This is a genomic window from Ruegeria sp. N8 (assembly GCF_056531325.1).
In genome coordinates this window covers 228016-282174 of sequence record NZ_JBQFLQ010000002.1, presented here as the reverse complement: position 1 = coordinate 282174, position 54159 = coordinate 228016, and the positions used below count along the sequence as shown (strand labels likewise).

Genomic DNA, 54159 nt, shown 5'->3' with positions numbered 1-54159 from the left:
GAGGGGCTGCCCGCGATTGGGGCGCTGGGACTTGAAACGCTGGAGGCCGCGCCCCGGTTTTCTTTGATGGAAACCCGTGCCATCGGGCCGGATATCCTGCACCGCTGGGAAAGATCCCTGCGCTAGCGCCGCCAGAGATGCGCGTAGGTCGCAAAGAGCCCTTGTAGTTTCGACAGTGCCCGTAATCCAGGCCGGTCGTTTTGATATCCCTCGGACAGACGTTGAACCGCAACTTCGACGGGGCAGGGTAGGCCGGTCACAGGATCAAGATAGCGCGGGTAGTCTATCAATGCGGCATGGACCAGCCCCAGCATTGACGGGCGCGCGCCGCGCCGCGCGGGAACTGAACCCAGGTCGGTCGTTAATCCCCAACCTGCATAGAATGGCGCGCCCAGAGTGGTCACGGGTATCCCACGCATCAGCGCTTCGAACCCAAGCAACGAGGTCATGGTCCAGACCTCGTGCACCTGCGCCAACAATGAGGCCGGATCGGTATCCGAGACGACGACGTCCGCCAGATCGCGGGCGTCGATATTGCCACTGCGCAGGCCAGCCTCGACATCAGGATGGGGTTTGTAGATCAGCACTGCGTCCGGGTTGGCGGCGCGCACAGCGCGTAGCAAATCTGCATTGGTGCGGACATCGCTTGCCCCCAGCTGGATCGATGCGTCATCCTCGACCTGACCTGGAATCAAAATGCGGTGCCCATCGGGCAGGGCGGGGGCGGTGTCGCCTGTGTTGTATTTGCTGATCTGGCCCGAGATGATCTGCGCCACCAGCCCCTCGGCGCGCAGCTCCTGATCCGGGCGCAGGGTTTCGCGCCGGGCGATCAGGTTTTCCAATTGGCTGGGACGGGTTGGATCATAGTAGATTCCCAGATCATCCGTCGCCAGCGACAGAGGGGGCACCAGCCGGGCCCCCAGCCCCCGAGACCGCAGAAATCCGTCCTCGACACGCACAACGTGATCCGTCGCCTCGGCTTGATTGGCCCAGACCATATGTGGTTGTTCGCCCGCCGTCGGAATATCCGGGGTGAACCTGACTTTTTTCTCGCGCCCGAACATCTGTTGGATGTGTTTACGTTTCCACAAACGCATCCCCGAGGCGGTCCACCCTCTGTGATCCTGCCGCCATGCGCGGGTCTGCGCTTCGAGCGTGTCCAGAACGGTTTCCAACTGACAGAGCTGATCTCGGAATGGGTCGTACCATGTCGGGTACAAGATCATCGCCGCCGCGAATAGCTGCGGTCGTGTCAAGTTGCGCTGGCGACGGGGCAGGTAGGGCTCGTCCTGCGTCAATCCCCAACCGGCATAGAATGGCAGGCCAAAGACACGCGGTTTGTGCCCGGCCAAAATGGCCTCGAACCCGAATTGCGACGACAGCGTGTAAACGCCAACGGCGCCTTCTAGCAGGGTCCAGGGACTGATCGGATCGCTGAACAGTGTGACCCGGTCTGTCTCATCATGGTCCGAGTAATAGCCGGGGCGGTGGCCTTGGATGGTTTCGGGATGCGTTTTGATCAGGACGCGGGCGCCGGGGTTCTCCTCTTGCGCCATCACCAGCATTTCGCGAAAGCGCGCCAGATCCCCGCCACTGGCCTTGACCGAGGCGTCATCGCGTGCCTGATCAACGACCAAAACATATCCGGGTTCAGGTGGTTTGATGTCCGGGTGATAGGCCGAGTATTTGCCAAGATGTCCGTCACGCAAACGCTCGATCCCGCTACGGGCGCGGTTCAGAAGGGCGGTGTCGTCCAGCGGGTGTGTGGCCAGAAGTGTCTCAAGCTCAGAGAGTAGCGACGGGTCGAAATGCAGGCCCGACCGGTCCAGCAACAGACCCATAGGGACTTCTCCGCTTCGACCGGGATGAAGAGAGCGCAGAAAGGCATCTTCGACATGCAGGATGGGTGCGTCATACCTTTCTGCCACCAATCGGCCACGATGCGCGGTGGGGCTGTCGCCCCAGACACCCACCAAGTCGCCGTCTTTCGGCAGGCCGAGGCGGATGTCGTAACCTGCAAGCGTCAGGATTCGGCGGATGCGGCGTTGGGTCAGAAACCCGCCGTTGTAGACAAGCAGTCGGGTCCGACTGTCCCCGGCTGTTGTGCCGGAATACATCAGCCGCCTGTCAGCGTTGTGACATTTGCCAGCGGTGTCAGGCCGCCCGCGATCAGCGAGATGGACTTGCTCCACTGTGAGTATGGGGCTTCGGTGACATAGATCGTGTCATCATCGCGGATGACGAAATCGCGCGCGATGAACAGCCCGTTGGGTGCGGTGAGGTTCAATAGGTAGATCATGCGCTGATCCCCTTGCAGATCAGGCTGCCCAATGACCGCACGTGCGATTTCTTCGCGTTCCTTGCGCAGCACGAAAATACCGGTTGGGTCTGAGGACAGAGATTGTAAGCCGCCAACCTGGGCCAAAGCCTCTAGGGCGGAAAGGTCCTGACTGTCAAAGGCTACCCGCGATTGCCCGCCGGTGGCGCCAAGCGCCACGTAAGAGCGGGTGTCCGCCTCGATCAAGATGCGATCTCCGGCGCGTAGCGCGACGTCCAGTTTGGGATCGCTGAACAAGTCGTTGTACCAGACCGTCCCCCGCTGATCGCCGCGTATCAGTGTGACCAGAGCGATATCGGAACCGACCGAAACACCACCAGCCCGCGACAGCATCCCACTGAGCGTTCGGGTCGGGCGTTCGATCGGGTAAATGCCCGGAGACGCCACACCGCCAACCAAAGATACGGTTGACCCATCCCCCGCAGCACGGCGTACTTCGACTTGCGGATCAGGGGTTTGCTCGCGCAGCTTGTCGGTGATGACGATGCGCAATTGTTCCGGAGTATTGCCCGCTGCGCGGACCCGCCCGGCATATGGGACAAAGATGAAGCCCTCGCTATCGACCTGCACTTCGTTCAGGGATGTGGCCGCGCCCGCCTGAACCGACAAAAGGCCGTTGTCGACGTTTTCCCAAATCGACAGACCGAGAACATCGCCGGGGCGCACCGTGTCTGCCGTCAGATTTGGCGCGCTGCGAAAGGCTGCTGAGAACCCGAATTGTGGGATGGCCGATGTTTCCTTGGTGACGCGGTCATCCACCTCGACGACAAAAGCGTTGCCTCCATTCGCGGTGGAGCCCGCTAGTATTTCGGATTTATTAGGACCAGATTTGGGAAGCTGGCACGCCGCCAGCAGACCGAAAGCGGCCACAAGGGAGACCCCCCGTACCCAGCGGATGGGAAAGCACTGCACTGCCGAATATCCTCAGTCTTTTTTGTTTGTGTCAGGCTAACCGGTTCGCCGCACGACTTCCAGTCTCAACCCGTTCGAGTCCTTGCACGATTTTCAACTGTGGCCTCTTGGTCTCGTTCAGCAGGGTTTGGTAGGGATCATATTGGTTCAGCATCAAATCAGCCGCACGGCGTAGCAGCTGCCGACGCCCTCGCACCGAGTAGAAACCACCCGGAATTTGGCTGGTCTTCAGCAAAAACCGGCGATAGCTCCGGTAGGCGTCCAGATCGGGCCGGGTGGGATTGGCAAAAAACGCCTCAAGCGGTTGTTGCGAGACGAATTCCGCCTTGTCATAGACCGACCGTCCAAAAATGCGCAGCGGTATGCCGCGCCAAAGCACCTGCTGTCCTGCTGTCGAGTTGATCGTCACGGCCGAGCTGGCCTCATCCAACAGACGGGCCAATTTGCCGCCGGGGACATAGTGCACCCTGTCGGCAACCCCAAAAGAGCGGGCCAGATCGCGTGTGCGTTGTCGCAAAGGCTCCCGATGATTTTCCAGAGGATGTTCCTTTACCACCAGTTGGTGATGCCGGGGTGCACCTCCGGCAAAACCGCGAATGACATGTTCCAGAAACTCGCTCATTCCGTTGAAATCCGAATGCGCCTGTACTGAGCTGTCATGCCCAAGTTGCAGCAACGCCAGATGGTAGGGCTGCCCTGTCCGGCGCACGCGCTGGGTGGCCCAAAAGCGTTGTAGCCTGTGGAAGGGCATCAGCATGAAGCGTTTAAAATAAAGCAGAAACTCCCGTGAGACGGGTAATTCCCGGTGACGGCGGAAATTACGGTAGCGTTGGTTCAGAAACAGGACGAACCAATGATAGAGCGCACCATAGAAAATATGCTCACGCATGTCGCCCCAATGGGCAGGCGGAGGCGATGTCTGAGTGTCAGTCTGTTCCAACGCATCCTGCATCTGCGTGATATCCATGGACATAAGCCGCGAGTTCCCGTTCGAGCCCGCCCTTTCGTACGTCACCCACCAAGGGCGAAGATACCCTTCTTCGAACACATGCACTGTCAGCCCGTTTTCTTGCGCGATTTCGGCAGCCTGCGCGTGGATCGGTCGCGTGTCGCCATAAAGCACCAGATCTGTGACGCCGAGATCCGTTATCAGTCGGGTGAATGTGTCCGGCCAATCTTCAGGCCTGCCGCGAAATGGGATATAGCTGGCCCGGTCGAACCAAAAGGCTCGGTCGCCAGCGTTGAACCCCACGCGCCACACCGTCGCCCCTGTTTTGCGCAAAATCCGCCCCAGCGCGTTGAAGAACGGGCCGTGCGGTCCTTGCAGGAACAGAAAGACGCGTTGATCCGCGTCTGTGGTGATTGGTGGCATGAGGACTGCTCGTGTGGTGTTATGGCTAAATTTATGCCCGTTTCCATCATTCCCGGCAAGGCAGGGCTTGCCCGCCATGGCGGTTACGCTTACCTCGACTGGGACTACGGGTCATAGGTTAGCAAACCAAGGGTAAAGAAAATGTTCACTGGGATCGTCACAGATATAGGAACCATTACCGAGTTAGATCAGCAGGGCGATTTGCGGGCGCGCATTCAGACGGGCTATGACACCGCTGGGATTGATATCGGCGCATCCATTGCCAGTGACGGCGTGTGCCTGACTGTGATCGCGCTGGGCGATGACTGGTACGATGTCCAGATCAGCGCCGAGACCGTGTCGAAGACCAATCTGGATGGCTGGAAACTCGGGAAACGCGTCAACCTTGAACGCGCCTTGAAAGTTGGCGATGAACTCGGCGGGCATATCGTATCGGGCCATGTGGATGGCGTGGCCGAAATTGTGGCCATGCAGGACGAAGGCGACAGCACCCGCGTCACCCTGCGCGCTCCCAAGGACTTGGCGCGGTTCATCGCGCCGAAAGGATCTGTTGCGCTGAACGGGACGTCTTTGACCGTCAATGACGTGGACGGATGTGACTTTGGCATTAACTTCATCCCTCATACCAAAGAGGTGACAACCTGGGGCGATGTTGCGGTCGGAGACAAGGTGAACCTTGAGATCGACACGCTGGCTCGTTACGTCGCGCGTCTGGCCGAAATGTCCTGAGTTAAACGCCGCGTTCTGACCGGTTCGGGACGTTTGCAGACTGGTCTTTGCGCGCGGGGTGGTCTATCCACCCGTGCAAACATGCTCTGCGAAAGGCTGCCCAATGAGCTTTGAAACCCCCGGACCCGTCGAGGCGCAACTGCGCGACGTGATCAGCCCGATTGAAGAGATCATCGAAGAGGCGCGCAAAGGCCGGATGTATATTCTGGTCGACCATGAAGACCGTGAGAATGAAGGCGATCTGGTTATCGCCGCCGAGTTTGCGGATGCCGAGGCGATCAACTTCATGGCCACCCATGGGCGCGGCCTGATCTGCCTGCCGATGACCGCGGAACGGGTGGATGCGCTGGGCCTGCCGATGATGGCGGTGAACAATTCCTCGCGTCATGAAACCGCGTTCACCGTGTCGATCGAGGCACGCGAAGGTGTGTCGACCGGGATTTCCGCCGCTGACCGCGCCTTGACTGTTGCGACGGCCATCAATGAACAAAACACGATGGCGGCCATTGCCACCCCGGGCCATGTCTTCCCCTTACGCGCCAAGCGGGGCGGGGTGCTGGTGCGTGCGGGCCATACCGAGGCTGCGGTTGATATCTCGCGCTTGGCCGGGCTGAACCCTTCGGGCGTGATCTGCGAGATCATGAAGCCCGACGGCACAATGGCGCGTCTGCCCGATCTGGTGAAATTCGCACAAACCCATGACATGAAAATCGGTACGATCAGCGACCTGATCACCTACCGATCCCGCAATGACAATCTGGTGGTCGAGACGTCGCGTGAAACCGTCAATTCGGAATATGGTGGCGAATGGGAGATGCGGCTGTTCACTGACCAGCTTCATGGCATCGAACATGTGGTTATGATCAAAGGCGACATCACCACGCCCGAGCCCGTTCTGACCCGCACCCATGCTTTGCACGAAGCGCCGGATATCTTGGGCCTCGGGCCTAAATCTTCGCGCGAACTGCCGCGTGCGATGGAGAAGATCGCCGAAGAGGGGCGCGGCGTCGTCTGTCTGTTCCGCCAACCGCGCAACTCGCTTTACGCGGTCGAGGATGAAGGCCCTCGGACCATCAAACAAACAGGACTGGGGTCTCAGATCCTGTCCAAATTGGGCATTCACGAGCTGGTGCTGCTGACCGACTCGCCCGAAACCGTATATCTGGGGCTCGACGCGTTTGGCCTGTCCATCGTCGGCACCCGTTCCATCCTCAAGGAAGACTGATCGTGGCTGAACAAGACAAACACGGCGTCCTGCCGACTCCGACATTCGACAAGCCGGTGAAACTGCTGCTGGTGGTGGCTCCGTTCTATCGCGCTATCGCGGACAATATGGTCGCCGGTGCGAAAGCAGAGATCGAGGCCGCAGGCGGCACCTGTGAAGTGGTCGAAGTTCCCGGCGCGCTGGAGATTCCCACCGCCATCGCAATGGCCGACCGTCAGTGCGATTTCGACGGCTATGTTGCGCTGGGCTGCGTTATTCGCGGCGAGACCACGCATTATGAAACTGTCTGTAACGACTCCAGTCGGGCCATCCAACTGATGGGTCTTCAGGGTCTACTGATCGGCAACGGTATCCTGACCGTCGAGAATGACGAACAGGCCGAGGTCCGCGCCAATCCCAAAAAGATGAATAAAGGGGGCGGGGCAGCCGCTGCGGCCTTGCATCTGATCGCGCTCAGCCGTAAGTGGGGCTCTTCCAAAAAGGGCGTGGGCTTCAAGCCGCCGTCCGAGTCCATCCTTGTGGCGGGCGACAGCAACGGATCCACGACAGCATGACCCAGACAGACGCGCCGAAACCGGCCAACCAGAAACGCCTGATGAAATCCGCCGCCCGGTTTTACGCCGTGCAGGCGCTGTTCCAGATGGAGCAGTCAGGCCAGACGACCGAAGCAGTCGTGACCGAGTTTCTGGATCACCGGTTTGGTGCCGTTTATGAGGGGGAAGAGATGCTGGACGGCGATATCCGCCTGTTCCGCAAACTGGTCGAGGACGCCGTGAACTATCAGGCCCCCATCGACCAGATGACCGACCGCGCGCTGGTGGCCAAATGGCCCATCGCACGTATCGACCCGACCTTGCGCGCCGCTTTCCGCGCCGCCGGGGCCGAACTGACCCAGAGTGACACGCCGCCCAAAGTGGTCATCACCGAATTCGTCGACGTGGCCCGCGCCTTTTTCCCGGAAGGCAAAGAGCCGAAATTCGTGAACGCTGTACTGGACCACATGGCGCGCGAGGCTCAGCCCGAGGCGTTCTGACGCCTTTACTCAGAGCATCCGAAGGCTACGCTTGTGACCAAACAGGGAGTGCCGCTATGCCCAAGCTCATCCGTCTTTATATCACTCAGGTTATCTGGGGATTTGTGATCTCGGCCGTATTTGTCGGCGTGCTGTTGGCTGTGAACGTGGCCAATCTGCGCGGGTTGATTTGGGGTTCGGATGTTGGGTTGGTGGCACTCGTCATGATCTGGTTCATGAACGGCATCGTTTTTGCAGGTGTCCAGTTCGCCTACAAGATCATGAGCATGGCGGAAAGGCCGGGTGGTCCGCGCCGTGGATCACCCGTCGTTAATGTGTTCAAACCTGTGCTGGCCAAGCAAGGCTCACGCGCAGAGCGCTGATAATTCTAGGAAAATGTGGCGGGACCACCAGTCAACCGTGCGGTGTGATTCCCGAGGACCTGTATGTACAGGTGGGCGCCAGGTAATCAGGCCAGGACCTGAACAGAGCCAGCCCCCTCGGAATTGCTTAAGGCCACCAGAATGCTACCAGTCACAAGAAGGGCAGAACCCGCCAAGCGCTTAGTTAGGGCGTCTTACGGGCTGGCACAAGGGGTTAAGCGTCAACAGTCTCGTGTAGGGCTTTGCGCATCTTGCCGAAATGCTCGTCCCACCCGTTATCCAGCGCCAGAATCAGGCCGAAAGCCTGGGCGCCCTGCGGCAGGCCTTCGTGCTTCAAGGACAATCGCGTGCCGCCGTCTACGGGCTCCAACGTCCATTTGACCACGCTGACAGCGTCTCCCATCGGTTTTACCGTGAAGGTATATTCAAGATACTGCGGCTTGCGCGCCTCGCGCACCTCTCCCCAGATCAACAGATCGCCGCTTGTGGTTCCGAACATCTCAAGCTTTTGTCCTGCTGCCAGTGGGCGTTCGGGCTTGTGAAACCATTCGGCAAGGCGTTCCGGTTCGGTCAGATAGGCCCAGACAGTGTCCGGCTCAGCGCGCAGGAAGATGGTCTTTTGCAAAACTGCCTTGGTCATGTCTCTTTCCTCTCAATGGCTTCTTTCAAGTTACGCAGGCGCTCGTCCCAGAACTGATCAAAGAAGCTCAACCAATCCAGAACAGGGGCCATTCCCTGGGGTTCAAGACGGTTGATGCGTTCTCGCCCCCGAGCTTCGACCTGGATGAGGCCTCCGTCCGACAACACGGTCAGGTGTTTTTTGACGGCCGCTCGGGTCATGTCGAAGCAATCTGTCAGTTGCGCGATTGTCATATCCTGCGATGCAAGCATCTGAACGATGTCCCGGCGCGTGGGGTCCGCAAGCGCGCGAAACGCGTTTTGGATTTGGTCAGGCATCCGTTTCCTCATATCCGATACCATTAGGTTTCATATTTATTTGATACCATATGGTATCATGTCAACAGCAATCTCACCCTTGCAATTTGTTCACGAATTGTTCACATTTTCCCAATGACATTGGATCTACAACCCGGCCAGAAGCTAGCACGCGGCGTGGCGCGCCATCTCAGCGCGCATGGTTTTGTTTCTGTTGAGGAATTCGTGCCGGCGCGCGGGCTTCGGGTGGACGTTATGGGGCTGGGCCCGAAGGGCGAGCTGTGGGTGGTAGAATGCAAATCCAGCCGGGCGGATTACCAATCGGATTCCAAGTGGCAGGGCTATTTGGAGTGGTGTGACCGATTCTTCTGGGCCGTGGATACCGAGTTCCCGACCGAGCTGTTGCCTGCCGAGACTGGTCTGATCATCGCCGACGCCTATGACGCCGAGATCGTGCGCATGGCCCCAGAGGATAAGCTGGCTCCGGCGCGCCGGAAGAAGATGATCCAGAAATTTGCAACCGATGCCGCCCGAAGGCTGCACGCATTGCGAGACCCAAGGCTTTAGCGCGTTAGCCTTTCACCGCCAGCGCGGCTTGCGCGGCAGCGCGGATCTCTTCGGCGATTTCTTCAGCCTCGTCGGGTTCGAAATCCATCGGAATCTCGACGCCATCAGCCTCGATGAACAGGCGCACCATGCCTTGGTCGGTCGGGCCGATTTGCAGGTTGGCCTGAATGTCACGTTCGGTGTTGATACCCATTTGCGCCTCCGGGGATGAGCGTTTGTGCTAGCGCGCAAAGACTTGAGAATCAAGCCGCTGATCGGGTCAGATGAGGAATGAACGACACGGTGATCAGACTTTTTCACCCATCAGACGTTCCGTGGCTGGTCGCGCAGCACGGCCTTCTTTACGAGCGCGATGAAGGGTTCGACAAAAGCTTTGCGCGCCTTGTGCAGCATATACTGGAAGAGTTTGTGGCAACCCATGACCCGTCCTGTGATCGCGGTTGGATCGCGGAGCGGGCAGGCGTTCCTCTGGGGAGTATCTTCTGCGTGCGACTGGATGAGATCACTGCAAAACTGCGCCTGTTCTTTCTAGTGCCCGAGGCGCGCGGAAAAGGTTTGGGTAAGCGCTTGCTGCATACCTGTATGGACCACGCCCGCGACACTGGGTTTGAGAAAATGTCGCTATGGACCCACGAAAGTCACCGTGCCGCTTGCGCGCTGTATCAGGCGACGGGATGGCAATTGACGGGTAGCAAACCGGTGCATTCTTTCGGGGTCGATCTTGTCGAACAAAGCTGGGAAATTCGGCTTTAATCCTCTTGCATTCCCTCGGCGCGTTCGGTACATCGCCCCTCACGAGTGCCGCCTTAGCTCAGTTGGTTAGAGCGCTGGATTGTGGATCCAGAGGTCCCCTGTTCAAGCCAGGGAGGCGGTACCATCTCCCTCATCATCGGTTGAATAATTACAAGGCTGCTTGTCCGGCTGAATGCATGTGCATTGCTGTTCGCGGCGGCGATTTTTCCTTAGACCGAGATCTTACCAGACAGAATTCCTGCAAAGAAGGTGATCAGCCAAAGCGCAACCCAGATCCACAGGAGGGGCTGTTTCTTGATCCGGCCGTGTCGGATCAAAGGAAAGGACAGGGCCGCGCCCGCCAGAGGGAACAGAGCCGTGAATGGCACCAGTGAGAATATCAGCGGCAACATGAAAGGCAGGGTAAAAGCTGCCATTAGAAACGACAGCCCGACATAGGCTAGTGTGACAACCGGGCCGGCCTGAGACTCGCCGACGAGGAACGGAATGGACGATACCAGCATCAGCGCCGCTGTTAACGGAGCCGAGATGAAAAGCGCCAGGGCAGCACAGGTGCAAAGGCTGCGGAAGGGCTTGGTGGTATCAAAATTCCAAGTTCTGAGCTTCACGAAGAAACGCCTTGGGGTGTTGGCCGGCGAAGCTGCGGGGCCGCTCTGCGGTGGCGTGCTTTCGGGACCACTGCCAGAACCGCATCAAAGCCTGCGACAGGAATGCTGTGTCTCAGCGGGCCAGATTTAGTCTCAACTTCATCTTGCTGCGTTTGGCCACGGGCAGGTGCCGGTTTAGGTGTTTGTTCACCAGCCCAAAGCCCCAGATCACCACTAGAGTCAGCAGAATGAAATAGAAGGCCAGAATAGGGTAGGGGATGAACGGATTGAACGTCTTGTCCGCGAAATAGCCCGCGTAATAAAGCGCATCGCCCCGTTGTTGCCAGACTGGGAAGGCCGAGAAGAAGACCAGCGTGGTGGCGTGGAACAAAAAGATTGCCTCATTTGTGTAGGCAGGCCAGGCAAGCCGCAGCATGGTCGGCCAAATGATACGGCGAAACCGCGACCAGCCGGTCATTCCATAGGCGTCTGCAGCCTCAATATCGCCCTTGGGGATCGAGCGTAGGGCACCATAGAAGATCTCGCCTGAATATGCGGCGGTGTTGCAGAACAACACGATCAACGCTCCCAGCCAGGCAGAGGTCAGTGCGTCGAAGAAGGGAAAACTCTGCTTGAGGGACAGGAAGAAGAAGTAGGCAAAGAAAAACTGGATGAACAGAGGAGATCCCCGGAACAGGAAAATGAACCACTCGGACGGTTTGCGCAGCCATTTCTTGCTTGACGCTTTGCCAACGGCCAGCGCTGTAGCCAGAAAGAACCCGGTCGCCAGCGCCATGATCCCGAAATAAATATTCCAGATCATGCCCGAACCGATCAGGGTGAATTGCTCGCATAGTGTAAAATCATTGCGCGGCAGAAGGCGTTCACCGATGCCGACCGAGCGAAGCGCATAGTCCTGGATGGTCTGGATGCAGCTCATGCGGTGGTCTCCTTGCGCAGAAGCTCTCCGCCTGCGGTGGCTTGTCCGTGCGACAGGCGACGCATCAACCGTTCAAGGCCGATTTCCGAGACGCGGGTCATGCCCAGGTAAAACACGAGCAGAGCAAGGAAGTACCACATACGCCAGTCGCCGTGCGGGTATTGGGTGAATTTCGGGTTTTTGAACGACCCCAGTTCGCGGGCCCAATAGACGATGTCTTCGATGCCCAGCAGGAACAGCAACGGTGTGGCCTTGATCAGCACCATCCAAAGGTTAGACAGGCCGGGCAGGGCGTAGACCCACATCTGTGGTACCAGAATGCGCCAGAATGTCTGGCGGCGGGTCATACCGTAAGCTTCGGCGGTTTCCAGTTGCGCATGCGGGACGGCGCGCATGCCGCCAAACAGAACATTGGCGGCAAATGCGCCAAACACGATTGAAAAAGTAATAACGGCCAGGAAAAAGCCATAGGTCTCGTGAACCCATTCGGGTGCAGTTCCAAGCGGCAGTTTGGCGGCCTGACAAACGATGAAATCATTGCCCTGTCGAACGGGGTCAGTCCATTCGGGGCAAAGAATCTTGTGGCGCGTCCATTCGAATGCCTGATCCAGCGCTATCACGAAGAACATGAAGAACGCGATATCCGGCACACCGCGAACGATGGCGATATAGCCTTTGCCCAACATGGCAAGCGGTGGAAAATGTGACCGCGCGGCCATGGCCCCCAGAAAGCCGAACCCCAATGCAACCGGGGCGGTGATCGCCAGCAGCAGCAGGACCTTGAAGAAGGATAGATAAAACAGCCAATGCACACCGTTGGTCAGGTAACAGGCAAACCAACGGAACGTGCCGAGTGTTTCGGGATCGGTGCAGAACGAGAAAATGGCGGGCCTCTTTGACTTGCAAGGGCTCTGAGGCGGCGCGCCCTAAGTAAGGCGCGCCGCAGAGTTTATCAGAAGGTCGAGGACACTTCCCACTTAGTGATCAGCGCGTTCAGGCTGCCATCGTCCTTCATGGACTGGATGGCCGCGTTGAACTTCTCTTTCAGCTCACCATCGGATTCGCGGATACCCATTCCGACACCGCCGCCCAGCGGAACGTCGTCACCCACAAAAAGCAGGCCCGAGCCATCTTCGGTAAAGGGTGCCAGGAACGACCGGTCAGCAAGGACTGCATCCGCTTCGCCGTTGCGCACAGCAGCAATGGTTTCCTCGGGGCTGGCGAACTCAACCAGAGTTGCACCGGAATCGGCCACATAACCCGCCTGAATCGTGCCGGTCTGGGCGGCGATCACACCACCAGCCAGGTCCACGCCATCAGACATGGCGATATAGGCCGACGGATCCGGCGGCGTGTAGTTCTGGGTAAAGTCGATGACTTCGTCACGCTCATCGGTGATCGACATGCCGGCGATGATTGCGTCGTAGTTGCCCGAGACGAGGTTCGGAATGATCGAATCCCAGTCATTCTTGACCCACTCGCATTCCAGACCTGCGCGTTTGCACAGCTCATCGCCCAGTTCACGCTCGAACCCGTCGATTTCGCCAGCGTCGTTGACGAAGTTCCACGGCGCATAGGCGCCTTCGGTGCCCAGACGAACGGTGTCCGCCATGGCCATGCCGGCGCTCAGCGCCAAGGCCGCAGTGGTCAGAATCAGTTTTTTCATTGGTTACTCCCCAGTTTAGTTCTGTCCTGAATTTATGCCGCCATAGTGGCGGATAGAAAGCCCTGAAGCCGTTCGGATTCAGGGGTGGTGAAGATATCTTCCGGCAGGCCTTCTTCTTCGATGAGGCCCTGATGCAGAAAGACGACATGGCTTGAGATATCAGCAGCCATCTTCATGTCGTGGGTCACGATGATCATTGTGCGGCCTTCGGCTGCCAGATCCTTGATCACCTTAATCACTTCCTGTTCCAGTTCGGGGTCCAGCGCCGAGGTGGGCTCGTCAAACAGCAGGGCCTCGGGCTCCATGCACAGCCCGCGTGCAATGGCGGCGCGTTGCTGCTGCCCGCCCGAAAGCTGCGCCGGGTAGACATCACATTTGTCGCCAATGCCCACTTTTTCCAGGTATTTTCGGGCGCTGTCCTCAACTTCGGCCTTGTCGCGGCCCAAAACGGTGACGGGGGCCTCCATCACGTTTTGCAAGATGGTCATATGGGACCACAAGTTGAATTGCTGAAACACCATCGACAGATTGGTGCGGATGCGCAGGACCTGTTTGGGGTCGGCGGGGCGGCGGTTGTGGCCCGAACCGCTCCACTGAACCGGTTCTCCCTTGAACAGGATTTCGCCCTGTTGGCTGTCTTCCAACAGGTTGCAGCAGCGCAGTAGTGTAGATTTTCCGGACCCGGATGAGCCGATCAGCGATACGACATCGCCGCGTCTGGCCGTAATATCCACCCCTTTCAGCACCTCAAGATTGCCGAAGCTTTTGTGTAGGTTCTTGATCTCGATGACCGGAGTGGAATCTGTCACGGGCGACCTGAGTGTTATTGGTGTTGGTGCGGTACTAGGGCTTAAAAATCAGCCTAATGCAATGCGCAAATGACATATATGAGGTCCGAAACCGTCAAATTGACCAGACGTTCTGGTCGAATCGATCAGGGATTGAGCAGCTTGGCAGCATCCTGCGAAGGGTTGGGGATGGCTAGATAGTCGCGGGCCGGTATCTCTATCAGATCCAAAAGGTGCAATGCATTGCGGTCGCGCGGGGATAAGGCGTTGATCGCACGCCGAACAGCTTGAGTTATGGCGGCCGCATCTTGAGTGCCCGATGTGATATAAGGCAGCGCCGGAGTGGGAGCTGTTGCCTCGACATCCCGCAATGCGGTTCCCAGCTTGGTGTGTTCCTTCAGCATCAACCAGGTTAGCGCATCCAGCGCTGCGAAATCGGCCAGACCGTCGGCAACAGCGCGCGCTGAGTTGGCATGTGCGCCTGTTTCCAAAGCAGACATCGGGCGTAGGCCCAAAGCCTCCAGGTGTACCAAAGGTCCGGTCCATCCAGACTGAGAAAGCGGCTCATTATAGGCAAAAACACCACGTGATAGCTCGGTCAAGTCGCGCGGGTCCTGAGTTCGCGCCACAAAAACCGAACGATAGTGGCCCGGTGGGCATCCCGAAAGCCCATGATCCGGTGTTCCTACCAGTTGCACCTGATCTTGCAAATGGGTGCGATAGGGCATTCCGCAGGTCTGCGCGAACAACAGGTCAGGGCTTTGCCAAACCTCCCATGCGTCGACATCGCGGGTCAGTTCGACAGGTCCATAGCCCAGATTGTCTCGGATCAAGGTCCAAAAGCGGTCGTGGGCAGGCCGCAGGCCGGGCATGTCGTACATGCCCAGCATCGCAATCACGACTTGGCGGCCTTTTGTCTGGCCAGCGCAGAATCCACATCGCTGACGCCAAGCAAGCTAACCACAAGTCGTAGCAGCGAGTCCTCCTCGCCGGTGCGGTGCCCATCAGCCAGCGCTACAGACCAGAGCGCCTGTACGACGGCCAGACGATCGTCATAGGCCACGGCTTCTTTGATGGCGCGGGTAAAGCGCACGGTATCGGGGGCCTCGGACTCAAGATCTTCGGCGCGGGCGCGCAGACCGGCCGCCTCGAACGGGGACAGGCCATAGCGTTCGGCGGAAATTCGGTCGATTCGCGCCATTTCGCTGTCGGCATAGTCATTGTCAGACCGCGCGATGCGCACCAGCAGCGCCGTTAGGGCAAGGCGGGCATCATCATCGACAAGTGGGTCGGGCTGGGGCTGCGTGAGCCGGGACAAGAAATCACTGAACATGGGTCAGATATAGATTGGGCCTAAGCCTCTTCCAAGCGCCTTTGCACCCGTTCGCGGGCTGTCTGGCTGTCATTATAGCTGAGCCCCATCGAAATACGGGCCTCTTCCACGATTTTCATCTCTCCCTCATCTGACTTTCCGTCGGCCAACACGACTTCCCACAAGGCGTCAAGCGCGGCGAGGCGTTCGTGCAGATCTGTGGTTTCGCGGATCAGCTTGCCGAACGTGTCGGTTTCTGGCGCAGCAGCGTGTAGCTTTTCGCAGGTGGCGCGAACCTTGGCGGCCTCGATCGCGTTATGCTGATAGAGCCGCGCAAGAATGCGGTCGATCAGGCTGATCTCTTCCAGTTTATAGTCCCGGTCCGCTTGCGCGACCCGCACCATCAGAGCCCCAAGGGCCAATTCGGCATCGGGGTCGGGCAGGGCATCGTGTTGGGGCGGGCGAAAGGCCTGAAAGAACTTTTTCAACATAGCGTGAGGATATTCCATATTTTGTAGTCCGCCAAGCACGGACTACAGGCCATAGCCTCAAATTGACATTTCTTTGCCGGGCGTCGCCCTGCGTGGCGGGGCGTCAGCCCAAGGCTGCTGCGGCCTGTTCCTGTAGCCACGCCACCATTTTGCGATAGGGCACAGGGCCATAGCTGATCCGCGCAACCCCCAGCTTGGCCAAAGTTGCGGTGTCGGGAGTGCCGGGCAGGGCGATGATGTTCACCGGCAGATCCGTGGCCTCACACAGGCGACCGATCATTGCTTCATCCTTTAAACCGGGGGCAAAGAACCCGCTGGCACCTGCATCAGCATAGGCTTTGGCGCGGGCGATGGCATCATCCAGCTTGGCGTCGTCGTGGGTGTCCGGCTGCGCCTTAAGGAAGATATCGGTCCGCGCGTTGACAAAGGCTGGGATACTGGCGGCATCACAACCCGCGCGCATCGCGGCCACGCGGGTCGCCTGCGTTTCGATGTCAAACAGGTCCTTGGTCCCGACGATCTGATCCTCGAAATTGAACCCGATGACCCCGGTTTCCAGCGCGCGCTGCACGTTGTCCGAAATGCCCTGCGCATCCGTGGCATAAGCCCCTTCGAAATCCAGCGTCACCGGAAGGTCCACCGCACCGATGATGCGCCGAGCGTTGTCCAACACATAATCCATGGGAATGTTCTGACCGTCCCCGAAACCCTGCGCCATCGCAACTGGTGCGCTGCCCGTGGCCAAGGCTTTGGCCCCGGCGTCCTGCACGGCCTTGGCGCTGCCCGCGTCCCAGATATTGTAGAGGATCACCGGATTGCCCTTTTGATGCAGGGCGGCAAAGGTCTTGGCGCGGGTGGTTTGATCGGTCATGGCAGGGCTCCTGTCTTGAAATTTGAAGACAGTTAACCCTGCAATAAGGCGTTTCGAACAGAAAAATCGAAAGCGCCCCTCACTTTGAGGTGACTTAGACCAGACGCGACGTCTCTTTCGCAGCGCGTACGAAGTCGCGGAACAGAGGGTGGGGCTCAAACGGTTTGGATTTGAGCTCGGGGTGGTATTGAACCCCGATGAACCATGGATGATCGGACCATTCGACAATCTCGGGCAGACGGCCATCGGGTGACATGCCCGAGAATTTCAGGCCCGCTTTTTCTAGCTTATCCCGATATTTGATGTCGACTTCATAGCGGTGACGGTGACGTTCTTCGATATTTGAGCCGCCATAAACCTCGGCCACCTTGGACCCATCCGCCAGAACCGCATCATAAGCGCCCAGACGCATGGTGCCGCCCTTGTCGTCGCCAACTTTGCGTTCGACCTTGTGGTTGCCCTGCACCCATTCTTTCAGGTGGTACACCACGGGTTCAAAACGCTTTTTCCCGGCCTCGTGGTCGAATTCTTCGGACCCGGCCTCGGTGATGCCTGCTGCGTTGCGGGCGGCCTCGATCACAGCCATCTGCATGCCCAGACAAATGCCCAGGTAAGGCACCTTATGTTCGCGGGCATATTGGGCCGCCTTGATCTTGCCCTCGGTGCCGCGCTCACCAAAGCCGCCTGGGACGAGGATTGCGTGGAAGCCCTCTAGATGCGGGGCGGCGTCTTCGGTGTCGAAGACCTCGGCATCGACCCACTCGACCTTTACGCGGACACGGTTCGCCATGCCGCCATGGGTCAGCGCCTCGGCGATTGATTTATAGGCGTCTTCCAACTGGGTGTATTTGCCGACGATGGCGACTTTGACCTCGCCTTCGGCGTTGTGGATGCGGTCGCTGACATCTTCCCATTTGGCCAGATCGGGTTTGGGGGCCGGGCTGATCTGGAACGCGTCCAGAACAGCCTGATCCAGACCTTCGCGGTGATAGGCCAGCGGAGCGTCATAGATGGTGCTGAGGTCCTGCGCCGCGATCACGCTGTCCGGGCGGACGTTGCAGAACAGGGCCAGCTTTTCACGTTCTTTCTTCGGAATCGGGCCCTCAGAACGGCAGACCAGAATATCCGGCGCCAGACCGATGGAGCGCAGTTCCTTGACCGAGTGTTGGGTCGGCTTGGTTTTCAACTCGCCCGACGCTTTGATGTAGGGCAGCAGTGTCAGGTGCATAAACATGCACTGACCGCGCGGCTTGTCCTGACTGAACTGACGAATGGCCTCAAAGAAGGGCAGGCCCTCGATATCGCCCACGGTGCCGCCGATTTCGCACAGCATGAAATCGACCTCATCCTCTCCAATGGCGATGAAATCCTTGATCTCATTGGTGACGTGCGGGATCACCTGAATGGTCTTGCCAAGGTAATCGCCGCGGCGCTCTTTCTCCAACACGTTGGAGTAAATCCGCCCGGAACTGACCGAGTCGGTCTTACGGGCAGCTACACCGGTGAACCGTTCATAGTGGCCAAGGTCCAGATCGGTTTCGGCCCCGTCATCGGTGACGAACACTTCGCCATGTTCAAATGGCGACATCGTGCCGGGGTCAACGTTCAGATAGGGATCCAGCTTGCGCAGGCGAACCGAGTAGCCCCGCGCCTGCAACAAAGCGCCCAAAGCTGCCGAAGCCAGCCCTTTGCCCAAGGACGAAACCACACCACCGGTGATGAAAATAAAACGCGCCATGTTTTTCGGCTAGCTCCCGTGAGACGTCAAAATCAGCTGCCCGACGGTTTACGAAAAACCGCTGCATCACGGGACTTCACATATAAAGGATTCGCGCCCATAGCGCAAGAGAACCGCAAGATGCTGTTGCAGTTCTCTGTCAGATTTCTAGGTTTTGTGGCTTAATCCGCTTGCGGGATCAGCGGCGCATTGTCGCCCTGCGCCGGAGGCAGCAGATCATCCGCCGACGGAACCGCCGGTGCGCTTTCTTCGGTTGCGGCCGGGGCAGGGACGCCCAAACGGTCAATGACTGAGCTGCCCGAGGATTTCTGCGCCGCAATGATCGTCAGCGTGATCGAGGTGACGATAAAGCACGCCGCCAGAATCCATGTGACCTTGCTCAGCGCAGTTGCGGCAGCGCGTCCGGTCATGGCGCCACCGCCACCGCCACCCATGCCAAGGCCACCGCCTTCAGACCGCTGCATCAGGACGACGGCTATCAGGCCCAAAGCCAGAAGAAGATGGATGATGAGAACGACGTTTTCCATGGTGGTCCTGTACAGCGTGGCGTGTATCGCGTGGTACTTATGCAAGTTTGGGTCCGGGGGCAAGACACGAGTTTCCATCACCTCTGGTGATGTGTGATATCACGTCAAAGGGACTGGACAGACTGGCGGATCGTGACGCAACCTGCGGCCATGCCACATGACGATCACGACCACCCGCACGCGCTGTTGCCGCCGGAACCTGCGCTTCGAGTCAAGGCGCTGGAGACGATTCTGACCCGTAAGGGTCTGATCGACCCGGCGGCTTTGGATGAAATCATCGACACCTATCAGAACAAGATCGGCCCTCAGAACGGCGCGCGCGTTGTCGCCAAGGCTTGGGCGGACCCCGAGTTCAAGCGCGCCTTGCTGGAGGATGCAACGCCCGTCGTCGCCGATCTGGGGTTTTACGGGCGGCAGGGCGAACACATCGTGGTCTTGGAAAACACGCCCGAGCTGCACAATATGGTCGTATGTACCCTGTGCAGTTGCTATCCGTGGCCGCTGCTGGGTATTCCGCCGGGCTGGTACAAATCCGATGCTTACCGCGCCCGCGCCGTGCGTGAACCGCGCAAGGTTCTGGCTGATTTCGGCGTGTCTCTGCCCAAAGACACCGCCATTCGCGTCTGGGACTCAACGGCTGAGATTCGGTATCTGGTTCTGCCGATGCGTCCCGAAGGCACAGAAAGTCTGTCCGAGGACGAACTGACCGCCCTTGTTACCCGCGACAGCATGATCGGCACCGGTCTTCCCAAGGTGCCCTCATGACCCGCGTTCACGATATGGGCGGGCGGTTCGGGGATGGCTCAGTTATCCCCGAGGCGGAAGATGCTCCAGTTTTCCCGCAGGAATGGCATGGGCGTGCTCTGGCCGTAACTTTGGCCGCTGGCTTCCTGGGGCAATGGAATATCGACATCTCGCGCCATGCGCGCGAACGTCTGTCACCAAAGGACTACACACGGTTTTCCTACTACGAGAAATGGATTTCGGGCTTGGCCGACCTCTTGATTGAACGGGGTGTCCTGACGTTGGAGGACCTAAAAGGCGGGAACGGTGACACCCCCCATCCGTTGGCGTCGCGAGCCCTGAAAGCAGAGAACGTCAGCGCTGCGCTGGCCAAGGGCGGCCCTGCGGACCGCCCGTCCAAGGTTGCTATGCGTTTCCAGCCGGGACAGGCCGTTCGCACGGCGCACCCATCCGCCAACCGCCTGATCGACGGTGGGCATACTCGGCTGCCAATTTACGCGGCCGGTGCGCAAGGGTGGATATTGCGCCTCCATGGGACACATGTTCTACCTGATTCCAACGCGCATGGATTAGGGGAAGCGCCCGAACCCCTCTACGCGGTGGCCTTCACGGCATCAGAACTTTGGGCAAACCCGGAAAACCCAAAGGACGAGGTCGTACTGGATCTCTGGCAAAGCTATCTGGAGCCCGCATGACCGACTGCGTCGCACACACAGCGCCCGAACCCGTTTTCGCCGAGCCCTGGCACGCACAGGTCTTCGCGGTGACTGTCGCATTGAATGAAGCAGGCCGATTCGAATGGCCAGATTGGGCCACCCGATTTTCCGCGACACTTAAGCGGCGGGGGCTTTCGAAAGAGTTGGATGGCGGAGACGACTATTTTCGAGCGTGGCTGGACGCGCTTGAAACCCTGTTGGAAGACGCCGGAGAGGCCGATGCGCAAGATATCGGCGAAATGTCGGCAGCTTGGGAAAATGCTTTTCTGACCACGCCGCACGGACAGCCAGTCAAATTGGCAACCGGGTAGGGGGCTCTGCCCCCGCCGCCCGTTCCGGGCGACTCCCCCGGGATATTTCTGGCCAGATGAAGCAGGGGATCCGCTCTTCATCTGGCTATAAATATCCCCGCCGGAGGCACCGCGCGCAGCGCGGTTTAAAGCTGCGGCGAATTATCGGTTTCCCTGTCGCTGTCACATCGCTATACGAGCCGAGTTTGATTACTCAGCGCAAAAGGACCTGTTATGGCCAATGTGGTTGTTGTCGGCGCCCAGTGGGGTGACGAAGGAAAAGGCAAGATCGTCGATTGGCTCAGTGAGCGGGCGGATGTGATTGCGCGTTTTCAGGGTGGGCATAATGCCGGTCATACGCTGGTTATCGATGGCGAGGTCTACAAGCTGCACGCGTTGCCTTCGGGTGTCGTGCGCGGGGGCAAGCTGAGTGTGATCGGCAATGGTGTTGTGCTGGACCCTTGGCATCTGCTCAAGGAGATTGGGACTATTCGCGCGCAGGGTGTTGAGATCTCGCCCGAGACACTGATGATCGCCGAGAACACGCCTTTGATCCTGCCAATTCATGGTGAACTTGACCGGGCACGTGAGGAAGCCGCAAGCAAGGGCACTAAGATTGGGACCACTGGTCGTGGGATCGGTCCTGCTTACGAGGACAAGGTGGGGCGCCGATCCGTTCGTGTTGCTGACTTGGCCGATGAGGCAACGCTCGAGGCGCGCGTCGACCGGGCGTTGCAGCATCATGATCCGCTGCGTAAGGGCTTGGGGATCGAGCCGGTTGACCGCGACGCGCTGATTGCGCAGTTGAAAAACGTCGCGGCGGAGATCCTGCCCTTCGCCGCACCGGTCTGGAAAGTGCTGAACGATAAGCGCAAGGCCGGTAAGCGCATTTTGTTCGAAGGGGCACAGGGGGCTTTGCTGGATATCGATTTCGGCACCTATCCGTTTGTGACCTCGTCCAACGTGATTGCCGGTCAGGCGGCAACGGGTGTGGGCATCGGGCCGGGCTCGATCGATTTTGTGCTGGGCATTGTCAAAGCATACACGACCCGTGTAGGCGAAGGTCCGTTCCCGACCGAACTGGATGATGCCGACGGACAGCGCTTGGGCGAGCGGGGCCATGAATTCGGCACCACCACGGGGCGCAAGCGCCGCTGTGGCTGGTTTGATGCCTGTCTAGTGCGTCAGACCTGTGCAACCAGTGGTGTGAACGGCATCTCGCTAACTAAACTGGACGTTCTGGACGGGTTCGAGACCTTGAAAATCTGTGTGGGGTACGAACTGGACGGCCAACGTCTGGACTACTTGCCCACCGCTGCGGATCAGCAGGCGCGTTGCAAGCCCATTTACGAAGACATGCCGGGTTGGAGCGAATCCACTGAAGGCGCGCGGAGCTGGGCGGACTTGCCTGCCAATGCGATCAAGTATGTGCGCCGGGTCGAGGAACTGATCGAATGCCCTGTGGCCCTTTTGTCCACCAGCCCGGAGCGGGACGACACCATTCTGGTGACCGACCCGTTTGCTGACTGATGAGCAGCGAGGAAAAGCCGGGCCTTAGCTATAAGGCGCGGCGTAGATGGTCTCTGGTTCTGCTGCTGGTGGGACTGCCAGCCTATATCGTGGCGGTTGTGACGGTCGTGAACTGGCTTGATCGACCGCCGATTTGGTTAGAACTTCTGGTCTATGTGGTTCTGGGCGTGCTCTGGGCTTTGCCGTTCAAATTTGTGTTTAAGGGTGTTGGCAAGGACGACCCGGATAACCCACAGGATTGACCGCCAATACCGACCTCACCTTCGAGGCCAACTGAGAATTGCACGGGCGAATGCATGGTATTCTCCGGAGATTTCTTCAGCCAGGCTAAAGGGTGAAGGCCATGGCGTCGCCAGTGTTGCTTCGATCTGGCCTGTGATTAGTTTCAATTCTGCTTTGTGCTTGGCTGCCAGACGACGCATCTTTTGGTTGGTGGCAAGGCACAGCATGTGGACTTCGTTGATCCCGCGATTGCGTGCAGCGGTAAGGAGGCGGGAGAGCAACCCGTCTCCAATGCCCCTGTCTTGCCAGCCAGTTTCAACAGTTAGCGCGACCTCTGCTACGTAGTTCAGGCTGTCCGGAACAGCCCGAAGTTCCCCTACGCCGCGCAGTCGTGAATCCGGGAAAGCCCCAAAAATCAACGCCGCATCATCAAAGATACCGGAAAGATAAGCTTCAACGAATTCTGTGCTGACGGGCGCGCCGAAACGCGATGTCAGTGCGTCACTATCCAATGATTTGAAGTGGCTTTCGATTTTGGGCCTGTCATAGGGCCTCAGACGGCGAATCGGAAGTTCATACATGGCGCGACCTCTGTTTGAACCGAGGGAAAAGTGCCTGGCGTAGTGGTTCAAACCTAGCATAATTCTGCGGTGCAGCATAGCAGGACGCTAGGTACTTTCAGTTTAGTGCTCAAAAAAAAGGGCCAGAGGAATTTCTCTGGCCCTTCTGGTTTTAGTTTTTTTGGCGGTCAGCCCGCGGCGCGTTCGTCGTCGTCGGGGCGGAAGCCGATATCCGTTGAGGCTGCAAACCGGCCACCACCGGCTTTTTCGATTTTGCCGTCGCGCAGCAACTGACCGAATGAGCGCAGGCTTTCCTCGCGGTTGAAATCCGCCTGTTGGAGCGACCGGATTTTGTTCATCAATTGCGGACGCGAGAACTGCTCCTGACCTTCGATAAATGACAGATAGGATGCGGCGGCTTCCAGAAGGTCGGGCAAGGACTGGGCGCCCTGTTCTTGTGCGAAAAGGGCAAAGCCGCCTTCTTCGCCCGCCTGAGCATCCTCAGATGAAGACACGCGGCGCGGCGTGACGGGGGCTGCCTCAGGGGCATCCGCGTCGATACGCTGCTCGGCGACCAGTTTCAGCGGGGCCATCTTATCTGATTGCGGGCGCGTGCCGGTGACCTGAATGTCCGGCCGGCGTGGGCTGACCGATGCGGTCAGATCACGATAGACGCTGTGATCAGATGTTTCTTCGGCTTTTGGCTTGTCCTTGCGCTCGGCTTTGGTCGCGGCCACTGCAGCGCGCAGGTGCGAGTATGTCTCGCGCTGATCTGTGGTTGCCGGGTCCTCCATCTGGACATCGGCTTTGTCCATAAGACGCGAAACGTCCTGGTCCAGGCTTCCGGTATCCGAGGCAGAGTCCGCCGCGCGTCGGGCAAGAAAAGCCTCGACATTCGAAATCTCGCTCAGCAGGTCTTCTTCATCGTCGGCAGTCAACACCCCTTCCTCTTGGGTGGTGTCGTCCTCCGGCATATCCATGGCTTCCTCGTCCTCCTGCAGCAGGTTGACGGGATCGTTTTCTTCCATGGCATCGGCTTCGGGTGTCAGGTCTTCTTGCGCTGCTTCCTCGGCCTCTTCAACCATCGCGGCAGGCTGAATTTCTTCTTCCGGCTCACCATCAGAGACTTCGGTTGGGGCTGCTTGGACTTCTTCTGCAGGTTCACCGAATTCGGTGCTCAGGGTATCGTCGAAGACCTGCTCAGTTTCTTCAGGCGCATCTTCGACAATCTCATCTTCGGCCAAGGCTTCTTCGATCGCGGCCACGGCCTCTTCCGGGGATTCCTGCGGTTCGGTATCGGACGCTTCGCCGAAATCCTCGGCGCTTAGCGAACCAGCTTCGAATGCCGCGGCCACAGCGTCCGACGGTCCGGCCGCCGCCTTCATCAAGGTCGTTTCTTCATCCTCGGAATAGATGACGGTGTTTTCTTCCGAATGGGAAACGACCGCGCGGATGCGTTGCAGTTTGGCGGCGATGCTGTCGGCGGCGGGGGTGGGCGCGTCTTCGACCTCGTCCGCTTCGGTAGCCACCGGATCGGGTTGAGACGGTACAGGCTCAGGGTCGGCGGTGGGCGTGGGTGCGGTGGCAATCGGGGCGGGTGCGGGTTGTTCGGTGGCACGCAGCAGCAGGCCCGAGTCATTCTGGCTGGCTTCCACCCGGCGCGCGACATCGCGCTGAGCGATGCGCGCCAGCATCTCGGCATCCGGTTGCGGGGGTTCTGACCCGAAGTAACGATCCTCGGCGGCAAGGTCGCGGAAATATTCTGCGATTGCCTTCATTGTCTCGAAGGAATCGTCAAAGCCTTCCAAAGTGCATGAGAAGGTTCCGTATGAAACGGTCAAAACCTTGTTATTCTGTACCATCAGACGCACGTCCTTTACAAACTACGAGAGCCAACCCGCCCGGCGATGGGCATACCCATTGGCCCTGAACTATGCCAATCAGCCTATCATTTTGTGGTTTCAATGTGTCCAAATCCGGGAAAAATGATCAATCTTAGAAAAAATACGGGAATTGTACGCTGTGATGGGCCAATAACGCTAGTCGGCGGCGGAGAAATCAACCCAAAGGACATCGAACTGGCGCTGATTCGCGCCGAAACCTGCGTTGCAGCTGATGGAGGGGCTGCGCCATTGCTGGATGCGGGGGTCATTCCTGACGCGGTGATTGGCGATTTTGATTCGCTTTCAACAGATCACAAGGCCCAGATTCCTACGGATCGGTTGTTTCCTATTCGTGAACAGGACAGCACGGATTTCGACAAGGTTCTGCGCAATGTGGCGACGCCGCTGGCGCTGGGTATTGGGTTTCTAGGCGCGCGTTTGGATCATCAGCTTGCGGTGCTTAACGCTCTGGTTCGGCATCAGGATCGCCCCTGTATCCTGTTGGGCGCGCAGGAAGTGGTGTTTCACGCGCCACCCCGGATCACATTGCCTTTGGCGGTGGGGCAGACTGTGTCATTGTTTCCATTGCGGCGCATAACCGGGCGCAGTCAGGGGCTGGAATGGCCGATTGACGGGTTGGAACTGGCCCCGGATGGGCAGGTCGGGACCTCGAACCGCGCCGTATCCGAGGTGACGCTGGAGATGGAGGGGCCGGGGCTGCTTGTGATGGTGCCTCGGGATGCGTTGGATCAGGTCATGCAGGCGTTTCTGTCGGGGCAGACCGGGCGCTGGCCCGCTCTCGCAGAATGACGAACAATCCGGCTGCGATGGTGATGGTGATCCCGATGGCTGCGATTCTGTCGGGCAGGTCATGGAAGATCAACCAGCCGATCAGGGTGGCGACAGGGATTTCCAGATATTGCATCGGCGCCAGTGTGGCCGAGGGCGCATAGCGCAGGGACCACGTCATGAACAAATGCGCCACGGTGCCCAATAGGCCGATGGCCCAGAGAAGCGCATAGGTGCCGTCGGTGGGTGCGATCAGTGACAGCTCCCACACGCCTGCGGCGGTTCCGATCAGCAGAAACGGCAGCATCAAGACCGTGGCCATAGTGCCGGAAACGGCTTGCAGAGCGATCGGGTCGGTCTCTTTCGCAATGTGCCGTGTGACCAGCATGAACAGCGAAAAGACCACGGCGACCACCAGCGGCAACAAAGCTGCGGCGCCGACTTGTACAAAGCTGGGCTGAATCACCAATAGCGTACCGATAAACCCGACGATACAGGCGATTAGGCGGCGCAGGCCAACCTCTTCCCCTAGAACGTATTTGCCGAGTAGCAGCATGATGAAGGGCATCACAAACGCGATGGCCACCGCGTCTGCCAGTGGCAGATGTTGCAGCGAGGTGAACATCGCGCTGATCCCGATGATGTGCAGAACGGTACGCAGCAAGGTCAGCCGCACCACGCGCCCGGTCATCCTCCAAACCCGCCCAGTCAGGGCAACCAGCGGCACAAGCACCAGCGCCTGCACAGCGAAGCGCACAAAGACCAGCATGGCCACCGGGGTCGTCTCGCCCAACAGCTTGGCCATCGCATCGCCCGCCGGGGCGAGGACGCAAAAGCCAAGCATCAACATGATGCCAAGAACGGGACGATCCTGAGTCATAGGCGGCACGCTACGGGGTTTGCGCCGCCGATGAAAGCGCCTGTCTCAGCAGTTCGGGACGTTCACAGCCAAACCGCCCAGCGAGGTTTCCTTGTATTTCTCGTGCATATCGTGCCCGGTCTGGCGCATGGTCTCGATCACCGCGTCCAGCGGGACAAAGTGATGCCCATCCCCACGCAGCGCCAGAGACGCGGCCGAAACCGCCTTGATCGCCCCCAGCCCGTTTCGCTCGATGCAGGGGACCTGAACCAGCCCGGCGACCGGGTCGCAGGTCATGCCAAGGTGATGCTCCAACGCGATTTCAGCGGCGTTTTCTACCTGTTCCGGCGTACCGCCCATCACCGCGCACAAACCTGCGGCGGCCATGGCTGAAGCGCTGCCGACCTCGGCCTGACATCCGGCCTCGGCCCCCGAGATCGAGGCGTTGAACTTGACCAGACCGCCAATAGCGGCGGCAGTCAGAAGAAAATCCTCAATGCGGCTTTCAGAGGCACCTGGCACGTGATCCAGGTAATAACGCAGCACCGCTGGCAGCACGCCCGCCGCGCCATTGGTTGGGGCGGTGACGACCTGACCCCCAGCGGCGTTTTCCTCGTTCACGGCCATGGCGTAGACGCTCATCCAGTCGTTGATCGTATGCGGGGCGTTCAGGTTCATGCCCCGCTCGGCTTGCAGCGCGTCATGGATGCCCTTGGCGCGGCGGCGCACATGCAGGCCACCAGGCAGGATGCCATCGGTGTTCAGACCACGCTCGATACAGTCGTTCATCACTTGCCACAGGCGCGCGGTGCCCTTGGCGAAACTGTCCGCGCACCCGCGCGCGATCTCGTTGGCGCGCTTCATTTCGGCGATGCTTTTGCCACTGGCTTTGGCCATGTCAAGCATCTCGACTGCGGATTTGAAGGGGAAGGGCACCGGGTCGCCTTCGTCGGTCGCCTTGCCCTCGGCCAGTTCCTCTTCGGTCAAAACAAAGCCGCCGCCGATCGAGTAATAGACTTGTCGCAGGATCACATCGCCCTGTGCATCTGTGGCCATCAGGATCATGCCGTTGGCGTGGCCGGGAAGGTTGTGTTCATAGTCAAAGACCAGATCAGTCTTCGGATTGAACTCCAGCGTCGGCAGCCCCTCGGGCGTGACGCTATGCGTTTCGTTGATCGCGGCCAGCGCGGCCTCGGCCTTTTCATTGTCATAGGTGTCGGGCACGAAACCGGCGAGGCCCAAAATGGTGGCGCGGTCGGTGGCATGGCCGACTCCGGTGAACGCCAGCGATCCGTGCAAAGACCCGCGCAGCCCCGAAAATTCGAACGGAGAGGCGCGCATCTGGTCCAAAAACCGCGCGGCGGCCACCATCGGCCCCATAGTGTGCGACGAGGACGGGCCGATGCCCACTTTGAACATATCGAAGACAGACAGGAACATATCAGGTAGCAGAGCCTTCTGGAGGGTTAGCATAAGTCGGGGCGGTGAAGGGCGTGGCGCCCAACCCCTCGGCCGCGATGGCGGCGCGGGTTGCGGGACGGGCTTCCAACTGCATCACGATGCGTTGCAAATGGGGTGAATCAGCCAGTTGATACCAACTGCGATCCGCCTTGGCAGGATAGAGCGCCATCCAGCGCATCTGGCAGGCCAAATAATAGGTCAAAACCGACGGGCTGTCAGGATGCAGCCAGTTCGGAGTGCTTTGGGCCAGCGCATCCAGCAATTTCAGGTGATGCCGCAGGCGCGGGCGGATACCTGCGCGCAGGGCGTCGGCCTGTGCCGCGTCGATATATTTCTCGGCATAGAATAAAATGCGCAGATCTGCGTGCAGCGTGTTCGAAGCAAAGAACATCCATTTCAGAAACGCGGCCCGCTCGGGATCGGTGGCAGCGGGGGCCAGCTGCCCATGGGTGTCCGACAGCCACAGCAGAATGGCGGCTGTTTCGAAAATCGGGCCCTGCGGCGTTTCCAGCACCGGGATCAGCCCGTGCGGGTTCAACGCGCGATAACCCGCGCTGTCCTGCGCGTTGCGGGCGCGATCCACCAGCACGGTCTCGAACGGCAGGCCCATCTCGGACAGTGCCAGCCGGATCACCAGCGAGGCGTTGTCGGGGGCATAGTGCAGGCGATAGGGCGCGGTCATGAAATCTATCTATACCTTACATCATTTTCCTAAAGCCCCGATTGCGACGTTTCCAATCGGAAACGCGTAGTTTCGCGACGTGTTGGCCTGCGCGGTTCTGCAATTCGCCCTCGCAGTTGGCGCGGGCATTCCGTATACGTTGCCTCAGTAAGACAGGGGGATACCGCCATGACCGCAGAAATGTCACCGATCGACCGGGCAAAATACGTGGCCGCGCGTCGGGCCGCCGATCTGGTGCAGGACGGTATGCGCGTGGGGCTGGGGACCGGGTCCACCGCCGCCTGGATGGTGCGCCGTTTGGGCGAACGGGTGCAGGAGGAAGGCCTGAAGATCAAGGGCGTTCCCACCTCGACCCGGACTGCGCAGCTTGCGCGTGAGGTCGGGATCGAGGTCGTGTCTTTGGATCAGGCGGGGTGGTTGGACATGACCATCGACGGCGCGGATGAGTTCGATCAGGAGATGAACCTGATCAAGGGCGGCGGCGGCGCGCATTTGCAGGAAAAGATCGTCGCGACGGCCAGCGATCAGATGGTGGTCATCGCCGATGCCGGGAAAGAGGTTGAGACCCTTGGCGCTTTCCCCCTGCCGCTCGAGGTCATTCCTTTTGGCTGGCAGACCACGCGCACTCTGGTCGAAGAGGTTCTGGATACGATGGACGTTCTGGGGACTTCGACTGCTTTGCGGATGGATGGGGACGTGCCCTTCGTCACGGATGAAGGCAACCATGTGCTTGACCTGCATCTGCACCGTATCGGAAATGCCCGGCAGCTGGCTTTGGTGCTGAATCAGGTGCCCGGCGTGGTCGAAAACGGGTTGTTCATCGACATCTGCGACAAGGTGGTGATTGGCCATGGCGATGGCAGGGTCGAGATCAGGGATATCAATGAGGGCACGACCGAAACAGAGCAACCTGCCGACAGCGATGAGAACCTGTTTTTGGACATTGCGGACTGATCCGAATGATTTCTTCGCAAAATTCGGCCCATCAAGGGTTGGCAGTTTAGCAATCGACCCCAGATAAGCAACGAAATTTGGCCTGACAAAAAGGAACTCGGGATGAGCTTTGACTATGATCTTTTCGTCATCGGCGGAGGCTCTGGTGGAGTCCGCGCCGCGCGTGTCGCGGCGGGTGAAAACGGGGCCAAGGTGGCGCTGGCCGAGGAAGATCGCTATGGCGGAACCTGCGTTATCCGGGGCTGTGTGCCCAAAAAGCTGATGGTTTTCGCCAGTGAGTTCTCGGGCATGGTGGGTGACGCGCAGGCTTACGGTTGGGATATCCAGCCCGGCGCGTTCGACTGGAATACGTTCCACGGCAAGCTGGTAACAGAACTGGATCGGCTGGAAGGCATCTATCGCAACATCCTGAAGAACAACGGCGTGGAAAGCTTTGACCAGCGGGCCACCGTGGTGGATGCGCATACGGTTGAACTGGCCGATGGCACCCGCAAGACCGCCAAGCATATCCTGATCGCCACCGGCGGTCGCCCGGTTGTGCCCGATTTTCCGGGATCAGACCTCGCCATCACTTCAAACGAGATTTTCCACCTGCCGAAACTGCCCGAAAACATCCTGATCGTGGGCGGCGGCTATATCGCCAGCGAATTTGCAGGGATCATGAATGGGCTGGGCGTCAAGACCACGCAATTCTATCGCGGTGAACAAATCCTTCGCGGCTTTGACCAAGAGGCCCGCGATTTGATCTGCAACGAAATGCGCGCAAACGGGATCGACGTGCGCCTGGGTACCAATGTGGTTGAAATGGCCAAGGATGGCGACAAGATCCGTGTCAAAGCCACCGACGGGACCGAGGATCAGTTCGACGTGGTCATGTACGCCACCGGTCGCGCGCCCAATGCCGACAATCTGGGGCTTGAGGCCGTGGGTGTTGAACGTGGCCGCAAGGGTGAGATCATCGTGGATGAATACAGCCAGACCGGCGTGCCCTCGATCTATGCCATCGGGGATGTGACTGATCGTGTAAACCTGACCCCGGTTGCGATCCGCGAGGGCATGGCCTTTGTGGAAACCGTCTTTAAGGGCAACCCGACGCCCGTGGATCATGACCTCATCCCCACCGCCATTTTCACGCAGCCCGAAATGGGCACCGTGGGTCTGAGCGAGGAGGAGGCCGCCGCGCAGGAACCGGTTGAGGTTTATGCGACCTCTTTCAAACCGATGCAAAAGGCGTTTGCAGGCGGGTCCGACAAAGTGATGATGAAGCTGATCGTTTCTCAGGCGACACGCAAGGTCCTGGGTTGCCACATAGTCGCGCCGGGCGCGGGTGAGATGATCCAGCTGGCGGGCATTGCCGTAAAGATGGGCGCAACCAAAGAAGATTTCGATCGCACGGTCGCCGTTCACCCGGTCATGGCCGAAGAACTGGTGACAATGCGTCAACCTGTGCGCACTGCTTGATTTGCAACCTCGCGCACACAAGTTACAAGGGAACCCGTGATCACACGGTCCAACACAAGGGAAAAGATACATATGGCGGGCAACAGCGGTGGCCCCTGGGGGGGCGGAGGCTCCTCGGGCGGCGGAGGAAATCGGGGTAACAACGGGAACGGGCAACGCCCACCCGAAGGCGATGGCCCGCAGATCCCCGAGATCGACGATCTGGTAAAAAAGGGGCAGGAACAGCTGCGCGTCCTGATGGGCGGTCGCGGCGGTTCGGGCCGAGGAAGCAATGGCAAGGGCGGCGGCGGTGGTCCGCTGTTTACGAAGGGGACCGTGCTTATCGGTCTCGTCGTTGGTGCTGTGCTGTGGGGTGCGGCCAGCTTTTACACCGTCAAACCCGAAGAACAGTCGGTTGAACTGTTTCTGGGCGAGTTCTCATCGGTTGGAAATCCCGGCCTGAACTTTGCCCCTTGGCCGTTTGTCACCGCCGAGGTTATCCCGGTCACTCGGGAACAGACCGAAGACATGGGTGGAGCACGCGGCAGCGACGATGGATTGATGCTGACCGGGGACGAAAACGTGGTCGATATCGACTATCAGGTCGTCTGGAACATCAGCGACCCTGCCAAGTTCCTGTTCAATTTGCGCGATGCGCGTCAAACGATCCGTGCGGTGTCTGAATCGGCCATGCGTGAGATTATCGCACAAAGTGAGCTGGCACCGATCCTAAACAGGGACCGTGGTGTGATCGCAGAACGCCTGCAAGAGCTGATCCAATCGACAATGGACAGCTATGATTCCGGCGTAAACATCATCCGTGTGAACTTCGACAAGGCCGACCCGCCGCAGGACGTGATCGCCGCCTTCCGCGACGTTCAGGCCGCGGCGCAGGAACGTGACCGTCTGCAAAATGTGGCGGACGCTTATGCCAACCGCGTGTTGGCGGAAGCGCGCGGTGAAGCCGCGCAGGTGCTGGAAGAGGCTGAAGCCTATCGCGCCCAGCAGATCAACAGCGCCATGGGTGAGGCCAGCCGCTTTAGCGCAGTTCTGGAAGAGTATTCCAAAGCACCCGATGTGACCCGTAAGCGCCTCTATCTGGAACGGATGGAGCAGGTTTTGGGTGACGTGGACAAGATCATTCTGGACGAAAACTCGACCGGTTCGGGGCAGGGCGTTGTGCCGTACCTGCCGCTAAATGAACTGCGCCGCAATTCTGGGCAGGAGAGCAACTGATGCGTAAATCACCAATTATTCTAGGTGCAGTTGTCTTGTTGGTAGTGGGCATCCTGTCCTCTATTTTCATCGTAGACGAACGCGAACGCGCGCTGGTTCTGCAATTCGGACGCGTGGTTTCCGTTAAGGAAGAACCTGGTTTGGCCTTTAAAATCCCGCTGATTCAGGAAGTTGTGCGCTATGATGACCGTATCTTGTCGATCGACGTGCAACCGCTTGAAGTGACGCCTCTGGACGATCGCCGTTTGGTGGTCGATGCCTTCGCGCGCTACCGGATTTCGGATCTGGAGCAGTTCCGTCAGGCGGTCGGTGTCGGCGGCATTCCGGTGGCAGAGGATCGACTGGACCGTATCCTCCGCGCTGAAACGCGGGAAGTGCTGGGGTCGGTCTCGTCCCGTGACATCCTGAGCTCCGACCGTGCAGCGTTGATGCTGCGCATCCGCAACAGCGCGATTGCCGAAGCGCGGGCGCTGGGCGTGAACGTGATCGACGTACGCCTGAAGGCGACGGACCTGCCGCAGGCCAACCTGAACGCGACCTTCGACCGGATGAAGGCCGAGCGAGAACGTGAAGCGACCGACGAACGTGCCCGTGGTAACGAGGCTGCCCAGCGTGTGCGCGCGCAGGCCGACCGGACCGTGGTTGAACTGGTGTCGGACGCCAACCGTGAGGCCGAGATCATCCGCGGTGAGGCTGACGCCGAACGAAACGCGATCTTCGCCGAAGCCTTCGGCAAAGACCCGGAGTTCTTCGAATTCTACCGCTCGCTGTCGGCATATGAACGTGCGCTGGGCGGTGGCAACAGTTCGATGGTGCTGAGCCCGGATTCCGAGTTCTTCAACTACCTCAAATCGCCTACAGGGCAGGCAGCCCAGTAATGGGTATGATCCTTCTGGCCTTCGGGCTGGTACTGATTGTCGAGGGGCTGGCCTATGCGCTGGCCCCTTCGCTTATTGAACGCATGTTGGAAGCGTTGCGCAGCCTGCCCGAACAGGCGCGGCGGCTGGCCGGATTGCTGTGCGTGGTCTCGGGTCTGGTGCTGCTTTGGGCCGCGTATCAGGTCGGGTTTTAATACAGCCTTTTCACTTGCCGGTGATTTCCCCGCGATCCTCAGTTGCGGGCTAGGCCAAACCGACTACATTGGTTGTCAAGAAGGACCGCCTGCGGGCGATCCACCGTGTAGTGACGACAAGGAGTTCCCAAGTGCAGGCACAAGCGCGCAGTATTTCCGTCCGGCGGGACGAGGTTGTTGGTTTCATGCGGCTGATGTGGTTGGCCATTGCCGGGATGGTTCTGGTTCTGGCCCAAACCGTCGCCGCGCAGGCGCGCGGGGAAAGCCTTGCGCCTCTGGCTGAAAAGATCAGCCCGGCGGTGGTTAACATCACCACTTCAACCTTGATCGAAGGGCAATCCGGGCCGCAAGGCATTGTGCCCGAGGGCTCTCCGTTTGAAGATTTCTTTCGGGAGTTTCAGGATCGAGAGGGTGATGACGACAACCGCCCGCGCCGCAGCAACGCGCTGGGTTCGGGTTTTGTGATTTCCGAGGATGGTTTCATCGTCACGAACAATCACGTGATTGCCGAAGCCGATGAAATCCTTGTTGAATTTTTCCCCGGCGACGGTCAACCCAAGAAAGAGCTGCCTGCAAAGGTCATCGGCACTGATGAGAAAACCGATATCGCACTGCTTAAGGTCGAGGCCTCGGGGCCACTGCAATATGTGCAGTTCGGCGATAGTGATGTGGCACGTGTGGGCGATTGGGTGATTGCGATGGGCAACCCGCTGGGTCAGGGCTTTTCGGTTTCAGCCGGGATCGTCTCGGCCCGCAATCGTGCGCTGAGCGGGTCCTACGACGACTACATCCAGACCGATGCTGCGATCAACCGGGGCAACTCGGGTGGGCCGCTGTTCAATATGGATGGAGAGGTCATTGGTGTGAACACAGCGATTCTGTCGCCCAATGGTGGCTCAATCGGGATTGGTTTCTCGATGGCGTCGAATGTGGTGATCAAGGTCGTGGATCAACTGCGCGAGTTTGGTGAGACCCGCCGTGGTTGGCTGGGTGTACGCATTCAGGACGTGACCGAGGATATGGCCGAAGCCATGGGTCTGGAAAAGCCCGGCGGTGCGTTGATCAGTGATGTGCCGGACGGCCCAGCCAAAGAGGCTGGCCTGCTGGCGGGCGATGTGATTCTCAGCTTTGATGGTGTTGAGGTTGAAGACACGCGCGGTCTGGTGCGGCAGGTCGGTGAAACTACGGTGGGCAAATCTGTCCGCGTAGTTGTGCACCGTGATGGCGGCACGCAGACCGTTCTGGTGACATTGGGCCGCCGTGAGGATGCCGAGCGTTCCGGTGGGAGTGAAGAAGAACCTGCAGAGGAAGCTCCGGTCGAGGAAGACGCGGATATTCTGGGCCTGACGATCTCACCGTTAACTGAGACGCTGCGCACCGATCTGGAATTGGATGCTGACGCTGAGGGACTGGTTGTAACAAATGTGGATGAAGCCTCGGAAGCTTATGCCAAGGGCCTGCGGGCGGGTGATCTGATCACCGAAGCCGGTCAGCAGAAGGTCGCGTCGATTCAGGATCTTGAGACGCGCATGGACGAAGCACGCGAAGCGGGCCGCAAGTCGCTGTTGCTGCTGGTACGGCGTGGTGGCGATCCACGTTTTGTAGCACTTAGCCTGGGCGAATAACCTGCCTTTCAGATTGCAAGAATGGCCGGGGTCTGCACCCCGGCCTTTTTTTCATACACCGGAAATGAGAAGAGCCGCACACCGGGGAAGGCGTGCGACTCTGATACAGGGAGAGGTCAGTGGACAGATATCGGGGATGATTCTCTGACCTCCTACGGTAACAGTTATGAAGATAGTCTTAACGACTACACAGGTATGTGAAGCAGGTCACAGCAGATCAGATAAGATCGGAATCCGCCAATTCCCGAAGCGCGTCGAAGTCGTGGATCATCAACCCGCCCCGCGATGCTTCGACCACCTTGTCGCGCTTCCAGGTCGAGATGGTTTTCGACACAGCCTCGCGCGTGGCGCCGACAAACTCGGCCAACTCGCTTTGCGAGAGGGACAGACGGCTTGAGGGGTCCTCTTGCAGGTCGGTCAGGTGCAGCAGCTTGCGGGCCAGACGGATCGGCATGGGCAGGAAAACCTGTTCGTTCAACTGGGAACCCATCCAACGCATCCTGAGACCGGCCAGACGGATCATATCGACTGCCAAGTCCGGGTGTTGTCGGATTTGGTTCATCACATCTGCGCGCCGCACCCGCAATACGCGAGAAGGCTCGGCGGCGGCAATGGTCGCTGTACGCGGACCGCTGTCGAACAGCGCTATCTCACCAAAAACTTCGCCGGGTTTCATCAGGGTCAGCGACAGTTTGCGACCGCTCATCGCCAGAAAGGACACTTCGAGCGTACCGGCGAGAATGGCGTAGAGCGCATCGCCCTCATCGCCCTGTTCAAACAAAGTCTCGCCTTCATCAAGCGAGATTTCGGTCGCCTGTGCCGACAGCATCGCGCGCAGACGGTCGGATGCTTCGGCCAGAAAACCGGTATTGGGAAAGGCCGTCATGTGGAAGTGGTGCTCCGGCTGGCAGTTGTGAGTGGTGCCACAACTTTCCACAGCACGGGCGATTAGCCAAGGTTTTTATGTAGTTTTACGGAATCCACGGCCTATTGCTGGTCAGGATCGTCCATATAGGTCTGCAACATGCTGAACTGAAGCATGAGAAAGACCATTAATGCGATTGGAAAACCAAAGGTTTCGATTTTGACCCACAGATCGGTCGACATGGTGCGCCAGACGAATTCATTGGCGACGGCCAGCACTGCGAAACAGGCACACAGCCGGCGTGTCAGAATCATCCAACCTTCGTGGCGCATGGGCAGCATCTCGTCCAAAACATAGGCGAGGTAGGATTTCTTTTGCAGCAGACCAATGCCGAGGATCAGGGCGAAAAAGCCATAGACCAGGGTGGTTTTCATTTTGAAGAACCGCTCGTCATTGAACCATGCGGTCAGGCCGCCGAAGAAGATCACCATGAAAGCGGTGAAGATCTGCATACGACTGAGCTTGCCGGTCAGGAACCACAGGATACCCATTGCAGCCAGCATGAGGGGAACGAAGATGATCGTCGCGACGATAAAGCCGGAATATTCCGTTCCTGCGAACTGAAAACTGTCATCGCGTAGGCGCAAATAGATGAAGAAGAAAGCCAGCGGCGGGCCAAGCTCCAGCACCTGTTTCAGAAACGGGTTGATCTCATTCTTGCCTGTCATGTCGGTTCCCTGCTGTTTACCCGCCCATTTCAACTATTACGGCGCCGAGTGCAATCAATGCCATCAGCGCGATGCGTCTGGGGCCAACGGTTTCTTTCAAAACCAGCCAGCCAATAAGCGCTGCGAAGACGGTTGAGGTTTCACGAAGGACAGCTGCTTCGCCGACTTTATCCAGACGGGTGGCGAGCATGATCGAACCGAAGGACAGAGGCGCAATGATACCTCCCGCTAGCCCGCGCAGCATGAGGGGGCCGAGCGTCGGGCGGTGGATCATCGCGCGCCATCTGAGGAAGGCGTAGAAGGGCAGCGTCGCCCCGTCGATCATGAAAAACCATGCAAGGAAGGTGAATGGATCGGCGGTGGCACGAATGCCATATGCGTCATAGGTGGTATAGAGCGCGACGAACAAGCCGGTGGCGAAGGCAAGTGCCAGGGCGACGCCAAGTGTTTCGCGGTTGGTTTCGAGAAACCGGAAGTTATAGGCGGCCAGTCCGAAAATCCCGCAAAGCAGGACAGCCACACCGAGCCATTGGGTGCCGGTGAAGGTTTCGTCAAACAACAGGTAAGCGCCAATCACGGTGAACAGTGGACCGGTGCCGCGCACGACCGGGTAAACCACTGTGTATGAGCCTTTGGTGTAGGCCAGGGCCTGAAGGATTTTGTAGAGGATGTGGATCAGCCAGACGACTGCGAATATGGGCCACATAAAGGGTTCGGGCCAAGGCACGACGAAGAGGGCAAACGGGGCCGCCATAAGGCAATAGCAGGCGTCAATCACCCCGCGCGACATCCAGGGATCGTGGCGCCCTTTTTGCAGCGCGCCAAAGGCTGCGTGCAGGAAAGCGGCTGACAGCGCAAGCGCCAGGGCGAGCCTGTGGCCCGCTTCGGTGCCTTCAAGGGAGATCAGCCAGTCGCTCAAATTTCGGTCTTTGTTTTGGCGGAGAAGTGGGGGGCTGTCTGCCCCCCACGCCCCCCGAGGATATTTTTGGCCAGATGAAGCGGCGGATCAGCTTTGCAGGCCGGTGAGGGCGGCGGCGAATTCTTCCGGGTCGAACGGGGCGAGGTCGTCGATTTGCTCTCCGACGCCAATGGCGTGGATGGGCAGACCGAATTTATCCGCCAGCGCCACCAGAACCCCGCCTTTGGCGGTGCCGTCGAGCTTGGTCATCACCAGACCGGATACATCAGCCAATTTCCTGAAGGTTTCGACCTGGCTGAGTGCGTTCTGGCCGGTGGTGGCGTCCAGTACCAGCAGGGTGTTGTGAGGGGCGCTGTCGTCGACCTTGCGAATGACGCGGACAATTTTTGCCAGTTCCTCCATCAGGTCGGCGCGGTTTTGCAATCGGCCGGCGGTGTCGATCATCAGAAGGTCTGCGCCTTCGTTCCGCGCTTTGGTCAGGGCGTCAAAGGCCAGCGACGCCGGGTCCGAGCCTTCGGGGGCGGTCAGAACCGGGACGCCTGCGCGGTCGCCCCAGACTTGCAATTGTTCGACGGCGGCGGCGCGGAAGGTATCTCCTGCTGCGATGACGACTTTTTTCCCCGCGGTTTTGAACTGGCTGGCCAGCTTGCCGATGGTGGTGGTTTTTCCCGAACCGTTAACACCCACAACCAGCACGACCTGCGGGCGTTTGGGGTAAAGCGGCATGGGCTTGGCCACGGGTTCCATTACGCGGGCGACTTCCTGTGCCAGCAGCTGCTTGATTTCCTGCGTAGACAATTTGCGTCCAAAGCGCCCCTCGGCCATGTTCGAGGTGACACGCAGGGCGGTATCGACGCCCATATCCGAGGCGATCAGCAGCTCTTCGAGCTGTTCCAGCATGTCATCGTCCAGGGTGCGACGGACAACGGTTTGGGACTCGGACCGGTTGAACAGGCGGCTCAAGACGCCTTTGGGCTGGGTTGGTTCGGGCGCGGGTTGTGCGGCAGGTTCAGGTGGCGCGGTTTCGACCGGTTGTGGCGTGCGTTCAGGTTCGGGCGGTGCGGAGACGGGTTCAGTTTGCGGTGCAGGCTCAAGTGGGCTGGGCTCGGGTGCAGCCGTTTCCTCTCCGCCATCTTCGACGATTGCATCCAGCCCCTGTTCGAGGCGGGACGAGGATTTGAACAGCTTGTCCTTGAGCTTTGAGAAAAACGCCATTTTTGGTCTCCGCAGGTGTTCCTTTCACCTAATGCGGATTTGCGGCAGTTGCAAAGGGTCAGAGAAAGGCGATCAACAGACCGGCCTGTGCGCCCCAGTATAGCGGCCAGACCAGATAAGGCGTCATCCGCAGGGCCGGGTGATGGGCGGGCAGCAGGAATTTCTCGGTCGCAAGGATCAGGTCCGAGGCGATGAAGGCCATCGCTGCGGGCAGGGCCCAACGCAAAGCGCCGGTGTCGGGCAGGGCCAAAACGGTGACGCCCATGCCCAGAATGATCGGGATATAGCCCAGAACTGGTAGTTTGAGATCCCCGGCACGTGGGGCCAGAAGAGTTGCCGCGACGATACCCAGCAGGATCAGGGACCAGAATAGGCCGGGGTGAGTTAAAATCAGGCTGGTATCGCTGCTGGGATGCGACAGAAACAGTGCGATATAGGCCAGGTGTCCGGCTGCAAAGGCACCGATCCCTGCCATGAACGTTGCGTCGGTTTCGCGCGACAACAGCGCGTCTCCGATGGCGCAGAGGCTCAGTGCGGCGATCAAAAGGAGTGGCGCCTCAGACAGCAGGGCGATGACGGCAAGGCAGGCGACCGAGGCGGTTTTCAGCACCGACCTAAGTTTGCTGGCCGGGCGAGGCGCCAAGGGCAGATAGGCCAACGCGCAGGCAGCAGCGACCAGAAACAGCGCAGTTGTCATTCAAGTGTCCCTTTTTTCGTCCAGCTTCATCGGGAATGCGTCCGCAACTCAACCCATGACGTTAAGGCAGCCTGACCTGACAGATTGGTAATTGGCATTGCCGGTTGGCATCTGACATCATGCGGACATGATCAGGCATGTTGCGATTCTTCTGGCTATGTCCGCGCAGATGGCGGGGGCGCAATCCGCGCTTTCGGGGGCTGAATTTGACTCGTATACGCAGGGTAAAACCTTGTTCTACGGCTTTGAGGGGCAGGTTTACGGGGTCGAACGTTATTTGCCCAACCGACGCGTGATCTGGTCCTTTCTGGACGGAGATTGCAAGGAAGGCGTCTGGTACGAGCAGAATGACCAGATTTGTTTTCTGTACGAAGACCGGCTGGACCCGCAATGCTGGGTGTTTGTCGAATCCGGCAGCGGCTTGATTGCTCAGTTTGAAGGCAACCCCGAGCAGACGGAGCTGTACGAGGCCGAAGATATCGATGAGGAGATGGTCTGCCTCGGCCCCGAGGTTGGCGTTTGAGCCAGACCTAGAACAGTGAGCCCTGATCGGGTGGCGCTTTTTTCTGCGTTTTCTTAGCTGGTGACTTTGCTGTGGACGACATGCCCGTCGCTAATATGCCGTCGGCGAATTCGATCTCAAGCGCGGTATGTTTTGCCGCCTGTTTCCGGGTTGTCACCACCTCGCCCTCGGCGCGCACCACGGCATAGCCCCGCTGCAACGTGGCCTTGTAGCTGAGTGTTTCTCGAAGCCTGTCCGTGGCTTCTAACGTCTGTCGCATCCGGTCCAAACGCGTGGTCTGGGCGGTATTTAGACGCTCGGTCAAGCGGGTCAGGGTTTGCCGTTGAGCGTCAATGTCGCGCTGAATAGGGCGCAAGGACAGGCGGGATGAAAGGTTGCGCACCGACTCCTGCCGTGAGGACACCAGATTTCGCAGGGTCGAGGGGCGCAGATGGGCCGACAGTTCCACAACTTTGATGCGTCGCGCTTGAACACCACGTTCCAAAGCCGGGGTCAGGCGATCGGCAATCAGATCAAGACGTTGACGCGGTGTGTTCAACAGGCTGTCGGGGCGCGGTAACGCCCGGGACAGGTCGCGCAGGCGTTGGCTGCGGCGCTGCACGGCGTCGGTCGCAGCGCGGGACAGGCGCGCGTCCTGTTCGCCGGTCCAGGCCAACAGTTCCATCCGCACGGGCACGGCCAGTTCGGCGGCTGCGGTGGGCGTCGGCGCGCGACGGTCCGAGACATAGTCGATCAGTGTCGTATCCGTTTCGTGCCCCACGGCTGAGATTAGTGGGATGTCTGAAGTCGCAGCCGCCCGTGCGACGGCCTCTTCGTTGAAACCCCACAGGTCCTCGATCGACCCGCCGCCGCGGGCGACGATGATCAGGTCTGGGCGCGGCAGGGCGCCTCCGGGGGTGAGTTGGTTGAAACCGTTGATCGCGTTGGCAACCTCGGGCGCGCAGTTCGATCCTTGCACGGCCACGGGCCAGATCAGCACCTTGCGCGGAAACCGGTCGCGCAGGCGGTGTAGGATATCGCGGATCACCGCGCCGGACGGGGATGTCACCACGCCGATGATCTGCGGCAGATAGGGCAGGGGTTTCTTACGCTCAGGGGCAAACAGCCCTTCGGCCTCTAGCTGTTTCTTGCGCTTTTCCAGCAGCGCCATCAGTGCGCCTTGGCCTGCGACGGCGACCTCATCGACGTTCAGGTTGTATTTCGACTGCGCGCCGAACGCGGTCAGGCGTCCGGTGACGACGACCTCCAACCCTTCCTCGGGGACCACGGACAGGCCCGAGATTTGACCTTTCCATGTGGTGCAAGCCAGCACGTTCCGGTCATCCTTGATATCATAGTAAAGATGGCCCGAGCGCGCCTTGAACACGCGCCCGACCTCACCACGCACACGGATTCGGCCAAAGGTGCTTTCCAGTGTGCGTTTTACCTCGCCGGAAATGTCGGAAACACTGTATTCAGGTGTGTTTTGGCCGGGAATGGGATCGTCAAGCAGGTCGGACATTTCAGCGCCTTGTGTCAAATGCCCACCCAGCTTAGAACGCGCGGAAGGCGAGGCCAAGCAGATCGGAGAGCAGTCATGAATATCCTCATTCTCGGGAGCGGTGGACGCGAACACAGCCTAGCCTGGGCGGTGATGCAGAACCCCAAGTGTGACCGTCTGATCGTCGCGCCGGGCAATGCCGGAATTGCTCAGATTGCCGATTGCGCGGCTCTGGACATCGAAAATGGCGGCGCTGTGGTCAGCTTTGCCGAGGAAAACGCGATTGATTTCGTGATTGTCGGCCCCGAGGCCCCCTTGGCGGCTGGGGTTGCCGACCGCCTAAGCGAAGCGGGTGTTCTTGTCTTTGGCCCCTCGGCTGCGGCGGCGCAGTTGGAGGCATCAAAGAGTTTTACCAAGGAAATCTGCGACGCCTCGGGCGCGCCGACGGCAGCCTATGGGCGCTTTACCGAGGCCGAGCCCGCCAAGGCCTATATCCGCGAACAAGGCGCGCCGATTGTGGTCAAGGCCGATGGTCTGGCCGCCGGCAAGGGCGTGATCGTGGCGATGGACGAGGCGACCGCGCTGGAGGCCATCAACGACATGTTTGGCGGGGCTTTTGGCGGGGCCGGGGCCGAGGTGGTGATCGAGGAATTCATGGAGGGCGAGGAGGCCTCGCTTTTCGTGCTGTGTGACGGTGAGGATATCCTGTCGGTCGGCACCGCGCAGGACCATAAGCGCGTAGGCGAGGGGGATACCGGGCTGAATACAGGCGGGATGGGAGCGTATTCTCCGGCTCCGGTCCTGAGCGCCGAGGTCGAAGCCCGCGCGATGGAAGAGATCATCAAGCCGACCGTGGCCGAGATGAAAAAGCGCGGGATGCCGTTTCAGGGGGTTCTCTATGCGGGTTTGATGATCAAGGACGGGCAGCCGCGACTGGTGGAATACAATGTGCGCTTTGGCGATCCCGAATGTCAGGTGCTGATGATGCGCCTGGGCGCGCAGGCGATGGATCTGATGCATGCCGCAGCCGAGGGCCGTTTGCGTGAGGCGCAGGTGAACTGGGCCGATGATCATGCGCTGACCGTTGTGATGGCGGCTCAGGGATATCCGGGGTCTTACGAGAAGGGCAGTGTTATTGGCGGTCTGGACGGGCTGCCCGAGGACAGCAAGAACATGGTCTTTCATGCCGGGACCAAGGCTGCGGATGGGCAGGTATTGGCCACGGGTGGTCGGGTTCTGAACGTCACCGCTCGGGGCGAGACATTGCAGGACGCGCGCGACCGGGCATATGCGATGGTTGATGGGATTGACTGGCCAGGCGGGTTCTTCCGTCGTGATATCGGCTGGCGGGCTTTGTGATCTGATTTCCGGGCTGCGCCTGTCTCGATCTTTTTTAGCGAGGGGCCAGCTCCTCGCGCTCCCCGGGATATTTGGGGCCTGATGAAGGACGGATCAGCAAGTGAGTGCGTTTGTTAGGTCACTGCGCTTCTTGAGGGGGCCAAGGTTGTTGGTTTGCCAGCCGTCTAGATAAGAAACGCCGACGATGGTGCTCCAGTCGGCGCTGGCGACGACCATCTCGAGGCCGGTGCCGCAAGCGCGGATGGCGCTTGAGATGAAAGCCTCTCCAATTTTGTGGTTTGTCAGACCGCGCAGTGCCGCGATTTCGGTCAGAGTGCCATCTTTGAAGCGCCAGATGCGCAGGGTTTTGGCCAGGTGAGGGCGGTCGATATAGGCGATCTCGACGTAGCCGTCGCCGTCCAGATCGGCCGCGCCGATCGGTGCGAGCCAGCGGAAACGGGTGCCGATATGCGGGGTGGCGGCGATCTTTTCCCCGTGCGCGTTATAGATGGCGAGTTGAGCGCCTGTATCCTTCTGGGCTTCGACAACCAGAACTTCGAGCGTGCCGTTTTGATCAACGTCCGACAGCCGAGGCGCTAGATCTTCGAAAACACGGTCTTCGGGCAGGCGGATGGTCAGGGCAGATCGTTCCTTGGCGCCCGTCGAGCCTTGTGTGGCAGGCGTGTTTTCTATGGTAAGCTCAAGCGCTCCATATTCGATCTGATCCCCCAGGACGCCATGAGGATATCGGGTCGTGGGTTCGGTATAACGAGCCGCGACAATCGTATCTGCAATGGCAGGGGCTGTTGTGACCAACCACAAGCACATTGCCATAAGCGCGCCGCGTGACCTGCCTTGCCAGAGGCGAGAGAGTCGGCGCGGCGCTTTGGAGATCATCAGATCTGTTTCTCGGGCATCTGAACGACCAGACCGTCCAGCGCGTCGGTGACTTTGATCTGGCAGGTCAGGCGGGACCGCTCTGGGTCGGGCTCAAACGCAAAGTCCAGCATGTCCTCTTCCATGTCGTCTTTGGCTGGCACTTTCTCGACCCAATCAGGGTGGATATAGACATGGCAGGTCGAGCAGGCGCAGGCGCCGCCGCAATCGGCCTCGATGCCGGGGATGTTGTTGTCACGGGCCCCTTCCATGACGGTCAGTCCGTTGGCGACCTCGACAGTGTGCTCGGTACCGCCATGCTCGACATAGGTGATCTTTGCCATTGCGTGCGTCTTCCTTTTACGATGTTCGAAACCTTCCTTAGTCAAGCCATTTAGGTCTTTCCACCCTCATTTGCGACTCGGGATGCCGCGACTGGACATTCCTGTGATATGTTCTATTTTTGTTCTCATGCTTGTTGCCCCTGCTCGCACTGTAGGATCAAACCGGGACTGGCCGCGCCCACCCGCTTGCCTGCCAGCCAATCGGCTGGACGATCCGCCCGATCATGCGCGTGTGACCGTGGCCGGGCTGGTGATCTTGCGGCAGAGGCCGGGTACAGCCAAGGGCGTGATCTTTCTGACGCTGGAGGACGAAACCGGCATCGTGAACGTGGTTGTCTGGCGCGCGATGTATGAACAATTTCGCCGGGCGGTGATCTCGGGCCGGTTGCTGCGGATCACGGGGCGGATGCAGCGGGCGCATTCCGTAACCCATGTGATCGCGGAAGAGATCGAAGATATCTCGGCCATGTTGGACGTGTTGGTACGGGGGGAGGGGCAATCGCCCCAAAGCAAGTGAGAAGAAAACACCCAGACGTCATGGTTTTGCCAAGGTTGAATGTAATTCAGTCACCAGTTTGACGGGTATTACATTATGAAAAACAAGTATTTGTACCGCGTATTTCGACTGCGTCGGCTGATATTTCTTAGTTTGATTCTTTTGTTCGTGCCATGGGCTGTGGGGACGCAGGTATTTGGTCATTCCGCACTTTTGGCGGGTCCGAAAATGCAACTCGTGACGGCCTTGTTTGGTGTATTTGCAATCATGTTACTGGTGCTCATTTATCCGCGGGTCTGGTGGGAGACGGTCACAACGGCCTTGGTGCTTGGGATAACGCTAATGCTCTTGCCGGTGATTGAGATGCTGCCCGAGCTTGCGCCAACGCAAAATCAAGGGAAGGCAACAGCCTGGACGATTATCGGAACGGTTCTGGTCAGTTTTTTCTTATGGCTCGGCCTGAACTGGCTGCCCAGCGTTTTTCTGCATGTTCCCCTTGGTTTGCGGGAATGGAAGTCGCGCGCCAGATACCTCATCCCTGCACAGCGTGCCTTTGACATTCTGAAGACAGCACCTGACAGCTATAGCGGAAAATACAAAACCGGCCCGGTGGGGGATGATGGGTTGTTCACGGTCTCGATAAACATGAACACGGTAAATCCCGACACCTGGGACCCGGAGAACATGGAAATGCTCTATAAATGCAAGATCGAGCAAGAGAGCGGTACGAGTCAGGTTATTTCGACGTATTATATGGTTGAAGGAGAGGCCAACGTGGATGTCGAACGCTTGACTGTCCGCGGCGAAGGGCAGACCGCGATATGTGAGACAGTGACAATCAGAAGCCGACGAAACCTGTACGAAGATTTGGGTTTTTGGGTGCAGGATTTCGGAGCGGACCATTTGCATGCTAGATTGGATGCCGCCGAAGGTCTGTCGTCGGTTGCGCTGGTCGACTTGCCGTATGTGTCGCCATTGGTCGGGCTTGCGCGGTTTTTCGAGCAGTTTAATGAAGATCCGCCTGGTAAAAGCGGCGGATCGATTTAGCACTCTGCCGATTATCGCTTGTCCCGGTGGTTCTTGGACATGCCGACATACGGTACACGGCCCGCCTGAAACTTACTCCTGCCTTGCCCAAACGTCAGCGTTGATGCACAGTTTCATCATCGGAACTTTGGCGGCGCCGACAGGCTGCCGTGCCACGCTTTGGGAGGACCGTGACATGCCATCCAAAACCGCAGATTCCACACCGCCAGACGACCTGACGCCCCAGCCACAGGACAGGGCCAACGTCAATACGATCACTGCTGACGATATCACGGCCTCTTTGAAGGCCGGGTTTTCCGACTTTCTGGCGCGCCCGGTCATGAGCGGCTTTTTTGGTCTGTTCTATGCGGTCTTCGGCATTCTACTGGTTTGGGTCATGGTCTGGCTGGGCGAGATCTGGATGATCATTCCGGCCATTGTCGGCTTTCCGTTGATTGCACCATTTGCAGCCGCCGGGCTGTATGAAATGTCACGCCGGATGCAAAAGGGACAGGCGTTCGGGTGGTCCGACATCCTGACCGTCATGGCCCATCAGCGCAAACGCGAGATGGGCTGGATGGCCTTTGTCACCCTGTTCATTTTCTGGGTATGGGTCTATCAGGTTCGGCTGTGGCTGGCGATTATCCTGCAAAACGCCTCGTTCTCGGATTTGGACGGGTTTTTGAACATCGTCTTCTTTACCCCGCAGGGCTGGACGTTTCTGGCCGTTGGCACGGCCATAGGCGCATTCCTTTCCGCGGTCCTGTTCTCGGTCACTGTCGTCGCCATGCCCATGTTGCTGGATCGCGAGACCAACTTTGTCTCGGCCATGCTTACATCTATCCGCGTCGTCACCGAAAACCCTGTGGTCATGCTGAGTTGGGCGGCGATTATTTCGGTCACGATGCTGTTGTCACTAGTTCCGGCATTTCTGGGCCTGATCTTCACCTTGCCAATTCTGGGGCATACGACATGGCATCTCTACCAGCGGGCGGTGCCACCGGTAGAGGGGTGATTTGAATGTGAACCCTTCGGAAAAGGGTCAGCCGCCGACCGTGTTCACCGCTTGAACAAATTGCTCTGCGATTGCTTGTCCCGGTGATCTCCGCGCAACTCGGCGTGCAGCGCGCGACCGGCCTGAACGCCGGGGCGGGCGCTGACGGTTTCCAGCCAGCGGGTGAAATGAGGTTTGTCCTCCAGCACCTGTTGCTGACCTTCCCACAGGCTGGCCCAGCCCCAGATCGACATGTCTGCAATGGAGTAGAAATCACCCGCGACATATTCATTCTCGGCCAGCCGCCGGTCGAGCACGCCGTAAAGCCGCCCAACTTCGGTGCGATAGCGATCCTTGGCATAGGGCAGGTCTTGTGGCGGATCCAGTTGCGGGGCGTATTTCAAAAAGTGGTGCGCCTGACCGGCCATGGGTCCGACCCCGCCCATTTGCCACATCAGCCATTCCTCAACGGCGATCCGGTCACGCTCGGTTTCGCCATAGAACCGACCGGTCTTGCGGGCCAGATACATTAGGATAGCACCGCTTTCGAAGACCGAGATCGGCTCTCCATCCGGGCCGTCGGGGTCCACTATGGCAGGCATCCGGTTGTTGGGCGCGATTTTCAGGAATTCGGGGTCGAACTGATCGCCTTTGCCGATATTGATCAGGTGGGTGGTGTAGGGCAGCCCCATCTCTTCCAGAGCGATAGACGCCTTCCATCCGTTTGGCGTAGGCCAGAAATACAGATCAATCATGGTCTCTCCTTCGGTTGACGGCGATCATGAAGGTTTCGGGCCATTGGGCAAGGGGGCAGGGGCCAACTGTTACGAAACCGTGACTGATTGCGCCTAAGGCTTGACGCCTTTGCATGCGCGGCGTAAGGGCAAGGCACCACGTGGCGATTTGTTACCGGATTGCGGGCCACGCTAAACAACACCGCTAAAAGGTCAGGATGAAAGACCCCTTTCGCTTGGCCGCGTCTGGGGTTTTTTGTTTGCCTCCAAAAAGGGGCCGAAAGGAATGACATGAGCGAGAATTGGAATAAACGCACACAGGCCGTCCATGGCGGCATCCGTCGTAGCCAATATAACGAAGTGTCCGAGGCGATCTTTCTGACGCAGGGCTTCGTTTACGAAAACGCCGAGCAGGCTGAGGCGCGGTTTATCGAGACCGGCCCGGATGAGTTCATCTATGCCCGCTATGGCAACCCGACCGTGTCCATGTTCGAACAGCGCATCGCAGCGCTGGAAGGGGGCGAGGACGCCTTTGCCACCGCATCCGGCATGGCGGCGGTGAACGCGGCACTGGTGTCGATGCTGAAGGCGGGCGACCATGTGGTTTCGGCCAAGGCTTTGTTCGGCTCTTGCCTCTATATCCTTGAAAACATCCTGACCCGCTACGGCGTTGAAGTGACCTTTGTCGACGGCACCGATCTGGACGCGTGGAAAGCGGCGATCCGCCCCGACACCAAGGCTGTGTTTTTCGAATCCATGTCGAACCCCACGCTTGAGGTGATCGACATCGAAGCGGTGGCTTCGCTGGCCCATGCCGTCGGTGCAACCGTGATCGTGGACAATGTGTTCTCGACCCCGGTCTTTTCGCGCGCAATCCAACAGGGCGCGGACGTGGTGGTCTATTCCGCAACCAAGCATATCGACGGGCAGGGCCGAGCGTTGGCTGGCGTAATCATCAGCACCAAAGAGTTCATCCGGGGCACCGTAGAACCCTATCTGAAACATACCGGCGGCGCGCTTAGCCCGTTCAACGCGTGGGTCATGCTGAAGGGGCTGGAAACGATGGCTCTGCGCGTGAATGCGCAGGCCGAAAGCGCGCAGATCATTGCCGAGGCGCTAGAGGGCCATCCCGCGCTGGAACGCACGCTGTATCCGGGGTTGAAAACCCATGCTCAGAACGCGTTGGTGCAATCTCAGTTGGGCGGCAAGGGTGGTACGGTTCTGTCTTTGGACATCAAGGGCGGGAAAGCGGCGGCGTTTGCTTTCCTCAACGCGATGACGATCCCGGTGATCTCGAACAATCTGGGCGACGCCAAGTCGATCGCGACGCATCCGGCAACAACGACCCATCAACGCCTGAGCGATGCGCAGAAAGACGAGTTGGGCATTACACCCGGCTTGATCCGGTTCTCGGTCGGGTTGGAAGATGCTAGAGACCTGCTTGCCGATATTAAGCGCGCATTGGACGTTTCTCAGCAGTAAACGTCGCGTCAACGGTGCTACAAACAGGCTCAAAGAGATGTGTGCGGGGTGGTAAATCGCTCATCCTGCACCAAAAATCGATCCGGACTGTGTTTTCCGGCGTATACGGTTAAACTGGAAAACACGCCCAAGCTGTATATAGTCCGGCGGCGAACCCCGAGGAACCCCAAGCGATGAACGTGCATCCCCGTGACATTGACGACGCCCCCGACCATGACGAGGCCGCTGCGGCGCTGAAAGTTCTGCGCAAATGGGCGGTATCCGCGACCGACGCCGAGATCAGTCAGCTTGATCCGGCAATCGCGCGCCTTGTGCCGGGTCAGGAGACGTCCAACTATCCGTCTTTGTCGCGCGACTACCCCGAGGACTTCAAGGCCGATGAGGCCTATCGCGCCACGCTGCCCGATCTGCAAAACGGTCCGTCCAGCTTGATCCGGGGAGCGAAGCAGCAAATTCAGCATGTGGGTATCTCGAATTTCCGCCTGCCGATCCGGTTTCACCGCAAGGATGGCGAAGACCTGACGCTTGAGACCTCGGTCACGGGCTCGGTCAGCCTTGAGGCCGAGAAGAAGGGCATCAACATGTCCCGCATCATGCGGTCCTTCTACAAACACGCCGAGCGCACGTTCAGCTTCGAGGTCATGGAAGCCGCGCTGGATGATTATATGACCGATCTGGACAGTTTTGACGCGCGTATCCAGATGCGGTTTTCCTATCCCGACCGGGTGAAAAGCCTGCGCTCGGGGCTGGAAGGCTATCAGTATTACGACATCGCGCTGGAGCTGGTGGAACAGAACGGCGTGCGCCAGAAGATCCTGCATCTGGACTATGTCTACTCTTCGACTTGTCCCTGTTCGCTTGAGCTGAGCGAACATGCTCGTTCAACACGTGGCCAGTTGGCGACGCCGCATTCACAGCGGTCGGTGGCGCGGATTTCGGTAGTGGTGGATTGCGACGCCGATTGCCTTTGGTTCGAGGACCTGATCGCGTTGTGCCGTCGTGCCGTGCCCACGGAAACACAAGTGATGGTTAAACGCGAGGACGAGCAAGCCTTTGCCGAGCTGAACGCCGCAAACCCGGTCTTTGTCGAAGATGCTGCGCGCCTGTTCTGCGCCGAACTTCTGGCCGACCATCACGTGGGTGATTTTCGCATAGTGGCCAGTCATCAGGAAAGCCTACACAGCCACGACGCTGTATCAGTTCTGACCGAAGGGCCGACCTTTGTGTCATCCAGCCTTGACCCAAGGCTGTTCTCGACTCTGTTCCATGTCGGCTGAACGCGCAAAGTCTCAGGATTAACCTTACGGCACGTTTTTGCCGCATCGCAGCAAAAAATGCTGCGCTCGCACAGTCTTTGAAGTAGACTGATGTGGAATGCAGCCGTGGTTAGACCGTTGGTCAATGGGAAAGCCACTCTGAAGGAAGCTGAAACGTGCAACGCTTGATCCTGCGTGACATCGTTTCCCGCCCGTTATCCCAGGGCGGGCAGGGCCTCTTTTTCTCAAGCGTGCTGCGTTACTTTCAGAGGAGAGACTACGTATGAATCCGATTACCCAGCCCTTGGAATTTCAGGCTGCCGCAATCCGCATGGCAGGCTACGCGGTGAGCAACCAGATGAAAATCATGCAAATTCTGGCTTGCTCGGCGATGGAGCTGCCATTTTTTCAGGTGCAGGCACTGCACACCTCATCCACTGCGCCCGCGCCTGTTGCACCGAAACCTGCAGCGCCGGCCAAGCCGAAACCGGTAGCCCGTGCTGCCAAGGTGAAAACGCCGCCGGCGGCTAAAGCCAAACCTGCGGTAAAAGCGAAACCGGCAGCGAAGCCAGTCGCCGAATCACCTAAACCGGCAGCCGTGAAATCCACACCGGCCAAAGCAGTGGCTGCCAAACCGGCCAACAAACCGCACATAGCCAAACCAGTGGCGAAAAAACCAGCTGCGGCCAAGCCAGCGGCAGTTAAATCGCCCATCGTAGCCAAGCCTGCGGCTGCAAAACCGGTAGCTGCCGCCGTTGCGGCGAAGCCTGCGGTTAAGGCTGCGCCGAAACCGGCAGCGGTCCCTGCTGCATCCAAGCCAGTGACCGCAAAAGCTGCGCCGAAACCAGCCGCTCCTAAGCCTTCGGCGGTAAAACCCGCAGTTGCAAAAACGGCAAAGGTCAAGGCAGAGGCACCCAAACCAGCCGCACCCAAGGCGCAACCTGCCAAACCCGCAGCACCCAAGGCCGAAGCCGCGAAACCTGCTGCACCCAAGGCCGAAGCCGCGAAACCTGCTGCACCCAAGGCCGAAGCCGTCAAACCTGCAGCCCTCAAGGCAGAGGTCGTGGCACCAACCCGCCGGACCCGTGCGCCATCGAAGCCGCCCGCAATGCCCAGCGCGACCAACAAAACGCAAAAGTAAATCGGGGCATCCGCTTGACACAGTCGTGCAGGCGCGCCAACGCTGCGCCTCATGACGGATATACGCCCGGTTGGATATGTGATTGGCCTGCTGGTTGCCATTCTTGGGGCGACCATGATTCTGCCTTTGCTTGCGGACCTGATCGAAGGGCGCGACGAATGGCATGTGTTCCTTGAAAGCGGGATCATCACCGTCCTGACAGGCGTCATTCTGGCAATGAGCTGCTCGAACGGGGTGGGCGAAGGTCTGACAATCCGTCAGACCTTTTTGCTGACCACCGGGGTTTGGGTCGCTCTGCCGTTTTTCGGCGCGATCCCTTTTTTGATCGGCGCAACAGAACTGCGCTTTGTCGACGCTTACTTCGAAGCGATGTCCGGCCTGACGACCACCGGTTCGACCGTGATTTCTGGGTTGGATAAGCTGCCGCAAGGCCTGTTGCTGTGGCGCGGAGTGCTGCAATGGTTAGGCGGGATCGGGATCATCGTCGTCGCCATGGTGTTTCTACCCGAGCTTCGGGTGGGCGGGATGCAAATCTTCCGCTCGGAAGGGTTTGAGACCATGGGGAAAATCCTGCCCCGCGCGCAAGAGATCGCGGGCCAGATTTCCCTGATCTATGTCTTTCTGACCTTCGTCTGCGTGTTGGTCTATGCCGGGTTCGGTATGAGCTTCTTTGATGCCGTCGTCCACGCCATGACCACAATCGCGACTGGAGGGTTCTCGAATTACGACGCATCGTTCGGGACATTCTCGGGGCCAATGGAATATGCCGCCTCGGTGTTCATGATTTTAGCGGCGCTTCCTTTCGTACGCTACGTACAACTGGCGAATGGGAATACCAGTTCGCTGTGGCAAGATAGCCAGATTCGTGTCTTCCTGGCCACGATCCTGCTACTGGTCGCGATAATGACCGTCTTTCTGCTAGCCGTCTTTCCGCATCACTGGGAACAAGCGTTCCGGGAATCTCTGTTCAACATCACCTCGATCATCTCGGGCACAGGCTATGCCAGCGTGAACTACATGACCTGGGGCAGTTTCCCGGTCATGGTGTTCTTCCTGATCGGCCTGATCGGTGGCTGTGCGGGCTCGACCGCCTGTTCGATCAAGGTGTTCCGCTATCAGTTACTGTTTGCCTCGATCAAGACCCAGATACGCCGCATCCGCTCGCCCCATGGGGTGTTCATGCCTTTGTATGATGGACGGCCGATCAGTACGGATGTTCTGACCTCGGTGATGAGCTTTTTCATGTTCTTTGTGCTGTCGATGGGCGTTCTGGCCTGGGCTCTGGCGCTGACGGGTCTGGACTTTATCACCTCGGTCTCAGGCGCGGCGACGGCCTTGGCCAATGTAGGGCCGGGGCTGGGCGATCAGATCGGCCCTGCGGGCAATTTCGCGGGCCTGAGCGACACGGCAAAATGGCTGCTGTCCATCGGGATGCTGGTCGGGCGGCTTGAACTTCTGGCCGTTTACGCCCTGTTCACCGTTCAATTCTGGAGAAACTGATGAAAAGACCCCTCGGCGCGCAAATCTCGCATATGCTTCGGGATCGCGGTGTGGATGTGATTTTCGGCATCCCCGGCGTGCATAATCAGGAAATGTACCGGGGGATCGAAGAGGCGGGCATCACCCATGTTCTGGCTCGGCACGAACAAGGGGCCGGGTTCATGGCCGACGGCTATGCGCGGGCAACTGGCAAGCCGGGGGTGGCCTATGTGATTACCGGGCCGGGCCTGTGCAACATCATGACACCTATGGGGCAGGGATATTCGGATTCGGTGCCGATGCTGGTTCTGTCCTCATGTCTGGACGAGACCGAGGCGTCAAAGGGCCAGTTGCATCAGATGAAGGACCAGCGTGGGGCCGCCGGTACGGTTGCGGATTGGTCGGTGCAGTCAAATTCGGCCCAAGCCGCTTACGGGCTAGTCGAGCGCGCCTTTGAGGAATTCGAACTGTCGCGCCCGCGTCCCAAGCATATTCAGGTGCCGATCAAACAGCTCCAGGCCGAAGCAGATCCGGCCCCGTTTCCCAATCAGCCGGGGCTGCGCACCAAGGCCGCGCCGCCGGATGTCGCGCCCGTTCTGTCGATGCTGAACATCGCCCGCAGGCCCTTGTTCATCCTGGGGGGCGGGGCGCGGTCCAACCTGTGGCGGCAGATCCTGACCCAACTGGGGGCGGCCTGTTTCACCACCTATGCGGGGCGCGGCATGGCCGGGTTGAACTATGCGTTGGATTTTGGTTCCTACCTGCCCAGGCCGGGCAGCGCGGAAGTTATCGACTCGGCCGATCTGGTTGTGGTCGTTGGATCGGAGCTGGGTGAAGTTGACCTGTGGCGCGACGATCTGGGGCATTCCGGAAATCTGGTGCGGGTCGATCTGGACCCGGCTGTACTGTCCGACCGCCACCGGGCAGCGGTCAAATTGCAGGTGGATGGAGAAAGCTTCGCCCATGCGCTTTGGGCGGCGATCGACCATGTGAAACCGGCAACTGGCTGGACCGAGGACGAAGTGGCGCAAGCCCGCGCGAAATGGCGGGTCGAGGTGGACGCCGAACGCCCCGGCATCGTCCCCGTGCTGGACGCGCTGCGCGAAGCGATGCCGGCCGAGACCATGATCTATTCGGACATGACCCAGCTAGCCTATGTCGGCAAAGAGGTCTGGGACATGACCTTCCCCTACCACTGGCATCACCCGACCGGGTTCGGCACGCTGGGTTACGCTCTACCCGCCGGGATCGGCGGTGCGGTTGCACGGCGCGGAAAACCGACGGCGGTGATGGCCGGGGATTACGGGTTTCACTACACAATGGCCGAGCTTGGCGTCGCGGTCGAACTGGGCTTGC

The 54159-nt window shown here is 59.1% G+C and carries 61 protein-coding genes, 1 tRNA gene and 1 riboswitch (2 of these 63 cut by a window edge); of the genes, 30 read left to right on the top strand and 32 right to left on the bottom strand.

All coding sequences use genetic code 11. The features are described from left to right. Positions 1-126 carry the 3' end of a bifunctional diaminohydroxyphosphoribosylaminopyrimidine deaminase/5-amino-6-(5-phosphoribosylamino)uracil reductase RibD gene (ribD, locus tag ACR0C5_RS05475; RefSeq protein ID WP_480503060.1) on the top strand. It extends 975 nt beyond the left edge of the window, so only the last 126 of its 1101 coding nucleotides appear in the window; the start codon falls outside the window, past its left edge; the stop codon is at positions 124-126. On the opposite strand, the gene ACR0C5_RS05470 is transcribed toward ribD, so the two are convergent. From ACR0C5_RS05470 to ACR0C5_RS05460, 3 genes are read right to left on the bottom strand one after another with little or no spacing between them, the layout of a single operon-like run. Further along, entirely contained in the window at positions 123-2117 is a 1995-nt protein-coding gene (locus ACR0C5_RS05470; protein WP_480875119.1) for a capsular polysaccharide biosynthesis protein, read from the bottom strand. The two genes, ribD and ACR0C5_RS05470, sit on opposite strands and share 4 nt — an antisense overlap. Next, positions 2117-3250: a polysaccharide biosynthesis/export family protein gene (locus ACR0C5_RS05465; RefSeq protein WP_480875115.1), complete on the bottom strand. Its 1134-nt coding sequence runs from the start codon at positions 3248-3250 to the stop codon at positions 2117-2119. Before ACR0C5_RS05465 ends, ACR0C5_RS05470 begins: the two co-directional genes overlap by 1 nt. Positions 3251-3281: 31 nt before the next feature. Next, a complete protein-coding gene (locus tag ACR0C5_RS05460) occupies positions 3282-4622 on the bottom strand; it encodes a capsule biosynthesis protein (protein ID WP_480875113.1) in 1341 nt (446 codons plus the stop codon). Between the two features lie 141 nt (positions 4623-4763). Between ACR0C5_RS05460 and ACR0C5_RS05455 the strand changes: the two genes are divergently transcribed. From ACR0C5_RS05455 to ACR0C5_RS05435, 5 genes are all read left to right on the top strand, one after another. Next, positions 4764-5351 carry a riboflavin synthase gene (locus ACR0C5_RS05455; RefSeq protein WP_170769349.1) on the top strand — a complete coding sequence of 196 codons (588 nt, stop codon included), beginning with the start codon at positions 4764-4766 and terminating at the stop codon, positions 5349-5351. Between the two features lie 103 nt (positions 5352-5454). Further along, positions 5455-6576, top strand: coding sequence for a 3,4-dihydroxy-2-butanone-4-phosphate synthase (ribB, locus tag ACR0C5_RS05450; RefSeq protein ID WP_480875110.1), 1122 nt, complete (start codon positions 5455-5457; stop codon positions 6574-6576). Positions 6577-6578: 2 nt separating this feature from the next. Further along, positions 6579-7130 carry a 6,7-dimethyl-8-ribityllumazine synthase gene (locus ACR0C5_RS05445; protein WP_480503057.1) on the top strand — a complete coding sequence of 184 codons (552 nt, stop codon included), beginning with the start codon at positions 6579-6581 and terminating at the stop codon, positions 7128-7130. After that, positions 7127-7609 (top strand): transcription antitermination factor NusB, encoded by a 483-nt coding sequence (nusB, locus tag ACR0C5_RS05440; protein ID WP_170769352.1) that lies wholly within the window; start codon positions 7127-7129, stop codon positions 7607-7609. The genes ACR0C5_RS05445 and nusB overlap by 4 nt, the downstream gene beginning before the upstream one ends. 56 nt (positions 7610-7665) lie before the next feature. After that, positions 7666-7971: a hypothetical protein gene (locus tag ACR0C5_RS05435; protein ID WP_170352750.1), complete on the top strand. Its 306-nt coding sequence runs from the start codon at positions 7666-7668 to the stop codon at positions 7969-7971. A gap of 214 nt (positions 7972-8185) precedes the next feature. On the opposite strand, the gene ACR0C5_RS05430 is transcribed toward ACR0C5_RS05435, so the two are convergent. Next, complete coding sequence (locus ACR0C5_RS05430; protein WP_480875106.1) at positions 8186-8611, bottom strand: SRPBCC family protein; 426 nt, start codon at positions 8609-8611, stop codon at positions 8186-8188. Beyond that, positions 8608-8928 carry an ArsR/SmtB family transcription factor gene (locus ACR0C5_RS05425; protein WP_480875103.1) on the bottom strand — a complete coding sequence of 107 codons (321 nt, stop codon included), beginning with the start codon at positions 8926-8928 and terminating at the stop codon, positions 8608-8610. Before ACR0C5_RS05425 ends, ACR0C5_RS05430 begins: the two co-directional genes overlap by 4 nt. 114 nt (positions 8929-9042) lie before the next feature. Here ACR0C5_RS05425 and ACR0C5_RS05420 point away from each other — a divergent pair, with 114 nt between their 5' ends. Continuing rightward, positions 9043-9474 (top strand): MmcB family DNA repair protein, encoded by a 432-nt coding sequence (locus ACR0C5_RS05420; RefSeq protein WP_170784335.1) that lies wholly within the window; start codon positions 9043-9045, stop codon positions 9472-9474. Between the two features lie 4 nt (positions 9475-9478). Here the strand turns inward: ACR0C5_RS05420 and ACR0C5_RS05415 are convergent, their stop codons facing one another. Then, on the bottom strand, positions 9479-9667 hold the full coding sequence (locus ACR0C5_RS05415; RefSeq protein ID WP_170769357.1) for a DUF6324 family protein: 189 nt from the start codon (positions 9665-9667) through the stop codon (positions 9479-9481). 77 nt (positions 9668-9744) lie between these two features. Between ACR0C5_RS05415 and ACR0C5_RS05410 the strand changes: the two genes are divergently transcribed. Continuing rightward, positions 9745-10227: a GNAT family N-acetyltransferase gene (locus ACR0C5_RS05410; RefSeq protein ID WP_480875101.1), complete on the top strand. Its 483-nt coding sequence runs from the start codon at positions 9745-9747 to the stop codon at positions 10225-10227. 47 nt (positions 10228-10274) lie between these two features. After that, positions 10275-10351, top strand: a tRNA-His gene (locus tag ACR0C5_RS05405). An 85-nt stretch (positions 10352-10436) separates the two neighbouring features. On the opposite strand, the gene ACR0C5_RS05400 is transcribed toward ACR0C5_RS05405, so the two are convergent. From ACR0C5_RS05400 to secG, 11 genes are all read right to left on the bottom strand, one after another. Further along, entirely contained in the window at positions 10437-10835 is a 399-nt protein-coding gene (locus ACR0C5_RS05400) for a hypothetical protein (RefSeq protein WP_480875098.1), read from the bottom strand. 112 nt (positions 10836-10947) lie between these two features. Beyond that, the gene (locus ACR0C5_RS05395) at positions 10948-11754 is read right to left on the bottom strand and encodes an ABC transporter permease (RefSeq protein ID WP_170788435.1); all 807 of its coding nucleotides are present in this window, start codon (positions 11752-11754) and stop codon (positions 10948-10950) included. Continuing rightward, positions 11751-12638, bottom strand: a complete 888-nt coding sequence (locus ACR0C5_RS05390; RefSeq protein ID WP_170769835.1) for an ABC transporter permease — start codon at positions 12636-12638, stop codon at positions 11751-11753. Before ACR0C5_RS05390 ends, ACR0C5_RS05395 begins: the two co-directional genes overlap by 4 nt. 68 nt (positions 12639-12706) lie before the next feature. Then, entirely contained in the window at positions 12707-13420 is a 714-nt protein-coding gene (locus ACR0C5_RS05385) for a transporter substrate-binding domain-containing protein (protein ID WP_170769361.1), read from the bottom strand. A gap of 32 nt (positions 13421-13452) precedes the next feature. Then, on the bottom strand, positions 13453-14229 hold the full coding sequence (locus ACR0C5_RS05380; RefSeq protein WP_170769362.1) for an ABC transporter ATP-binding protein: 777 nt from the start codon (positions 14227-14229) through the stop codon (positions 13453-13455). Positions 14230-14354: 125 nt separating this feature from the next. Next, positions 14355-15098, bottom strand: coding sequence for a phosphate/phosphite/phosphonate ABC transporter substrate-binding protein (locus tag ACR0C5_RS05375; RefSeq protein ID WP_174819334.1), 744 nt, complete (start codon positions 15096-15098; stop codon positions 14355-14357). Positions 15099-15103: 5 nt separating this feature from the next. Then, positions 15104-15541, bottom strand: coding sequence for a tellurite resistance TerB family protein (locus tag ACR0C5_RS05370; protein ID WP_170769364.1), 438 nt, complete (start codon positions 15539-15541; stop codon positions 15104-15106). Positions 15542-15561: 20 nt separating this feature from the next. Next, positions 15562-16011 (bottom strand): tellurite resistance TerB family protein, encoded by a 450-nt coding sequence (locus ACR0C5_RS05365; RefSeq protein WP_170769836.1) that lies wholly within the window; start codon positions 16009-16011, stop codon positions 15562-15564. 103 nt (positions 16012-16114) lie between these two features. Continuing rightward, a complete protein-coding gene (locus ACR0C5_RS05360; protein ID WP_480875093.1) occupies positions 16115-16882 on the bottom strand; it encodes an isocitrate lyase/PEP mutase family protein in 768 nt (255 codons plus the stop codon). 94 nt (positions 16883-16976) lie between these two features. Beyond that, positions 16977-18620 carry a CTP synthase gene (locus tag ACR0C5_RS05355; RefSeq protein ID WP_170769366.1) on the bottom strand — a complete coding sequence of 548 codons (1644 nt, stop codon included), beginning with the start codon at positions 18618-18620 and terminating at the stop codon, positions 16977-16979. A gap of 161 nt (positions 18621-18781) precedes the next feature. Then, complete coding sequence (secG, locus tag ACR0C5_RS05350) at positions 18782-19147, bottom strand: preprotein translocase subunit SecG (protein WP_170788438.1); 366 nt, start codon at positions 19145-19147, stop codon at positions 18782-18784. Positions 19148-19297: 150 nt separating this feature from the next. On the opposite strand from secG, the gene nthA reads away from it, so the two are divergent. From nthA to ACR0C5_RS05325, 5 genes are all read left to right on the top strand, one after another. Continuing rightward, positions 19298-19912 carry a nitrile hydratase subunit alpha gene (nthA, locus tag ACR0C5_RS05345; protein WP_480875699.1) on the top strand — a complete coding sequence of 205 codons (615 nt, stop codon included), beginning with the start codon at positions 19298-19300 and terminating at the stop codon, positions 19910-19912. Then, positions 19909-20586 carry a nitrile hydratase subunit beta gene (nthB, locus tag ACR0C5_RS05340; RefSeq protein ID WP_170788439.1) on the top strand — a complete coding sequence of 226 codons (678 nt, stop codon included), beginning with the start codon at positions 19909-19911 and terminating at the stop codon, positions 20584-20586. The genes nthA and nthB overlap by 4 nt, the downstream gene beginning before the upstream one ends. Then, positions 20583-20918: a nitrile hydratase accessory protein gene (locus ACR0C5_RS05335; RefSeq protein WP_237217917.1), complete on the top strand. Its 336-nt coding sequence runs from the start codon at positions 20583-20585 to the stop codon at positions 20916-20918. The genes nthB and ACR0C5_RS05335 overlap by 4 nt, the downstream gene beginning before the upstream one ends. A 213-nt stretch (positions 20919-21131) precedes the next feature. Beyond that, positions 21132-22427 carry an adenylosuccinate synthase gene (locus tag ACR0C5_RS05330; protein ID WP_480875089.1) on the top strand — a complete coding sequence of 432 codons (1296 nt, stop codon included), beginning with the start codon at positions 21132-21134 and terminating at the stop codon, positions 22425-22427. After that, positions 22427-22669, top strand: a complete 243-nt coding sequence (locus tag ACR0C5_RS05325) for a DUF2842 domain-containing protein (RefSeq protein WP_480856698.1) — start codon at positions 22427-22429, stop codon at positions 22667-22669. Before ACR0C5_RS05330 ends, ACR0C5_RS05325 begins: the two co-directional genes overlap by 1 nt. 15 nt (positions 22670-22684) lie before the next feature. On the opposite strand, the gene ACR0C5_RS05320 is transcribed toward ACR0C5_RS05325, so the two are convergent. Both ACR0C5_RS05320 and ACR0C5_RS05315 read right to left on the bottom strand, forming a co-directional pair. After that, complete coding sequence (locus ACR0C5_RS05320; RefSeq protein WP_170769372.1) at positions 22685-23230, bottom strand: GNAT family N-acetyltransferase; 546 nt, start codon at positions 23228-23230, stop codon at positions 22685-22687. A gap of 167 nt (positions 23231-23397) precedes the next feature. After that, positions 23398-25071, bottom strand: coding sequence for a hypothetical protein (locus ACR0C5_RS05315; protein ID WP_480875086.1), 1674 nt, complete (start codon positions 25069-25071; stop codon positions 23398-23400). A gap of 123 nt (positions 25072-25194) precedes the next feature. On the opposite strand from ACR0C5_RS05315, the gene ACR0C5_RS05310 reads away from it, so the two are divergent. After that, positions 25195-25902 (top strand): thiamine diphosphokinase, encoded by a 708-nt coding sequence (locus tag ACR0C5_RS05310; protein WP_480875083.1) that lies wholly within the window; start codon positions 25195-25197, stop codon positions 25900-25902. Here ACR0C5_RS05310 and ACR0C5_RS05305 read toward each other — a convergent pair. From ACR0C5_RS05305 to ACR0C5_RS05295, 3 genes are read right to left on the bottom strand one after another with little or no spacing between them, the layout of a single operon-like run. Continuing rightward, positions 25847-26761 carry a DMT family transporter gene (locus ACR0C5_RS05305; RefSeq protein WP_480875080.1) on the bottom strand — a complete coding sequence of 305 codons (915 nt, stop codon included), beginning with the start codon at positions 26759-26761 and terminating at the stop codon, positions 25847-25849. The two genes, ACR0C5_RS05310 and ACR0C5_RS05305, sit on opposite strands and share 56 nt — an antisense overlap. A 45-nt stretch (positions 26762-26806) precedes the next feature. Further along, entirely contained in the window at positions 26807-28180 is a 1374-nt protein-coding gene (locus tag ACR0C5_RS05300) for an L-serine ammonia-lyase (RefSeq protein ID WP_170769376.1), read from the bottom strand. A gap of 1 nt (position 28181) precedes the next feature. Then, a complete protein-coding gene (locus tag ACR0C5_RS05295; protein ID WP_170769377.1) occupies positions 28182-28883 on the bottom strand; it encodes a glutathione S-transferase family protein in 702 nt (233 codons plus the stop codon). 168 nt (positions 28884-29051) lie between these two features. Between ACR0C5_RS05295 and rpiA the strand changes: the two genes are divergently transcribed. The 6 genes from rpiA to ACR0C5_RS05265 all read left to right on the top strand — a co-directional run bounded on the left by rpiA (position 29052) and on the right by ACR0C5_RS05265 (position 35210). Then, positions 29052-29837 (top strand): ribose-5-phosphate isomerase RpiA, encoded by a 786-nt coding sequence (rpiA, locus tag ACR0C5_RS05290; protein WP_170769378.1) that lies wholly within the window; start codon positions 29052-29054, stop codon positions 29835-29837. Between the two features lie 102 nt (positions 29838-29939). Further along, complete coding sequence (gene gor / locus ACR0C5_RS05285; RefSeq protein ID WP_480875077.1) at positions 29940-31298, top strand: glutathione-disulfide reductase; 1359 nt, start codon at positions 29940-29942, stop codon at positions 31296-31298. A gap of 72 nt (positions 31299-31370) precedes the next feature. Next, positions 31371-32513, top strand: coding sequence for an FtsH protease activity modulator HflK (gene hflK / locus ACR0C5_RS05280; protein WP_480875075.1), 1143 nt, complete (start codon positions 31371-31373; stop codon positions 32511-32513). After that, positions 32513-33391, top strand: coding sequence for a protease modulator HflC (hflC, locus tag ACR0C5_RS05275; protein ID WP_170788450.1), 879 nt, complete (start codon positions 32513-32515; stop codon positions 33389-33391). The genes hflK and hflC overlap by 1 nt, the downstream gene beginning before the upstream one ends. Next, complete coding sequence (locus ACR0C5_RS05270) at positions 33391-33585, top strand: DUF2065 domain-containing protein (RefSeq protein ID WP_170769382.1); 195 nt, start codon at positions 33391-33393, stop codon at positions 33583-33585. The genes hflC and ACR0C5_RS05270 overlap by 1 nt, the downstream gene beginning before the upstream one ends. A 185-nt stretch (positions 33586-33770) precedes the next feature. Next, positions 33771-35210, top strand: coding sequence for a Do family serine endopeptidase (locus ACR0C5_RS05265; protein ID WP_170769838.1), 1440 nt, complete (start codon positions 33771-33773; stop codon positions 35208-35210). A 217-nt stretch (positions 35211-35427) separates the two neighbouring features. Here ACR0C5_RS05265 and ACR0C5_RS05260 read toward each other — a convergent pair whose 3' ends face one another. From ACR0C5_RS05260 to ACR0C5_RS05240, 5 genes are all read right to left on the bottom strand, one after another. Beyond that, positions 35428-36096: a Crp/Fnr family transcriptional regulator gene (locus tag ACR0C5_RS05260; RefSeq protein ID WP_170784358.1), complete on the bottom strand. Its 669-nt coding sequence runs from the start codon at positions 36094-36096 to the stop codon at positions 35428-35430. Between the two features lie 101 nt (positions 36097-36197). Continuing rightward, on the bottom strand, positions 36198-36803 hold the full coding sequence (locus tag ACR0C5_RS05255) for an inner membrane-spanning protein YciB (RefSeq protein WP_170788451.1): 606 nt from the start codon (positions 36801-36803) through the stop codon (positions 36198-36200). Between the two features lie 16 nt (positions 36804-36819). Beyond that, positions 36820-37722: an EamA family transporter gene (locus ACR0C5_RS05250; protein ID WP_170788452.1), complete on the bottom strand. Its 903-nt coding sequence runs from the start codon at positions 37720-37722 to the stop codon at positions 36820-36822. An 87-nt stretch (positions 37723-37809) separates the two neighbouring features. Beyond that, a complete protein-coding gene (ftsY, locus tag ACR0C5_RS05245; protein WP_170788453.1) occupies positions 37810-38937 on the bottom strand; it encodes a signal recognition particle-docking protein FtsY in 1128 nt (375 codons plus the stop codon). Positions 38938-38995: 58 nt separating this feature from the next. Beyond that, positions 38996-39634 carry a lysoplasmalogenase family protein gene (locus ACR0C5_RS05240; protein WP_170769387.1) on the bottom strand — a complete coding sequence of 213 codons (639 nt, stop codon included), beginning with the start codon at positions 39632-39634 and terminating at the stop codon, positions 38996-38998. Between the two features lie 127 nt (positions 39635-39761). On the opposite strand from ACR0C5_RS05240, the gene ACR0C5_RS05235 reads away from it, so the two are divergent. After that, positions 39762-40157 carry a hypothetical protein gene (locus ACR0C5_RS05235; protein ID WP_237215748.1) on the top strand — a complete coding sequence of 132 codons (396 nt, stop codon included), beginning with the start codon at positions 39762-39764 and terminating at the stop codon, positions 40155-40157. Positions 40158-40164: 7 nt separating this feature from the next. Here the strand turns inward: ACR0C5_RS05235 and xseA are convergent, their stop codons facing one another. After that, positions 40165-41658: an exodeoxyribonuclease VII large subunit gene (gene xseA, locus ACR0C5_RS05230; protein WP_480875068.1), complete on the bottom strand. Its 1494-nt coding sequence runs from the start codon at positions 41656-41658 to the stop codon at positions 40165-40167. Positions 41659-41733: 75 nt separating this feature from the next. Here xseA and purD point away from each other — a divergent pair, with 75 nt between their 5' ends. Further along, a complete protein-coding gene (gene purD, locus ACR0C5_RS05225; protein ID WP_480875064.1) occupies positions 41734-42996 on the top strand; it encodes a phosphoribosylamine--glycine ligase in 1263 nt (420 codons plus the stop codon). A 93-nt stretch (positions 42997-43089) separates the two neighbouring features. On the opposite strand, the gene ACR0C5_RS05220 is transcribed toward purD, so the two are convergent. Then, a complete protein-coding gene (locus ACR0C5_RS05220; protein ID WP_480875061.1) occupies positions 43090-43809 on the bottom strand; it encodes an FG-GAP repeat domain-containing protein in 720 nt (239 codons plus the stop codon). A 62-nt stretch (positions 43810-43871) separates the two neighbouring features. Beyond that, on the bottom strand, positions 43872-44195 hold the full coding sequence (locus tag ACR0C5_RS05215; protein WP_170769391.1) for a 2Fe-2S iron-sulfur cluster-binding protein: 324 nt from the start codon (positions 44193-44195) through the stop codon (positions 43872-43874). A 127-nt stretch (positions 44196-44322) separates the two neighbouring features. On the opposite strand from ACR0C5_RS05215, the gene ACR0C5_RS05210 reads away from it, so the two are divergent. The 3 genes from ACR0C5_RS05210 to ACR0C5_RS05200 all read left to right on the top strand — a co-directional run bounded on the left by ACR0C5_RS05210 (position 44323) and on the right by ACR0C5_RS05200 (position 46732). Next, a complete protein-coding gene (locus tag ACR0C5_RS05210; RefSeq protein WP_480875057.1) occupies positions 44323-44712 on the top strand; it encodes an OB-fold nucleic acid binding domain-containing protein in 390 nt (129 codons plus the stop codon). Between the two features lie 75 nt (positions 44713-44787). Beyond that, positions 44788-45738: a hypothetical protein gene (locus ACR0C5_RS05205; RefSeq protein ID WP_480875054.1), complete on the top strand. Its 951-nt coding sequence runs from the start codon at positions 44788-44790 to the stop codon at positions 45736-45738. A gap of 175 nt (positions 45739-45913) precedes the next feature. Beyond that, positions 45914-46732 carry a DUF2189 domain-containing protein gene (locus tag ACR0C5_RS05200; RefSeq protein WP_480875053.1) on the top strand — a complete coding sequence of 273 codons (819 nt, stop codon included), beginning with the start codon at positions 45914-45916 and terminating at the stop codon, positions 46730-46732. 44 nt (positions 46733-46776) lie between these two features. Here ACR0C5_RS05200 and ACR0C5_RS05195 read toward each other — a convergent pair whose 3' ends face one another. Further along, positions 46777-47466 carry a glutathione S-transferase N-terminal domain-containing protein gene (locus ACR0C5_RS05195; protein WP_170769395.1) on the bottom strand — a complete coding sequence of 230 codons (690 nt, stop codon included), beginning with the start codon at positions 47464-47466 and terminating at the stop codon, positions 46777-46779. 130 nt (positions 47467-47596) lie between these two features. Next, positions 47597-47674, top strand: a riboswitch (SAM riboswitch). Positions 47675-47736: 62 nt separating this feature from the next. On the opposite strand from ACR0C5_RS05195, the gene metZ reads away from it, so the two are divergent. Continuing rightward, positions 47737-48927: an O-succinylhomoserine sulfhydrylase gene (gene metZ / locus ACR0C5_RS05190; protein WP_480875050.1), complete on the top strand. Its 1191-nt coding sequence runs from the start codon at positions 47737-47739 to the stop codon at positions 48925-48927. A 173-nt stretch (positions 48928-49100) separates the two neighbouring features. After that, complete coding sequence (gene folE2 / locus ACR0C5_RS05185; RefSeq protein WP_480875047.1) at positions 49101-50204, top strand: GTP cyclohydrolase FolE2; 1104 nt, start codon at positions 49101-49103, stop codon at positions 50202-50204. Between the two features lie 387 nt (positions 50205-50591). On the opposite strand, the gene ACR0C5_RS05180 is transcribed toward folE2, so the two are convergent. Beyond that, on the bottom strand, positions 50592-51377 hold the full coding sequence (locus tag ACR0C5_RS05180) for a hypothetical protein (RefSeq protein ID WP_480875046.1): 786 nt from the start codon (positions 51375-51377) through the stop codon (positions 50592-50594). Here ACR0C5_RS05180 and ACR0C5_RS05175 point away from each other — a divergent pair. Both ACR0C5_RS05175 and ACR0C5_RS05170 read left to right on the top strand, forming a co-directional pair. Next, positions 51376-52824 carry a TrkH family potassium uptake protein gene (locus ACR0C5_RS05175; RefSeq protein WP_480875043.1) on the top strand — a complete coding sequence of 483 codons (1449 nt, stop codon included), beginning with the start codon at positions 51376-51378 and terminating at the stop codon, positions 52822-52824. The two genes, ACR0C5_RS05180 and ACR0C5_RS05175, sit on opposite strands and share 2 nt — an antisense overlap. Further along, positions 52824-54159 carry the 5' portion of a thiamine pyrophosphate-binding protein gene (locus tag ACR0C5_RS05170; RefSeq protein WP_480875040.1) on the top strand. 242 nt of this gene lie beyond the right edge of the window, so only the first 1336 of its 1578 coding nucleotides appear in the window; its start codon is at positions 52824-52826; its stop codon lies beyond the right edge, outside the window. The genes ACR0C5_RS05175 and ACR0C5_RS05170 overlap by 1 nt, the downstream gene beginning before the upstream one ends.

Coding starts and splice junctions, on each gene's coding strand:
- folE2 (WP_480875047.1), top strand. CDS start 49,101: ATGAACGTGCATCCCCGTGACATTGACGACGCCCCCGACCATGACGAG.
- ACR0C5_RS05235 (WP_237215748.1), top strand. CDS start 39,762: ATGATCAGGCATGTTGCGATTCTTCTGGCTATGTCCGCGCAGATGGCG.
- ACR0C5_RS05330 (WP_480875089.1), top strand. CDS start 21,132: ATGGCCAATGTGGTTGTTGTCGGCGCCCAGTGGGGTGACGAAGGAAAA.
- metZ (WP_480875050.1), top strand. CDS start 47,737: ATGAGCGAGAATTGGAATAAACGCACACAGGCCGTCCATGGCGGCATC.
- ACR0C5_RS05220 (WP_480875061.1), bottom strand. CDS start 43,809: ATGGCAATGTGCTTGTGGTTGGTCACAACAGCCCCTGCCATTGCAGAT.
- ACR0C5_RS05200 (WP_480875053.1), top strand. CDS start 45,914: ATGCCATCCAAAACCGCAGATTCCACACCGCCAGACGACCTGACGCCC.
- ACR0C5_RS05260 (WP_170784358.1), bottom strand. CDS start 36,096: ATGACGGCCTTTCCCAATACCGGTTTTCTGGCCGAAGCATCCGACCGT.
- xseA (WP_480875068.1), bottom strand. CDS start 41,658: ATGTCCGACCTGCTTGACGATCCCATTCCCGGCCAAAACACACCTGAA.
- ACR0C5_RS05265 (WP_170769838.1), top strand. CDS start 33,771: ATGCGGCTGATGTGGTTGGCCATTGCCGGGATGGTTCTGGTTCTGGCC.
- ACR0C5_RS05375 (WP_174819334.1), bottom strand. CDS start 15,098: ATGCTGGGCATGTACGACATGCCCGGCCTGCGGCCTGCCCACGACCGC.
- nthA (WP_480875699.1), top strand. CDS start 19,298: ATGCCACATGACGATCACGACCACCCGCACGCGCTGTTGCCGCCGGAA.
- ACR0C5_RS05395 (WP_170788435.1), bottom strand. CDS start 11,754: ATGAGCTGCATCCAGACCATCCAGGACTATGCGCTTCGCTCGGTCGGC.
- ACR0C5_RS05470 (WP_480875119.1), bottom strand. CDS start 2,117: ATGTATTCCGGCACAACAGCCGGGGACAGTCGGACCCGACTGCTTGTC.
- ACR0C5_RS05240 (WP_170769387.1), bottom strand. CDS start 39,634: ATGACAACTGCGCTGTTTCTGGTCGCTGCTGCCTGCGCGTTGGCCTAT.
- purD (WP_480875064.1), top strand. CDS start 41,734: ATGAATATCCTCATTCTCGGGAGCGGTGGACGCGAACACAGCCTAGCC.
- ACR0C5_RS05360 (WP_480875093.1), bottom strand. CDS start 16,882: ATGACCGATCAAACCACCCGCGCCAAGACCTTTGCCGCCCTGCATCAA.
- ACR0C5_RS05320 (WP_170769372.1), bottom strand. CDS start 23,230: ATGTATGAACTTCCGATTCGCCGTCTGAGGCCCTATGACAGGCCCAAA.
- ACR0C5_RS05420 (WP_170784335.1), top strand. CDS start 9,043: ATGACATTGGATCTACAACCCGGCCAGAAGCTAGCACGCGGCGTGGCG.
- hflK (WP_480875075.1), top strand. CDS start 31,371: ATGGCGGGCAACAGCGGTGGCCCCTGGGGGGGCGGAGGCTCCTCGGGC.
- ACR0C5_RS05300 (WP_170769376.1), bottom strand. CDS start 28,180: ATGTTCCTGTCTGTCTTCGATATGTTCAAAGTGGGCATCGGCCCGTCC.
- ACR0C5_RS05295 (WP_170769377.1), bottom strand. CDS start 28,883: ATGACCGCGCCCTATCGCCTGCACTATGCCCCCGACAACGCCTCGCTG.
- ACR0C5_RS05325 (WP_480856698.1), top strand. CDS start 22,427: ATGAGCAGCGAGGAAAAGCCGGGCCTTAGCTATAAGGCGCGGCGTAGA.
- nthB (WP_170788439.1), top strand. CDS start 19,909: ATGACCCGCGTTCACGATATGGGCGGGCGGTTCGGGGATGGCTCAGTT.
- nusB (WP_170769352.1), top strand. CDS start 7,127: ATGACCCAGACAGACGCGCCGAAACCGGCCAACCAGAAACGCCTGATG.
- ACR0C5_RS05425 (WP_480875103.1), bottom strand. CDS start 8,928: ATGCCTGACCAAATCCAAAACGCGTTTCGCGCGCTTGCGGACCCCACG.
- ACR0C5_RS05215 (WP_170769391.1), bottom strand. CDS start 44,195: ATGGCAAAGATCACCTATGTCGAGCATGGCGGTACCGAGCACACTGTC.
- ACR0C5_RS05210 (WP_480875057.1), top strand. CDS start 44,323: ATGCTTGTTGCCCCTGCTCGCACTGTAGGATCAAACCGGGACTGGCCG.
- ACR0C5_RS05305 (WP_480875080.1), bottom strand. CDS start 26,761: ATGACTCAGGATCGTCCCGTTCTTGGCATCATGTTGATGCTTGGCTTT.
- gor (WP_480875077.1), top strand. CDS start 29,940: ATGAGCTTTGACTATGATCTTTTCGTCATCGGCGGAGGCTCTGGTGGA.
- ACR0C5_RS05455 (WP_170769349.1), top strand. CDS start 4,764: ATGTTCACTGGGATCGTCACAGATATAGGAACCATTACCGAGTTAGAT.
- ACR0C5_RS05255 (WP_170788451.1), bottom strand. CDS start 36,803: ATGACAGGCAAGAATGAGATCAACCCGTTTCTGAAACAGGTGCTGGAG.
- ftsY (WP_170788453.1), bottom strand. CDS start 38,937: ATGGCGTTTTTCTCAAAGCTCAAGGACAAGCTGTTCAAATCCTCGTCC.
- ACR0C5_RS05430 (WP_480875106.1), bottom strand. CDS start 8,611: ATGACCAAGGCAGTTTTGCAAAAGACCATCTTCCTGCGCGCTGAGCCG.
- ACR0C5_RS05460 (WP_480875113.1), bottom strand. CDS start 4,622: ATGCCACCAATCACCACAGACGCGGATCAACGCGTCTTTCTGTTCCTG.
- ACR0C5_RS05365 (WP_170769836.1), bottom strand. CDS start 16,011: ATGTTGAAAAAGTTCTTTCAGGCCTTTCGCCCGCCCCAACACGATGCC.
- ACR0C5_RS05385 (WP_170769361.1), bottom strand. CDS start 13,420: ATGAAAAAACTGATTCTGACCACTGCGGCCTTGGCGCTGAGCGCCGGC.
- ACR0C5_RS05180 (WP_480875046.1), bottom strand. CDS start 51,377: ATGAGGCGCAGCGTTGGCGCGCCTGCACGACTGTGTCAAGCGGATGCC.
- ACR0C5_RS05310 (WP_480875083.1), top strand. CDS start 25,195: ATGATCAATCTTAGAAAAAATACGGGAATTGTACGCTGTGATGGGCCA.
- ACR0C5_RS05435 (WP_170352750.1), top strand. CDS start 7,666: ATGCCCAAGCTCATCCGTCTTTATATCACTCAGGTTATCTGGGGATTT.
- rpiA (WP_170769378.1), top strand. CDS start 29,052: ATGACCGCAGAAATGTCACCGATCGACCGGGCAAAATACGTGGCCGCG.
- ACR0C5_RS05315 (WP_480875086.1), bottom strand. CDS start 25,071: ATGGTACAGAATAACAAGGTTTTGACCGTTTCATACGGAACCTTCTCA.
- ribB (WP_480875110.1), top strand. CDS start 5,455: ATGAGCTTTGAAACCCCCGGACCCGTCGAGGCGCAACTGCGCGACGTG.
- ACR0C5_RS05195 (WP_170769395.1), bottom strand. CDS start 47,466: ATGATTGATCTGTATTTCTGGCCTACGCCAAACGGATGGAAGGCGTCT.
- ACR0C5_RS05270 (WP_170769382.1), top strand. CDS start 33,391: ATGGGTATGATCCTTCTGGCCTTCGGGCTGGTACTGATTGTCGAGGGG.
- ACR0C5_RS05370 (WP_170769364.1), bottom strand. CDS start 15,541: ATGTTCAGTGATTTCTTGTCCCGGCTCACGCAGCCCCAGCCCGACCCA.
- ACR0C5_RS05175 (WP_480875043.1), top strand. CDS start 51,376: ATGACGGATATACGCCCGGTTGGATATGTGATTGGCCTGCTGGTTGCC.
- ACR0C5_RS05415 (WP_170769357.1), bottom strand. CDS start 9,667: ATGGGTATCAACACCGAACGTGACATTCAGGCCAACCTGCAAATCGGC.
- hflC (WP_170788450.1), top strand. CDS start 32,513: ATGCGTAAATCACCAATTATTCTAGGTGCAGTTGTCTTGTTGGTAGTG.
- ACR0C5_RS05355 (WP_170769366.1), bottom strand. CDS start 18,620: ATGGCGCGTTTTATTTTCATCACCGGTGGTGTGGTTTCGTCCTTGGGC.
- ACR0C5_RS05205 (WP_480875054.1), top strand. CDS start 44,788: ATGAAAAACAAGTATTTGTACCGCGTATTTCGACTGCGTCGGCTGATA.
- ACR0C5_RS05335 (WP_237217917.1), top strand. CDS start 20,583: ATGACCGACTGCGTCGCACACACAGCGCCCGAACCCGTTTTCGCCGAG.
- ACR0C5_RS05410 (WP_480875101.1), top strand. CDS start 9,745: ATGAACGACACGGTGATCAGACTTTTTCACCCATCAGACGTTCCGTGG.
- secG (WP_170788438.1), bottom strand. CDS start 19,147: ATGGAAAACGTCGTTCTCATCATCCATCTTCTTCTGGCTTTGGGCCTG.